The sequence below is a fragment of the Streptomyces sp. NPDC007856 genome (assembly GCF_042868225.1).
Classification (GTDB): domain Bacteria; phylum Actinomycetota; class Actinomycetes; order Streptomycetales; family Streptomycetaceae; genus Streptomyces.
The window spans coordinates 421,286-478,278 of record NZ_JBIAEC010000001.1; the positions used below are offsets into that span (position 1 = coordinate 421,286).

At 71.3% G+C, this 56,993-nt stretch carries 48 protein-coding genes and 1 pseudogene (1 of these 49 cut by a window edge); 24 read left to right on the top strand and 25 right to left on the bottom strand.

What is annotated here, in order from left to right; all coding sequences use genetic code 11:
- Window positions 1-225: 225 nt before the first annotated feature.
- Window positions 226-1,998: an acetyl/propionyl/methylcrotonyl-CoA carboxylase subunit alpha gene (locus ACFYOH_RS02065; protein WP_388620056.1), complete on the bottom strand. Its 1,773-nt coding sequence runs from the start codon at window positions 1,996-1,998 to the stop codon at window positions 226-228.
- A 365-nt stretch (window positions 1,999-2,363) separates the two neighbouring features.
- Between ACFYOH_RS02065 and ACFYOH_RS02070 the strand changes: the two are divergent.
- Window positions 2,364-2,855: pseudogene (locus ACFYOH_RS02070) on the top strand (hypothetical protein); the annotation flags it as partial.
- 64 nt (window positions 2,856-2,919) lie between these two features.
- Here the strand turns inward: ACFYOH_RS02070 and ACFYOH_RS02075 are convergent.
- The 4 genes from ACFYOH_RS02075 to ACFYOH_RS02090 form a co-directional block, all read right to left on the bottom strand.
- On the bottom strand, window positions 2,920-3,552 hold the full coding sequence (locus tag ACFYOH_RS02075) for a Maf family protein (RefSeq protein WP_388620059.1): 633 nt from the start codon (window positions 3,550-3,552) through the stop codon (window positions 2,920-2,922).
- Window positions 3,553-3,584: 32 nt separating this feature from the next.
- Window positions 3,585-3,713, bottom strand: a complete 129-nt coding sequence (mmpB, locus tag ACFYOH_RS02080; protein WP_388620061.1) for a morphogenic membrane protein MmpB — start codon at window positions 3,711-3,713, stop codon at window positions 3,585-3,587.
- A 134-nt stretch (window positions 3,714-3,847) separates the two neighbouring features.
- Entirely contained in the window at window positions 3,848-4,057 is a 210-nt protein-coding gene (locus ACFYOH_RS02085) for an acyl-CoA carboxylase epsilon subunit (RefSeq protein WP_388620064.1), read from the bottom strand.
- Between the two features lie 9 nt (window positions 4,058-4,066).
- Window positions 4,067-5,659 (bottom strand): acyl-CoA carboxylase subunit beta, encoded by a 1,593-nt coding sequence (locus ACFYOH_RS02090; RefSeq protein ID WP_388620067.1) that lies wholly within the window; start codon window positions 5,657-5,659, stop codon window positions 4,067-4,069.
- A gap of 112 nt (window positions 5,660-5,771) precedes the next feature.
- On the opposite strand from ACFYOH_RS02090, the gene ACFYOH_RS02095 reads away from it, so the two are divergent.
- Window positions 5,772-6,632, top strand: a complete 861-nt coding sequence (locus ACFYOH_RS02095) for a biotin--[acetyl-CoA-carboxylase] ligase (protein ID WP_388620069.1) — start codon at window positions 5,772-5,774, stop codon at window positions 6,630-6,632.
- Between the two features lie 549 nt (window positions 6,633-7,181).
- Window positions 7,182-8,288: an adenylate/guanylate cyclase domain-containing protein gene (locus tag ACFYOH_RS02100; protein WP_388620071.1), complete on the top strand. Its 1,107-nt coding sequence runs from the start codon at window positions 7,182-7,184 to the stop codon at window positions 8,286-8,288.
- Window positions 8,289-8,302: 14 nt separating this feature from the next.
- On the opposite strand, the gene ACFYOH_RS02105 is transcribed toward ACFYOH_RS02100, so the two are convergent.
- Entirely contained in the window at window positions 8,303-8,926 is a 624-nt protein-coding gene (locus ACFYOH_RS02105) for a hypothetical protein (protein ID WP_388620074.1), read from the bottom strand.
- Between the two features lie 208 nt (window positions 8,927-9,134).
- Here ACFYOH_RS02105 and ACFYOH_RS02110 point away from each other — a divergent pair, with 208 nt between their 5' ends.
- From ACFYOH_RS02110 to hutH, 3 genes are all read left to right on the top strand, one after another.
- Window positions 9,135-9,929: an enoyl-CoA hydratase/isomerase family protein gene (locus tag ACFYOH_RS02110; protein WP_388620077.1), complete on the top strand. Its 795-nt coding sequence runs from the start codon at window positions 9,135-9,137 to the stop codon at window positions 9,927-9,929.
- A gap of 75 nt (window positions 9,930-10,004) precedes the next feature.
- Window positions 10,005-11,150 (top strand): diguanylate cyclase domain-containing protein, encoded by a 1,146-nt coding sequence (locus tag ACFYOH_RS02115; protein ID WP_388620079.1) that lies wholly within the window; start codon window positions 10,005-10,007, stop codon window positions 11,148-11,150.
- Window positions 11,151-11,238: 88 nt separating this feature from the next.
- A complete protein-coding gene (gene hutH / locus ACFYOH_RS02120) occupies window positions 11,239-12,777 on the top strand; it encodes a histidine ammonia-lyase (protein WP_388621037.1) in 1,539 nt (512 codons plus the stop codon).
- Between the two features lie 52 nt (window positions 12,778-12,829).
- Here hutH and ACFYOH_RS02125 read toward each other — a convergent pair whose 3' ends face one another.
- Entirely contained in the window at window positions 12,830-13,606 is a 777-nt protein-coding gene (locus tag ACFYOH_RS02125; RefSeq protein ID WP_388620082.1) for a hypothetical protein, read from the bottom strand.
- 42 nt (window positions 13,607-13,648) lie between these two features.
- Entirely contained in the window at window positions 13,649-13,972 is a 324-nt protein-coding gene (locus ACFYOH_RS02130) for an LPXTG cell wall anchor domain-containing protein (protein ID WP_388620084.1), read from the bottom strand.
- Between the two features lie 109 nt (window positions 13,973-14,081).
- Between ACFYOH_RS02130 and ACFYOH_RS02135 the strand changes: the two genes are divergently transcribed.
- From ACFYOH_RS02135 to ACFYOH_RS02145, 3 genes are all read left to right on the top strand, one after another.
- On the top strand, window positions 14,082-14,423 hold the full coding sequence (locus tag ACFYOH_RS02135; RefSeq protein WP_388620086.1) for a hypothetical protein: 342 nt from the start codon (window positions 14,082-14,084) through the stop codon (window positions 14,421-14,423).
- Between the two features lie 223 nt (window positions 14,424-14,646).
- Window positions 14,647-15,894, top strand: coding sequence for an Ig-like domain-containing protein (locus ACFYOH_RS02140; protein ID WP_388620089.1), 1,248 nt, complete (start codon window positions 14,647-14,649; stop codon window positions 15,892-15,894).
- A gap of 427 nt (window positions 15,895-16,321) precedes the next feature.
- A complete protein-coding gene (locus ACFYOH_RS02145; protein WP_388620092.1) occupies window positions 16,322-19,627 on the top strand; it encodes a S8 family serine peptidase in 3,306 nt (1,101 codons plus the stop codon).
- Between the two features lie 86 nt (window positions 19,628-19,713).
- Here ACFYOH_RS02145 and ACFYOH_RS02150 read toward each other — a convergent pair whose 3' ends face one another.
- Window positions 19,714-20,625, bottom strand: a complete 912-nt coding sequence (locus tag ACFYOH_RS02150; protein WP_388620095.1) for a helix-turn-helix domain-containing protein — start codon at window positions 20,623-20,625, stop codon at window positions 19,714-19,716.
- A 170-nt stretch (window positions 20,626-20,795) separates the two neighbouring features.
- Between ACFYOH_RS02150 and ACFYOH_RS02155 the strand changes: the two genes are divergently transcribed.
- Window positions 20,796-21,836, top strand: a complete 1,041-nt coding sequence (locus ACFYOH_RS02155; protein WP_388620098.1) for an NAD(P)-dependent alcohol dehydrogenase — start codon at window positions 20,796-20,798, stop codon at window positions 21,834-21,836.
- A gap of 106 nt (window positions 21,837-21,942) precedes the next feature.
- Here the strand turns inward: ACFYOH_RS02155 and ACFYOH_RS02160 are convergent, their stop codons facing one another.
- From ACFYOH_RS02160 to ACFYOH_RS02180, 5 genes are all read right to left on the bottom strand, one after another.
- On the bottom strand, window positions 21,943-22,659 hold the full coding sequence (locus ACFYOH_RS02160) for a hypothetical protein (protein ID WP_388620101.1): 717 nt from the start codon (window positions 22,657-22,659) through the stop codon (window positions 21,943-21,945).
- Window positions 22,660-22,761: 102 nt separating this feature from the next.
- Complete coding sequence (locus ACFYOH_RS02165) at window positions 22,762-25,197, bottom strand: SpoIIE family protein phosphatase (protein ID WP_388620104.1); 2,436 nt, start codon at window positions 25,195-25,197, stop codon at window positions 22,762-22,764.
- Between the two features lie 98 nt (window positions 25,198-25,295).
- Window positions 25,296-26,126: a hypothetical protein gene (locus ACFYOH_RS02170; RefSeq protein WP_388620107.1), complete on the bottom strand. Its 831-nt coding sequence runs from the start codon at window positions 26,124-26,126 to the stop codon at window positions 25,296-25,298.
- Window positions 26,116-26,595, bottom strand: a complete 480-nt coding sequence (locus ACFYOH_RS02175) for a DUF6114 domain-containing protein (RefSeq protein ID WP_388620109.1) — start codon at window positions 26,593-26,595, stop codon at window positions 26,116-26,118. Before ACFYOH_RS02175 ends, ACFYOH_RS02170 begins: the two co-directional genes overlap by 11 nt.
- A gap of 87 nt (window positions 26,596-26,682) precedes the next feature.
- Window positions 26,683-27,306 carry a DUF6230 family protein gene (locus ACFYOH_RS02180; RefSeq protein WP_388620112.1) on the bottom strand — a complete coding sequence of 208 codons (624 nt, stop codon included), beginning with the start codon at window positions 27,304-27,306 and terminating at the stop codon, window positions 26,683-26,685.
- Between the two features lie 321 nt (window positions 27,307-27,627).
- Here ACFYOH_RS02180 and ACFYOH_RS02185 point away from each other — a divergent pair, with 321 nt between their 5' ends.
- The gene (locus ACFYOH_RS02185) at window positions 27,628-28,272 is read left to right on the top strand and encodes a CBS domain-containing protein (RefSeq protein ID WP_388620114.1); all 645 of its coding nucleotides are present in this window, start codon (window positions 27,628-27,630) and stop codon (window positions 28,270-28,272) included.
- A 177-nt stretch (window positions 28,273-28,449) separates the two neighbouring features.
- Here the strand turns inward: ACFYOH_RS02185 and ACFYOH_RS02190 are convergent, their stop codons facing one another.
- On the bottom strand, window positions 28,450-29,568 hold the full coding sequence (locus ACFYOH_RS02190) for a hypothetical protein (protein WP_388620117.1): 1,119 nt from the start codon (window positions 29,566-29,568) through the stop codon (window positions 28,450-28,452).
- Between the two features lie 193 nt (window positions 29,569-29,761).
- On the opposite strand from ACFYOH_RS02190, the gene ACFYOH_RS02195 reads away from it, so the two are divergent.
- Window positions 29,762-30,916, top strand: a complete 1,155-nt coding sequence (locus ACFYOH_RS02195) for a cystathionine gamma-synthase (RefSeq protein WP_388620119.1) — start codon at window positions 29,762-29,764, stop codon at window positions 30,914-30,916.
- Between the two features lie 100 nt (window positions 30,917-31,016).
- Here ACFYOH_RS02195 and ACFYOH_RS02200 read toward each other — a convergent pair whose 3' ends face one another.
- The 3 genes from ACFYOH_RS02200 to ACFYOH_RS02210 form a co-directional block, all read right to left on the bottom strand.
- Complete coding sequence (locus ACFYOH_RS02200; protein WP_388620122.1) at window positions 31,017-31,265, bottom strand: hypothetical protein; 249 nt, start codon at window positions 31,263-31,265, stop codon at window positions 31,017-31,019.
- A gap of 31 nt (window positions 31,266-31,296) precedes the next feature.
- Window positions 31,297-31,800 (bottom strand): sigma factor-like helix-turn-helix DNA-binding protein, encoded by a 504-nt coding sequence (locus ACFYOH_RS02205; RefSeq protein WP_388620125.1) that lies wholly within the window; start codon window positions 31,798-31,800, stop codon window positions 31,297-31,299.
- 151 nt (window positions 31,801-31,951) lie between these two features.
- On the bottom strand, window positions 31,952-32,449 hold the full coding sequence (locus ACFYOH_RS02210) for a MarR family winged helix-turn-helix transcriptional regulator (protein ID WP_388621038.1): 498 nt from the start codon (window positions 32,447-32,449) through the stop codon (window positions 31,952-31,954).
- Between the two features lie 161 nt (window positions 32,450-32,610).
- Between ACFYOH_RS02210 and ilvA the strand changes: the two genes are divergently transcribed.
- The 3 genes from ilvA to ACFYOH_RS02225 all read left to right on the top strand — a co-directional run bounded on the left by ilvA (window position 32,611) and on the right by ACFYOH_RS02225 (window position 35,778).
- Entirely contained in the window at window positions 32,611-33,840 is a 1,230-nt protein-coding gene (ilvA, locus tag ACFYOH_RS02215) for a threonine ammonia-lyase (RefSeq protein ID WP_388620128.1), read from the top strand.
- Window positions 33,841-33,988: 148 nt separating this feature from the next.
- Window positions 33,989-34,981 (top strand): ATP-binding cassette domain-containing protein, encoded by a 993-nt coding sequence (locus ACFYOH_RS02220; RefSeq protein WP_388620131.1) that lies wholly within the window; start codon window positions 33,989-33,991, stop codon window positions 34,979-34,981.
- Complete coding sequence (locus tag ACFYOH_RS02225; protein ID WP_388620134.1) at window positions 34,978-35,778, top strand: ABC transporter permease; 801 nt, start codon at window positions 34,978-34,980, stop codon at window positions 35,776-35,778. Before ACFYOH_RS02220 ends, ACFYOH_RS02225 begins: the two co-directional genes overlap by 4 nt.
- Window positions 35,779-35,874: 96 nt before the next feature.
- Here the strand turns inward: ACFYOH_RS02225 and ACFYOH_RS02230 are convergent, their stop codons facing one another.
- Window positions 35,875-37,278, bottom strand: a complete 1,404-nt coding sequence (locus ACFYOH_RS02230; protein ID WP_388620137.1) for a DUF2079 domain-containing protein — start codon at window positions 37,276-37,278, stop codon at window positions 35,875-35,877.
- A gap of 332 nt (window positions 37,279-37,610) precedes the next feature.
- Between ACFYOH_RS02230 and ACFYOH_RS02235 the strand changes: the two genes are divergently transcribed.
- Window positions 37,611-40,157 (top strand): amino acid permease, encoded by a 2,547-nt coding sequence (locus tag ACFYOH_RS02235; RefSeq protein ID WP_388620140.1) that lies wholly within the window; start codon window positions 37,611-37,613, stop codon window positions 40,155-40,157.
- A 77-nt stretch (window positions 40,158-40,234) separates the two neighbouring features.
- On the opposite strand, the gene greA is transcribed toward ACFYOH_RS02235, so the two are convergent.
- Both greA and ACFYOH_RS02245 read right to left on the bottom strand, forming a co-directional pair.
- On the bottom strand, window positions 40,235-40,735 hold the full coding sequence (gene greA, locus ACFYOH_RS02240; protein WP_388620143.1) for a transcription elongation factor GreA: 501 nt from the start codon (window positions 40,733-40,735) through the stop codon (window positions 40,235-40,237).
- A gap of 194 nt (window positions 40,736-40,929) precedes the next feature.
- Complete coding sequence (locus ACFYOH_RS02245) at window positions 40,930-41,328, bottom strand: DUF4307 domain-containing protein (RefSeq protein WP_388620146.1); 399 nt, start codon at window positions 41,326-41,328, stop codon at window positions 40,930-40,932.
- A gap of 101 nt (window positions 41,329-41,429) precedes the next feature.
- Here ACFYOH_RS02245 and mca point away from each other — a divergent pair, with 101 nt between their 5' ends.
- Window positions 41,430-42,311, top strand: a complete 882-nt coding sequence (gene mca, locus ACFYOH_RS02250; protein WP_388620149.1) for a mycothiol conjugate amidase Mca — start codon at window positions 41,430-41,432, stop codon at window positions 42,309-42,311.
- On the top strand, window positions 42,304-42,549 hold the full coding sequence (locus ACFYOH_RS02255; RefSeq protein WP_388620152.1) for a hypothetical protein: 246 nt from the start codon (window positions 42,304-42,306) through the stop codon (window positions 42,547-42,549). The genes mca and ACFYOH_RS02255 overlap by 8 nt, the downstream gene beginning before the upstream one ends.
- 9 nt (window positions 42,550-42,558) lie before the next feature.
- Here the strand turns inward: ACFYOH_RS02255 and ACFYOH_RS02260 are convergent, their stop codons facing one another.
- Both ACFYOH_RS02260 and ACFYOH_RS02265 read right to left on the bottom strand, forming a co-directional pair.
- Window positions 42,559-45,762 carry a tetratricopeptide repeat protein gene (locus ACFYOH_RS02260; protein WP_388620155.1) on the bottom strand — a complete coding sequence of 1,068 codons (3,204 nt, stop codon included), beginning with the start codon at window positions 45,760-45,762 and terminating at the stop codon, window positions 42,559-42,561.
- 206 nt (window positions 45,763-45,968) lie between these two features.
- Complete coding sequence (locus tag ACFYOH_RS02265; protein ID WP_388620158.1) at window positions 45,969-46,394, bottom strand: hypothetical protein; 426 nt, start codon at window positions 46,392-46,394, stop codon at window positions 45,969-45,971.
- 97 nt (window positions 46,395-46,491) lie between these two features.
- Here ACFYOH_RS02265 and ACFYOH_RS02270 point away from each other — a divergent pair, with 97 nt between their 5' ends.
- The 6 genes from ACFYOH_RS02270 (at window position 46,492) to ACFYOH_RS02295 (ending at window position 55,801) form a co-directional block, all read left to right on the top strand.
- Window positions 46,492-47,082, top strand: a complete 591-nt coding sequence (locus ACFYOH_RS02270) for an ArsR/SmtB family transcription factor (RefSeq protein ID WP_388620161.1) — start codon at window positions 46,492-46,494, stop codon at window positions 47,080-47,082.
- Complete coding sequence (locus tag ACFYOH_RS02275; protein WP_388620164.1) at window positions 47,063-49,102, top strand: thioredoxin domain-containing protein; 2,040 nt, start codon at window positions 47,063-47,065, stop codon at window positions 49,100-49,102. Before ACFYOH_RS02270 ends, ACFYOH_RS02275 begins: the two co-directional genes overlap by 20 nt.
- 216 nt (window positions 49,103-49,318) lie before the next feature.
- Window positions 49,319-50,587 carry a glycosyltransferase gene (locus ACFYOH_RS02280; RefSeq protein ID WP_388620167.1) on the top strand — a complete coding sequence of 423 codons (1,269 nt, stop codon included), beginning with the start codon at window positions 49,319-49,321 and terminating at the stop codon, window positions 50,585-50,587.
- Window positions 50,584-52,230, top strand: a complete 1,647-nt coding sequence (locus ACFYOH_RS02285; RefSeq protein ID WP_388620169.1) for an ArnT family glycosyltransferase — start codon at window positions 50,584-50,586, stop codon at window positions 52,228-52,230. Before ACFYOH_RS02280 ends, ACFYOH_RS02285 begins: the two co-directional genes overlap by 4 nt.
- On the top strand, window positions 52,227-53,396 hold the full coding sequence (locus tag ACFYOH_RS02290) for a glycosyltransferase (protein WP_388620172.1): 1,170 nt from the start codon (window positions 52,227-52,229) through the stop codon (window positions 53,394-53,396). The genes ACFYOH_RS02285 and ACFYOH_RS02290 overlap by 4 nt, the downstream gene beginning before the upstream one ends.
- Before the next feature lie 2 nt (window positions 53,397-53,398).
- A complete protein-coding gene (locus ACFYOH_RS02295; RefSeq protein ID WP_388621040.1) occupies window positions 53,399-55,801 on the top strand; it encodes a galactose oxidase-like domain-containing protein in 2,403 nt (800 codons plus the stop codon).
- A 5-nt stretch (window positions 55,802-55,806) separates the two neighbouring features.
- On the opposite strand, the gene ACFYOH_RS02300 is transcribed toward ACFYOH_RS02295, so the two are convergent.
- Both ACFYOH_RS02300 and ACFYOH_RS02305 read right to left on the bottom strand, forming a co-directional pair.
- Complete coding sequence (locus ACFYOH_RS02300) at window positions 55,807-56,529, bottom strand: Mut7-C RNAse domain-containing protein (RefSeq protein ID WP_388620175.1); 723 nt, start codon at window positions 56,527-56,529, stop codon at window positions 55,807-55,809.
- A 33-nt stretch (window positions 56,530-56,562) separates the two neighbouring features.
- Window positions 56,563-56,993 carry the 3' portion of a TetR/AcrR family transcriptional regulator gene (locus ACFYOH_RS02305; RefSeq protein WP_388620178.1) on the bottom strand. 214 nt of this gene lie beyond the right edge of the window, so 431 of the gene's 645 nt are visible here — the last part of the coding sequence; the start codon falls outside the window, past its right edge; the stop codon is at window positions 56,563-56,565.

Consider the following 56,993-nt stretch of genomic DNA (forward strand, 5'->3'; position numbering starts at 1 on the left):
TCGCAGCTCGCCCGCCTCGCTGAAAGGCGGAACGCCCGGCAGGCCGACCGAAGTCGGTCCACCGGGCGTTACTCGGACTGGTGCCGTCAGTCCTTCTCGGTGGGGGTCCGTGCCCGACACGGACCGCGCCCCCAGGGAGTCGCAGCTCGCCCGCCTCGCTGAAAGGCGGAACGCCCGGCAGGCCGACCGAAGTCGGTCCACCGGGCGTTACTCGGACTGGTGCCGTCAGTCCTTGATCTCGCAGATCGCCGCGCCGGACGTGACGGAGGCGCCGACCTCCGCGCTCAGGCCCTTGATGGTGCCCGCCTTGTGCGCGTTGAGGGGCTGCTCCATCTTCATGGCCTCCAGGACGACGACCAGGTCGCCCTCCTTGACCTCCTGGCCCTCCTCGACCGCGACCTTGACGATCGTGCCCTGCATCGGGGAGGCGAGCGTGTCGCCGGAGGCGACGGGGCCGGACTTCTTGGCCGCGCGGCGCTTCGGCTTGGCGCCGGCCGCGAGGCCGGTGCGGGCCAGGGACATGCCGAGGGAGGCCGGGAGGGAGACCTCCAGGCGCTTGCCGCCGACCTCGACGACGACCGTCTCGCGGCCCGCGTCCTCCTCGGCCTCGGCCTCGGCGGGGGCGGCGAACGGCTTGATCTCGTTCACGAACTCGGTCTCGATCCAGCGGGTGTGGACCGTGAACGGGTCGGTGGAACCGATCAGTTCGGGGGCGAACGCCGGGTCCACGACCACCGCGCGGTGGAAGGGGATCGCCGTGGCCATGCCCTCGACCTGGAACTCCTCCAGGGCGCGCGCGGCCCGCTCCAGGGCCTCCTTGCGGGTACGGCCCGTGACGATCAGCTTGGCCAGCAGGGAGTCCCACGCCGGGCCGATGACCGAGCCGGACTCCACGCCCGCGTCCAGGCGGACACCGGGGCCGGACGGGGCGTCGAACCGGGTGACCGTGCCGGGGGCGGGGAGGAAGTTGCGGCCCGGGTCCTCGCCGTTGATGCGGAACTCGAAGGAGTGGCCCCGCAGCGCCGGGTCGTCGTAGCCCAGCTCCTCGCCGTCGGCGATGCGGAACATCTCGCGCACCAGGTCGATGCCGGCGACCTCCTCGGTCACCGGGTGCTCGACCTGGAGGCGGGTGTTGACCTCCAGGAAGGAGATCGTGCCGTCCTGGCCGACCAGGAACTCGCAGGTCCCCGCGCCCTCGTAGCGGGCCTCCTTCAGGATGGCCTTGGAGGCGCGGTACAGCTCGGCGACCTGCTCGTCGCTCAGGAACGGGGCCGGGGCCTCCTCCACCAGCTTCTGGTGCCGGCGCTGCAGCGAGCAGTCACGCGTGGATACGACGACCACGTTGCCGTGCTTGTCGGCCAGGCACTGGGTCTCCACGTGCCGCGGACGGTCCAGGTAGCGCTCGACGAAGCACTCACCGCGGCCGAAGGCGGCGACCGCCTCGCGAACCGCCGAGTCGTACAGCTCGGGGACCTCTTCGAGGGTGCGGGCGACCTTCAGGCCGCGGCCGCCGCCACCGAAGGCGGCCTTGATCGCGATCGGCAGGCCGTGCTGCTCAGCGAAGGCCACGACCTCCTCGGCACCGCTCACCGGGTCCGGGGTGCCGGCCACCAGCGGGGCGCCGGCGCGCTGCGCGATGTGGCGGGCGGCGACCTTGTCACCCAGGTCGCGGATGGCCTGCGGCGGCGGGCCGATCCAGATCAGGCCGGCGTCCAGCACCGCCTGGGCGAAGTCGGCGTTCTCCGACAGGAAGCCGTAGCCCGGGTGGATGGCGTCCGCGCCGGACTCGCGCGCCGCGATCAGCACCTTCTCGATGTCCAGATAGCTGGTGGCCGGTGTGTCACCGCCCAGGGCGAACGCCTCATCCGCGACGCGGACATGCAGAGCGTCCCGGTCCGGGTCGGCGTAGACGGCCACGCTCGCGATCCCGGCGTCCCGACAGGCTCGGGCCACGCGGACAGCGATTTCGCCACGGTTGGCGATGAGCACCTTGCGCACGATTGAGGCTCCCTCCTTGAAACAAGCCGAGTTTAGGGACTGCCGACACGGCACTTCGACCCGTCCCCAGTGGTGAGCTTGCCCACACGGAGCGTGATTCGAGGCTCGCTCGACCGGCGAAAAGCCTTGTCGCACCCCGGTACGCAGGACTCCTCCGGGAAACCCTAGCCCGGCCATGTGGTCAAGGTCTCTGTGAGGGCGTGCTGCGGCCCACTCTGTTTCTTTGTCGAGTCCCTACGAATGGCCCAATGATTCTTTGCTGCCGCGCGAACCCTTGTCCCGGGGTTTACCCGTTAGTAGCGTGCGCGATGGCTCGAACGTACCTGTGGTAACAGTCAGCGCGGCTTGAGAGTGGGTGGGGACCGGTGGTGCGCAGACCGGTGGCGTGGGTCGTGGCGGTCGTCCTCCTGGCGGAGGCGGTCTTCGTCGCGGCGCTGAACTGGTTCCTCGGCGTGGTCGTCGACCGGCAGAAGATGTCCCTGGCCGGCCTCGATCCGCACATGATGTCGGTGTCCTCGAAGATCGGCGGGCTGGTCTTCGGCCTCTACTTCGCGCTGTGCGCCCTGGTGGCCCTCCTGGTCGCGATACGCGACCGCGCCCCGGCGGGCTTGGGTCGCGTCCTGCTGATCAGCGTGGCGGTCGTGCACGGCCTGCTGGGCGCCTTCACCTGGGGCCTGGTCGGCTGGACGGCGTTCCTGTTCATGGTGGCGGTGCTCGGCCTCGTCGTCCTGCTTCTGATGACGTACGACCGTGACGGCGGCCCGGAGCCGGCCGCGGCCGAGGGCGGTGCGGACGCGGGCGGCGACCCGAAGGCCGAGGCCGAACCGGTCACGGCTCCGGGCGCGGCCGGCTCGCCGGCCCCGCCTGCGGAGGAGCCGCAGGACGGGGACGACGAGCCCCAGGACTCCGTGCCCGCCCGGATCACTCGTCCGGTGACCACAACTCCGTGATACCGACGCCCAGTTCGGCCAGCAGCTTGCGCACCAGGGGCAGGCTGATGCCGATCACATTGCCGTGGTCGCCCTCGATGCCCTCGATGAACGGCGCCGAACGGCCGTCCAGGGTGAAGGCCCCGGCGACGTAGAGGGGTTCCCCGGAGGCCACGTACGCCGCGATCTCCTCGTCGCTGGGCTCACCGAAGAAGACCACGGTGGAGGCGGTGCCGGACACGTACCGCTTGGCCTCCGTGTCCCAGATGCAGTGCCCCGTCTGGAGGGTCCCGGCGCGCCCGCGCATCGCCTTCCAGCGGGCGGTCGCCTCCTCGGCGTCGGCGGGCTTGCCGAGGGCCTGCCCGTCCAGCTCCAGCACCGAGTCGCAGCCGATCACCAGGGCGCCCTGCACCTCCGGCTTCGCCGCCACGACCGAGGCCTTCGCCTCGGCCAGGGCGAGCGCCAGCTCCGCGGGGGTGGGGGCGGTGAGGGCGTCCTCGTCGACGCCGCTGACGATCACCTCGGGGTCGAGGCCGGCCTGACGGAGGAGGCCCAGACGGGCGGGGGACTTCGAGGCGAGCACGAGTCGCCTGCGGCGCGTAGACCTGCGGTGCGTAGCAGTCATGCGGTCAGGTTAGTCGCGGGGTGCCGTTCGGCTCACCTCAGGCCGATGGCCAGCATCGCCAGGATCATGGCGACGGCCATGAGAAAGCCGAGCCGCCGGAGCATGTCATGCGCTTCGCGCATGTCCTTCGGCGGCTCGTCTTCGGGGTCTGACCACAGCACTCGTCCAGCGTGCGGGCCGGTGGGGGAGGGCGCCTGAGTATGAGTACTCAATTGGCGCCCTGAGCTGTACCACTGTGCGCCCACGCGGCGGAGCCGCACATCGAGACAGCCCCGCGCCCCTGAGTTGACACCCCTCAGCTCGGCCAGTAGGTGCGAGTCCATGACGCCGGCCCCGGCTTGGGCAGGTGGGCGGCGGCGATTCTGCCCGGGTCGGACCACGCGTCCCTCGGGCCCTTCGCGCCGGGCGGTGCCGCTGCTGCCGCCGCGGCGCGGGCGCGGACCACCGCCAGGGCGGCGGCCAGCTCCTCCGGGGTCGGGTTGCCCCGTACGACTCTGATCGTCACAGCGGCTCCTTACAGGGGGATGTTGCCGTGCTTCTTCGGAGGCAGGGATTCCCGCTTCGTGCGCAGCTGACGCAGGCCGCGGACGATGTGGGCACGGGTGTCGGACGGCATGATCACCGCGTCGATGTAGCCGCGCTCGGCCGCGATGTAGGGGTTGAGGAGGGTGTCCTCGTACTCCTGGATCAGCCGGGCCCGGGTGGCCTCGCCGTCTCCGGCGGACTCCGCCTCGGCGATGGTGCGGCGGTGCAGGATGTTGACCGCGCCCTGGGCGCCCATGACGGCGATCTGGGCGGTGGGCCAGGCCAGGTTGAGGTCGGCACCCAGATGCTTGGAGCCCATGACGTCGTAGGCGCCGCCGAAGGCCTTGCGGGTGATGACCGTGATGAGCGGGACGGTGGCCTCGGCGTAGGCGTAGATCAGCTTGGCGCCGCGCCGGATGATGCCGGTGTGCTCCTGGTCGACACCGGGGAGGAACCCGGGTACGTCGACGAAGGTGAGCACGGGGATGTTGAAGGCGTCGCACGTGCGCACGAACCGGGAGGCCTTCTCGGACGCGTCGATGTCCAGGCAGCCGGCGAACTGCATCGGCTGGTTGGCGACCACGCCCACCGGGTGACCCTCGACCCGGCCGAAGCCGGTGAGGATGTTCGGCGCGAACAGCGACTGCGTCTCGAAGAACTCGCCGTCGTCCAGGACGTGTTCGATCACCGTGTGCATGTCGTACGGCTGGTTCGCGCTGTCCGGGACGACGGTGTCCAGCTCGCGGTCCTCGTCGTTGACCGCGAGGTCCGCCTCCTCCGGGAAGACCGGGGCCTCGGAGAGGTTGTTGGACGGCAGGTACGACAGCAGCTGCTTGACGTACTCGATGGCGTCCTTCTCGTCGCCGGCCATGTGGTGGGCCACGCCGGAGGCGGTGTTGTGGGTGCGGGCGCCGCCCAGCTCCTCGAAACCGACGTCCTCGCCCGTGACGGTCTTGATGACGTCCGGGCCGGTGATGAACATGTGGGAGGTCTGGTCGACCATGACCGTGAAGTCGGTGATCGCCGGGGAGTAGACCGCGCCGCCCGCGCAGGGGCCGACGACCAGGCTGATCTGCGGGATCACACCGGAGGCGTGGGTGTTGCGGCGGAAGATCTCGCCGTAGGCGCCGAGGGAGGCCACGCCTTCCTGGATGCGGGCGCCGCCGGAGTCGTTGATGCCGACGACCGGGCAGCCGGTCTTCAGCGCGAAGTCCATCACCTTGACGATCTTCTGGCCGTAGACCTCGCCGAGGGCGCCGCCGAAGACCGTGAAGTCCTGGGAGAACACGGCGACGGGGCGGCCGTCGACGGTGCCGTACCCGGTGACGACACCGTCCCCGTACGGCCGGTTCTTCTCCAGACCGAAGTTCGTGGACCGGTGCCGGGCGAACTCGTCGAGCTCGACGAAGGAGCCCTCGTCGAGCAGCAGCTCGATCCGCTCACGGGCCGTCAGCTTGCCCTTCGCGTGCTGCTTTTCGACGGCGCGCTCCGAGCCGGCGTGCGTCGCCTCGTGGATGCGGCGCTGCAGATCCGCGAGCTTGCCCGCGGTCGTGTGGATATCGATCTCTTCCGGCTCGGACATCGGGATCGCGGCTCCCTGCCTGCTCAAAAGGGGGGGACGGTTACTCATCCGTAGAGTAGTGCTGGGCCTGTGGGTCGGCAGTGCGGCGTTTCCCACACCTAGGGTGACTTGCATGACGCCGCACAATGCATCAGACGACAGCCGCTGGTCCGACCTGGACCGTCCGCCCCTGAACGCCGCGGCACTGCGGCGCGCGCTGGTCCGGGAGGGGAGCCTGTACAGCGCGGTGGACGTGGTGCAGCGCACCGGCTCCACCAACGCCGACCTGGTCGCCCGGGCCGCCGCCGGGAAGGCCGAGGAGGGGGCGGTGCTGGTGGCGGAGGAGCAGACGGCCGGCAAGGGGCGCCTGGACCGCCGGTGGACGGCGCCGGCGCGCTCGGGCCTGTTCTTCTCCGTGTTCCTGCGGCCCGCCGAGGTGCCCGTGGCCCGGTGGGGCTGGCTGCCGCTGCTCACCGGTGTCGCCGTGGCGACCGGGCTGTCCCGGGCGGCGGGCGTGGACACGGCCCTGAAGTGGCCGAACGACCTGCTGGTGACCGTGGCGGGCGAGGAGCGCAAGGCGGGGGGCATCCTCGCCGAGCGGGCCGGTACGGACGGTGTGGTCATCGGCGTCGGCATCAACGTCACCCTGCGGGCGGAGGAGCTGCCGGTGCCGCAGGCGGGGTCGCTGGCGCTGGCCGGGGCGGTCTCGACGGACCGGGATCCGCTGCTGCGGGCGGCGCTGCGGGCGCTGGAGGACTGGTACGGGCGGTGGCGGGGCGCGGGGGGTGACCCCGCGGTGAGCGGTCTTCAGGAGACGTACGCGGCGGGGTGCGCCACGCTGGGGCGTGCCGTGCGGGCCGAGTTGCCGGGGGAGCGGTCGATCGTGGGCGAGGCGGTGGCGGTCGACGGGGACGGCCGTCTCGTCATCGCCACGGAGGCGGGGGTGCAGGAGCCTGTGGGTGCGGGGGACATCGTGCATCTGCGGCCTGCGTGAGCGGGTGCCTGCGGCGCGGGTGCCTGCGGCGCCTCTGCGGCTGGGTGGGGTGTGCGCGGGTGCCTGCGGCGCCTCTGCGGCTGGATGGGGGCGCGCGTAGCGCCGAGTGCCGTTTTTGGGTCGGGGCGCGCCGGGGGGTTTCCGTCCTCGGAACGGCGCGGAATCGGTCGGCCGGTCAGGTCCCGGTGTCGACGCGCCAACCGCTGCGGGCGGACACCCCCGGCACGTCCCCTTTCCGCCGTGGGCGGCTGCGGTGCCGCCGGGGCCAGGAAGCCGACGGCACGGGCAGCGCCCCAAAGGGGCGCGGGGAACTGCGCGAGCAGCCACGGTGGACCGGTGCTGGGCGACGGCGGGGGTCGCCCCGGACCTGCCCCGATGCGGGGTCCGGGGGCGCAGCCCCCCGGGGGTGGCCGGCGCCAACGTCGGGGAGCACATCCGGTACCGGGAAGTGAACCGTCGGCCAAACCCAACGGAGTGAGCTGGCGCACACCTGCCGTAGAGTTGAGGCCGGTCGATACCTGACCGCGACAGATCGGAAGGGCAGCAGGCGTGACCGTCGACGACACGGGCTCCGGTGCGGGCGCGGACGCCGCCGACCCCGGCGAGGACCCGCTGGCCCTGCGCCTCGAACAGCTCATCCTGGGCGCCGAGCGCCGCTACACGCCGTTCCAGGCGGCCCGCAGCGCCGGTGTCTCCATGGAGCTGGCGTCCCGGTTCTGGCGGGCGATGGGGTTCGCGGACATCGGGCAGGCCAAGGCGTTGACGGAGGCCGACGTGCTCGCTCTGCGCCGGCTCGCCGGTCTCGTCGAGGCGGGGCTGCTCAGCGAGGCCATGGCGGTGCAGGTGGCCCGGTCCACCGGGCAGACCACCGCCCGGTTGGCCGAGTGGCAGATGGATTCCTTCCTGGAGGGCCTGACCGAGCCGCCCGAGCCCGGGATGACCCGCACCGAGGTGACGTACCCGATCGTCGAGCTGCTCCTGCCCGAGCTGGAGGAGTTCCTGGTCTATGTGTGGCGGCGGCAGCTCGCCGCCTCGGCCGGGCGTGTTGTGCAGTCGGCCGACGACGAGGAGATGGTCGACCGGCGGCTCGCCGTCGGCTTCGCCGACCTGGTGGGGTTCACCCGGCTGACCCGGCGGATGGAGGAGGAGGAGCTCGGCGAGCTGGTCGAGGCCTTCGAGACCACCGCCGCCGACCTGGTGGCCGCGCGCGGCGGCCGGCTCATCAAGACCCTCGGCGACGAGGTGCTGTACGCGGCGGACGACTCCGGTACGGCCGCGGACATCGCGCTGCGCCTGGTCGAGACGCTGGCGAACGACGAGACCATGCCCGAGCTGCGGGTCGGCATGGCGTTCGGCACGGTCACCACTCGTATGGGTGATGTGTTCGGTACGACGGTCAACCTGGCTTCCCGGCTGACGTCCATAGCGCCCCGGGACGCCGTGCTGGTGGACAGCGCCTTGGCCGAGGAGCTGATCCGCACGGGCGAGGCTCCCGCCTCCGAGGCCGAGGCGGCCGAGGCCGCTGCCGCCGCCGAGAAGGAGGGCGAGGAGCCGCCGAAGTACCGCTTCGCGCTCCAGCCGATGTGGCAGCGCCCGGTGCGTGGCCTCGGTGTGGTGGAGCCCTGGCTGCTCACCCGCCGCGACGGCCAGTCGTAGGCGCTGCGACCTGCTCAGCGGACGTCCACGCACAGGCCGAGCACCGGTACGCACAGCCCGCCCGGGCCTGGCGCGGGGGCGCTGTGGCCGGGCGCCGGGGTGGTCGGCGCGGGTGCGGCGGTCGTGGGGGCCGGGCGCGGCGCGGATGTCGTCGCCGAGGGCCCCGGTGTGGCGCCGGTGGTGGAGCCCGGAGCGGTCGGCAGGGCGGTCGCGGTCGGTGCGGTGGTGCGTCCCGTCGGTGCGCTCGGCGCCGCCGGACCGGTGGCCGTGGCCGTGTCGGCCGGCGCGAGGCTTCTGCCGCCCATGACGGAGGTCGCCGAGGGCAGTGCGGTGGGGCCGGCGGCCGTCGTCGCGGCGGTGTTCGCCGCGTGGTCCGTGGCGCCGCCGCCGGCGCCGGCGCGGGGCTCGGCCTCCGCCGTGCCCGGGGCGCCGACGCCCGACTCCGGCGAGACCCGGACCAGGCTGAGCACGCCCGCCGCCAGGGCGAGACCGCCGGCCGCCAGCAGCACCTTGCGGGGGCGCGGTTTGCGGTGCCGACCGCGCCGTACGCCGGACGCACCGGCCGGCTCGCCGCGCTCTTCCGAGTCCCGGCCCTCTTCTTCCGTCTCCGCCGCACGTGCACGTATCGGTGCCGCCATGGTTCCCCTCCCCGGTTCCCCTCCCGGCCGCGCCCCGGGCGTGCCGTGGCGGACGCACGCTATGCGGTCCTGTGGGTGATGTGGGGTGAGAAGGCCGGGATGTCACTCGAACGGGCGTAGCCCCCTGGACTTTCCCGGGGTCGGCTGCGGCTGCGATGATCGGGCCGACAATGCGTTAACCGTGGTTAACAGTGAGCCGGAGGGTGCCATGAGCGAGGAGCGGTTCGGGGAGTTCGTGCTGGTACGGCGGCACGGGCGGGTCGCGGAGCTGGTCATGGACCGGCCCAAGGCCATGAACGCCGTCTCGACGGAGATGGCCCGCTCCCTCACCGCCGCGTGCACGGCGCTGGCCGGCGACCGGGACGCGCGCGTGGTGGTCCTGACCTCCAGCCATGAGCGGGCGTTCTGCGTCGGCGCGGACCTGAAGGAGCGGAACTCCTTCAGCGACGCCGATCTGCTGCGGCAGCGGCCGCTGACGCGCGGCGCGTACACCGGGGTGCTGGAGCTGCCGATGCCGACCATCGCGGCGGTGCACGGGTTCGCGCTGGGCGGGGGCTTCGAACTGGCCCTGTCCTGCGACCTGATCGTGGCCGACCGTACGGCGGTGGTGGGGCTGCCGGAGGTGTCCGTGGGCGTGATTCCCGGCGGCGGCGGTACGCAGCTGCTGCCGCGGCGGGTCGGGGCGGCTCGGGCGGCCGAGCTGATCTTCTCGGCCCGGCGGGTGGAGGCGGCCGAGGCGGCCGAGCTGGGGCTGGTCGACCGGCTCGTGGACGAGGGCCGCGACCGCGAGGAGGCGCTGGCGCTGGCCGCCGGCATCGCCGGCAACTCACCGGTCGGCCTGCGGGCCGCCAAGCGCGCCCTGCGGCTGGGGCACGGTCTCGACCTCCGGGCGGGCCTGGAGGTCGAGGACGCCGCGTGGCGTGCGGTGGCGTTCTCCGGGGACCGGGCGGAAGGCGTGGCGGCCTTCAACGAGAAGCGCAAGCCGGAGTGGCCCGGCGAGTGAGCGGCCTGTGACTCCACCCCGCCTGTTCGCCCCGCCAATGTCCCGATTGCCGCAAATCATCCCTAACCTGGAGTAATGGGCGAGGATAGGCGGCTAGCCGCAGTCGTGGCGCTGGCGCAGGGCATGGCGGCGGCGCACACTCCGCGGGACTCGTGGCAGGCCGCCGCGCTCGGCGCCTGCCGGGCGCTGGACGGCAGCTTCGCCGCGCTGTCGGTGTGGGAGCGCGAGCTGGGCCGGCTGCGGGTCCTCGTGAACGTGGGGGACCGGCGCCCGGACGAGGAGGAGTTCCCCGAGTCCGAGGCCTATCCCGTGCACCAGTTCCCGGAGATCACCGAGTTCCTGCACGAGCGCTGGGCCGGCGGGGGCGGACCGAACGCATGGGTGGAGACGGCCGAGGGGACCGCCGCCGGCACCCCCGGGTACTTCCATCGGCGTGTCGCCGCCCTGCGGCGACGCGGACGCGGATGCTGTGTCGTCGCCCCCGTCCTGCTGCACGGCAGGGCCTGGGGCGAGTTGTACGTCGCCCGGCCCGTCGAGGCGCCCGTGTTCGACCGGGCCGACTCCGACTTCGCGACCGTGCTGGCTGCCGTCGTCGCGGCCGGGCTCGCGCAGACCGAGCGGCTGGAGGAGGCCCGCCGGCTCGCGTACACCGACGCCCTCACCGGACTCGCCAACCGCCGGGCCGTGGACGTGCGCCTGGAGGAGGCGGTCGAGCGGCATCGCACGGAGGGCGTGGTCGTCAGCCTCGTCGTCTGCGATCTCAACGGGCTGAAACGGGTCAACGACACCCTCGGGCACGCCGTCGGCGACCGGCTGCTGGAACGCTTCGGCTCGGTGCTGTCGCTGTGTGGCGCCATGGTGCCGGGCGCGCTGGTCGCGCGGCTCGGCGGGGACGAGTTCTGTCTGCTGGCCGTCGGGCCGCCCGCCGACGACGTGGTCAAGGCCGCCGACGAACTGTGCCGCCGGGCCGGGGAGTTGGAGCTGGGGGAAGGCGTGGCGTGCGGGGTCGCCTCGACCGAGGACCCGATCGGGGAGGTGCAGGACGCGCGGCGGCTGTTCCGGCTCGCCGACGCCGCCCAGTACCGGGCCAAGGCCCTGCGCGGCGACCGGCCGGTGGTGGCGGGCCGGGACGGGCCGCAGGACCCGGTCGTACGGCTGGCCGACGAGCCGCCGCACGTGTCGCCCGCCGAACGGCGCCGCTTCCGCGGGCGCCGGCCGTGAGGCGAAGCCCACACGGATCGGTAAGGGTCGCTCCCGTACTCCACTAGTGACATCTCCGCATTCAATGCGTACGCTCCTGAATATGGATATGCACACTGTGGTGGTGGGGACGTCGGGTGTCACGGCGTCCGACGTGCTCGCCGTGGCGCGCGGCGGGGCCCGTGTCGAACTGTCGGCCGAGGCGGTGGCGGCCCTGGCGGCGGCCCGCGAGATCGTGGACGCGCTGGCGGCCAAGCCGGACCCGGTCTACGGCGTCTCCACCGGCTTCGGCGCCCTGGCGACCCGGCACATCAGCCAGGAACTGCGCGCGCAGCTGCAGCGCAACATCGTCCGCTCGCACGCCGCCGGCATGGGGCCGCGGGTCGAGCGCGAGGTCGTACGTGCCCTGATGTTCCTGCGGCTGAAGACCGTCTGCTCCGGGCACACCGGCGTCCGGCCCGAGGTCGCGCAGACCATGGCGGACGTGCTCAACGCCGGGATCACCCCGGTCGTGCACGAGTACGGCTCCCTCGGCTGCTCCGGCGACCTGGCCCCGCTGTCCCACTGCGCCCTGGCCCTCATGGGCGAGGGAGACGCGGAGGGGCCCGACGGGGTCGTACGGCCCGCCGGCGAGCTGCTCGCCGAACACGGGATCAAGCCGGTCGAGCTGCGCGAGAAGGAGGGACTGGCCCTTCTCAACGGCACCGACGGCATGCTCGGCATGCTGATCATGGCCCTCGCCGACCTCGACACCCTCTACAAGTCCGCCGACGTCACCGCCGCCCTCAGCCTGGAGGCACTGCTCGGGACGGACAAGGTGCTCGCGCCGGAGCTGCACGCCATCCGCCCGCACCCGGGCCAGGGCGCCTCCGCCGCCAACATGCTGGCGGTGCTGAAGGGTTCGCAGCTCACCGGGCACCACCAGGACGACGCCCCCCGCGTCCAGGACGCCTACTCCGTGCGCTGTGCCCCGCAGGTCGCCGGTGCCGGGCGCGACACCATGGCGCACGCCCGGCTGGTCGCCGAGCGGGAGCTGGCCTCCGCCGTGGACAACCCGGTCGTGCTGCCCGACGGCCGCGTGGAGTCCAACGGCAACTTCCACGGCGCGCCCGTGGCCTACGTCCTGGACTTCCTCGCCGTCGCCGCCGCCGACCTCGGCTCCATCGCCGAGCGCCGCACCGACCGGCTGCTCGACAAGAACCGCAGCCACGGTCTGCCGCCGTTCCTCGCCGACGACGCGGGTGTGGACTCCGGCCTGATGATCGCCCAGTACACGCAGGCCGCCCTGGTCAGCGAGATGAAGCGGCTCGCCGTACCGGCCTCCGCGGACTCCATCCCGTCCTCCGCCATGCAGGAGGACCACGTGTCCATGGGCTGGTCGGCCGCGCGCAAGCTGCGCACCGCCGTGGACAACCTGACCCGGATCATCGCCATCGAGCTGTACGCGGCCACCCGCGCCATCGAGCTGCGCGAGGGCCTCACCCCGGCGCCCGCCTCCCAGGCCGTGATCGAGGCCGTGCGCGCCGCCGGTGTGCAGGGGCCGGGCCCGGACCGGTTCCTGGCGCCCGACCTGGCCGCCGCCGACGCGTTCGTGCGTGAGGGTCACCTCGTCACCGCGGTGGAGTCGGTCACCGGCCCGCTGCAGTAACGTCTCCGCGCGAGAACAGGGGCCCTGCCGGTGCGGGGCCCCTGTTGTCGTGTCACTTCAGCTTGGCCTGCTGGGCTTTGACGACCTCCGGCGACACCGTGTACGCCTTCTTGGCCATGATCGCGCCCAGGTTCGTCGTGAAATAGACCGACAGGGTGTTTCCGAGCCGGACGACCTCGGCACGGGCGGGCGCCGGGTCCCCGTCGCCCGAGTTCATGGTCGCGGTGAACGCCACCGAACCGTCCCCGGTGCCCGTCGCCTTCTCCTCGGCGACCTTGGTGAACCGCAGCTTGGTACCGGCCTGCTGGGCGGGGAAGCCGCTCGCGCAGTCCTTCACCGCGGTGGAGACCGACGCGAGGGGCTTCTCGGCGCCGTCCCCGTCGTACGACGCCAGGGTGACCGTGGTGATGTCGCGGTCCAGGGACTTGTGCATCGTCTCCTCGAACGTCCCCTCGTCGACGTCGTCCAGGGAGGTCGGCTTGGCCGTGGGGGTCTTCTTCTGGTTCTCCGTCGCCATACGGTCGGTCCTGGCCGCCGCGTCGGCCGGCGGGAGCCCGCTCATCACACGGGCCAGCGGCCGACAGGACGCGCTGTCGCTGGTGATGGCCCTGGACCGGGTGGCCGGCACCGCCCCCACCTTGAAGCCGGGCACCTCGCCCCCGGCGATGATCAGCTTCTTCAACTCCGCGGCGCCCAGCGCCTTCGCGGTCGTACCGGAGCCCTTCGCATCCCCGCCGGAATCCCCGCCGGAACAGCCCGTGACAAGGACGAACGACAGTGCACCCACAGCTGCCGTGGCGCACAGCCGTACGCCCGATGATCTCTTCATGGCCGAACTGTGTGCGGCCCATCAAAGATTCGGCAAGGGAATTCAAAAGCCCAGGCGTTCGCGGCGCACCGAGTACACCACGAAGCCCGCTCCCACACCGAGGAAGAGGGTGCCGCCGACGACGTACGGTGTGGTGTCGATGCTTCCGGTGTCGGCGAGTTGGGTGTCGTCCGCCGCCTCCCGAGCGGTCTCGGCGGTCGCCTGCGACACCGCCCTGGCCTGCTGGGTCAGCTGTGTGGTGGAGGTTTCCGCGCTCGCTCTGCCCGAGGAGTCCTGCGACGCGTTCGCGGACGGGACGAACCACAGCGCGCACAACAGGGTGCCCGCGGCGGTGGCGGTCAGCAGCGGACGGCGAGCGGATGACACGGAATATCGATCCCCTTGTGACGCTGGCGAATTGGCCGTGGGGAGCGATGTTAGTGAAAGTCGCGGGTCACAGGAAAGTCACGGGAGGTTTCAGTCGTACGCTCGCGCCATGAACGCTGAAGAGACATCACGTTTTGTACGGCTTCGAGTGGAGCTGGTCCTCGAAGTGCAGGACGAGGACGCGGTCACCAAGGCCGCGCTGCGCCGGCTCGCCGCCGATCCGGAGCTGCCCGCGGCGGAGCGGAGCCAGGCCGAGGCCGCTGTGACGGAAGACACCGCGGAGGCCCTGGCATATCTCGTGGACCCGTTCGATCTGGTCAGCGAGGTGCCCGGGGTGGAGCTCCAGCAGGCGTCCTGGTCGAGTGAGCGGATCGACTACGACCCGGACTCGCCCGACTGGGAGCTGGATGAGGACGATGAGGAGGACGAGGAAGAGGGCGGCATCGGCTGAGCGTTCCGGGACAGCGCTGACCCCGGACGGCAACCGCCGTCCGGGGTTTCGTCTTCTCGGGGGCGCAGGGACTCCCGTGCCACCGGCGCCCCCGCGCATCGCGGACGTGGTGTGCCCCACAGATCCCACGTGTGTGGAACGGGGCGGCGTGGCCGTAGCGTTGAAGGTTCTTGCGGGGGCACTCGGGGTTTTCGGCGAATCGGCGACGATGGAGAAGCGTGTGATGACGGACAGTAAGCGGCGCAAGGGTCTGATGGCCGCGTCCGCACTGCTCGGTGGTGTCCTGGCCCTCACGGGCTGTTCCGGCGGCGGCAACTCCAAGTCGTCCGACAAGGGTGAATCCTCGCAGGCCCAGGCCGACGCGGCGGCCGCGAAGAAGTCTTCCGAGGCCCAGATCACGATCACGCCGAAGGACGGCTCCGACAACGCGTCGATCAACAACTCCGCCGCCGTGACGGTCAGCAAGGGCACGCTCACCGGCGTCACCATGACCACCCAGGACGGCAAGGCCGTCGCCGGTCAGCTCTCCGCCGACAAGACGAGCTGGAAGCCCACCGTCCAGCTGCAGCGCTCGACCACCTACAAGGTCGCCGCGGCGGCCAAGGACGCTCAGGGCCGCATAGCCAACGAGAACGCCTCCTTCACCACCGTCTCCCCGGCCAACAGCTTCATCGGCACCTTCACCCCGGAGGACGGCTCCACGGTCGGTGTCGGCATGCCGGTCTCGATCGACTTCGACAAGGCGATCACCAACAAGGCGGCCGTGCAGAAGGGCGTCACGGTCACCTCCAGCAGCGGCCAGGAGGTCGCCTGCCACTGGTTCAACGCCAACCGCATGGACTGCCGTCCGGAGCAGTACTGGAAGGAAGGCGCCACCGTCACCCTGAAGCTCGCCCTCGACGGCGTCCAGGGCGCGCCCGGCGTCACCGGCATCCAGCAGAAGACGGTCACCTTCCACATCGGCCGCAACCAGGTCTCCTACGTCGACGCGAAGACCAAGCAGATGAAGGTCACGCAGGACGGCAAGGTCGTCAAGACCATCCCGATCTCCGCCGGCGCCCCCGAGCACACCACCTACGAGGGCCAGATGGTGATCTCGGAGAAGTTCAAGCAGACCCGTATGAACGGCGCCACCGTCGGCTTCAAGGACTCCGACGGCAAGGGCGAGTACGACATCAAGGACGTGCCGCACGCCATGCGCCTGACCAACTCCGGCACCTTCATCCACGGCAACTACTGGGGCGCGCCGTCCGTGTTCGGCAACGTCAACACCAGCCACGGCTGTGTCGGCCTGCAGGACGTCAAGGGCGCCGGCGACGCGAGCACCCCGGCCGCCTGGTTCTACAGCAACTCCCTGATCGGTGACGTGGTCGTCGTCCAGAACACCGGCGACAAGACCGTCGCCCCGGACAACGGCCTCAACGGCTGGAACATGGACTGGGCCCAGTGGAAGGCCGGTTCGGCCGTCTGACGGTTCACGGTCCGACGACCCGTCCCACAGCTTCCCGGTGCCGCCCTTCGAGGGCGGCACCGCACCACTTCTGTTGACGTCGGTGTGGGCTCGCTGGGTCGGCCGATGTCGTCGCCGGGTTCAAGTGCGGGACCGTGCCTATGGAAGGAGCACGGGTTGACCTTCATCAGAACGCGGGCGCCTGACGGCCCGTAACGTCGCTCGCCGACAGTGCACTTCGCGGTTGTGTAACGGTGTCCCGGCCACGGCGTAACAGTTTCCCGTCGCTCTTTCTTACCGTCCTCTCATCCATTGAGCCGACTGATCACCCCCCGGCATACTGCGTGATCCGGGGGGTTGACGCTCCTGCGTACGAGACCACCCCCGGTCGGGTGAACGGGGAATTCGCCCGCTACTCCATCTCCAGGGGGAGAACTTGCGCAGACAAGTGAAAAGAGCTGCTGCGGCCAGCGTGGCCACGGCCGCAGCCGTCGCCCTCGCAGCGGGTATGACCAGCCCGGCGGCGGCGAGGCCCGCCGAGCGCACCCCGGCCGCCGCCTCCGCGCTCGCGGCGAGGGCGAAGACCCATGTCACGCTCATCACCGGTGACCGTGTCGTCCTCGACGCCAAGGGCCGGATCGTCGGCCTCCAGCGGGCCAAGGGCCGCGAGCACATACCCTTCCAGGTCCGCAGGACCGATGGCCACACGCTGGTCATCCCGGTCGACGCGGCCCACCTGGTCGCCTCCGGCAAGCTGGACCAGCGCCTGTTCGACGTCACCGAGTTGAACAAGGCCGCCACCCGCCGGGCCCAGAGGAACGGCCTCAAGGTCATCGTCGGCTACACCGGATCCGCCGCGGCCGCCAAGGCGGACGTCCGTGGCGCGGGCAAGCTGCGCCGGAGCCTGAGCGCCCTCAACGCCGACGCCGTGCAGACGCCGGTCAAGGACACCGCCGCGCTGTGGCACGCCGTCACCCGCGGGGACACCACCGCCTCCGGCATCGCACACGTCTGGCTCGACGGCGTCCGCAAGGCCTCCCTCGACAAGTCCGTGCCGCAGATCGGCGCACCGGTCGCCTGGAAGGCCGGCTACACCGGCAAGGGCGTGAAGGTCGCCGTCCTGGACACCGGCGTGGACACCAGCCACCCGGACCTCAAGGACCAGGTGATCGCGTCCAGGAACTTCTCCGGCGCCGCCGACGCCACCGACCACTTCGGGCACGGCACCCACGTCGCCTCCATCGTGGCGGGCACCGGCGCCAAGTCGGGCGGCAAGTACAAGGGAGTCGCCCCGGACGCCGAGATCCTCAACGGCAAGGTCCTGGACGACACCGGCTCCGGTGACGACTCCGGCATCCTGGCCGGCATGGAGTGGGCGGCCCAGCAGGGCGCCTCCGTCGTCAACCTCAGCCTCGGCGGCTACGACAGCCCCGGCATCGACCCGCTCGAGGCCGAGGTCGACAAGCTGTCCGCCACCAAGGGCATCCTGTTCGCCATCGCCGCGGGCAACGACGGGCCCGACTCGATCAGTTCGCCGGGCAGCGCCGACGCCGCGCTCACCGTCGGCGCCGTCGACAAGAAGGACAAGCTCGCCGACTTCTCCTCCACCGGCCCGCGCCTCGGCGACTACGCCATCAAGCCCGACGTCACCGCGCCCGGCGTGGACATCACCGCCGCCGCTGCCAAGGGCAGCGTCATCGACCAGGAGGTCGGCGAGAAGCCCGAGGGCTACCTGACCATCTCCGGCACCTCGATGGCCACCCCGCACGTCGCGGGCGCCGCCGCGATCCTGAAGCAGGAGCACCCCGACTGGGGCTACGCCGAGCTGAAGGGCGCGCTGACCGGCTCCGCCAAGGGCGGCAACTACACGCCGTACCAGCAGGGTTCGGGCCGAATCGCGGTGGACAAGGCCATCGGGCAGTCCGTGATCGCCGACCCGGTGTCGGTGAGCTTCGGGATGCAGCAGTGGCCGCACACCGACGACAAGCCGGTCACCAAGAAGGTGACGTACCGCAACCTCGGCGACAAGGACGTCACGCTCAGCCTGAGCAGCACCGCCCTCGACCCCAAGGGCCATGCCGCCCCGTCCGGCTTCTTCAGGCTCGCCGCGACGAAGCTGACGGTCCCCGCGCACGGCAAGGCCTCCGTCGGCCTCACCGTCGACACCAGGCTCGGCGGCACCCTCGACGGCGCCTACTCCGCGTACGTGACCGCGACCGGCGCCGGCCAGACGGTCCGCACGGCCGCCGCGGTGGAGCGCGAGGTGGAGTCGTACGACATCACGCTCAAGGTCATCGGCCGTGACGGCAAGCCGGGCCAGTTCTACAACGCCACCCTCAGCGGTGTGGCCGGTCTGGCGAGCGGCACGGAGCTAAGCCCGTACGACAAGTCCGGCACGGTGAAGGTGCGCGCGCCCAAGGGCACGTACATCCTGAACTCCGCCGTCTTCGTGGACAAGAACGGCACCAAGGGCACCGACTGGATCGCCGAGCCGAAGCTGACCGTCTCCAAGAAGCAGACCGTCACCATCGACGCGCGCAAGGCCAGGCCGGTGGACATCACCGTCCCGGCCGCGGGCGCCAAGCCTGAGTTCGCCGCACCGGGGTACTCCCTGACGCTCGGCGACGGCGAGTACAGCTACAGCTGGTTCCTGGACTCGTACAGGAACTTCCGCACCGCCCACCTGGGCCCGAAGCTGCCCGCCGGCCAGCTGTTCCAGCAGTGGGACGGCCACTGGAGCAAGGGCACGAGCGAGGAGTACGACGTCACCTCCGGCGGCCCGGTCAGACAGCTCGCCACCGGCTACACCAAGCACTGGAAGACGGGTGAGCTGGCCACCGTCAAGGCCCGGCTCGGTGCCGCGGCGAGCGGCAAGACCGGCTCGATCAGCGCCATCGGCTGGCTGCCCGGCAGCTCCAGCGCCTCCTCCGTGGGCATCCCGCAGAAGCTGCCCGGCACCCGCACCCTGCACGTGTCCGCGGGCGGCGGGGTCCTGTGGGACCTGGACTTCAGCCAGTACGGCGGGCGCGACCAGGACGGCTTCCCGGTCCAGGACGCGGGCTACACGCTCGGCCAGTCCTCCTTCAAGGCCGGCCACAGCTACACCCGGACGGTCAACACCGCCGTCTTCGGCCCGCACGTCGACAAGGACCTCGGCCTGTTCCGCAACGGCGACGAGATCTACGGTTCGCTGCCGCTGTTCGCCGACTCCGGCAGCCACGCCGGGTACTCGGAGTTCACCTCGGTGAACACGACCCTGTACCGCGACGGCACCAAGGTCGGCTCCAACGAGGACCCGCTGTTCGGCGACACGACCTTCAAGGTCCCGGCCGGTGACGCCGCGTACCGGCTGACCACCTCGGTCGAGCGCTCGGCGAAGGTCGCCCAGGCCTCCTCGCGGATCGACGCGACCTGGACCTTCCGCTCCAAGAAGGTGTCCGGCGCCGCCGTCCAGCTCCCGGCCTCCGTGCTGCACTACGGCGCCACGACCGGCCTGGACAGCCGGGTCGCCGCCGGCAGGACCGTCACCTTCCCGGTCACCGTCGAGGGCTCGGCCGCGGGCCGCAACCTCAAGTCCCTCGCGGTGTACGTCTCCTACGACGGCAAGACCTTCACGAAGGTCGACGTCCGCGGCGGCAGGATCACCGTGAAGAACCCGGCGAAGGGCAAGTCCGTCTCCTTCCGCGCCGAGATCACCGACAGGCAGGGCAACACGTCGGAGATCACGATCTACGACGCGTACTTCGGCAAGTAGAGCCGTAGCGCCCGCTGAACGAGCGAGGGGCACCCGGAGCGAGGCTCCGGGTGCCCCTTCGTCGTACGAACGCGCCGTACGAAGGTCTACGCCGACGGCACCGCGCGCGTCGCGTCCGTGCCCCAGCTGGCCAGGAGGCGCAGGGAGTCGGCGGACGGGGAGCCCGGCTCGGCGTGATAGGTGATCAGCGACTGCTCGGAGTCGTCCGCCAGGCGGAAGCCCTCGAAGTTCAAGGAGAGATCGCCGACCAGCGGGTGGTGCAGACGCTTGACGCCGTGGCTCTTCTCCTTGACGTCGTGCGTCGCCCACAGCCGGCGGAACTCCTCGCTCTTGACGGAGAGTTCGCCGACGAGCGCCGACAGCTTCGGGTCGTCCGGGTGGCAGCCCGCGTCCATGCGCAGGGCGCAGACGATGTCGATCGCCTTCTGCTCCCAGTCGATGAACAGCTCGCGGTAGTCCGGGTGCAGGAACACCAGACGCGCCCAGTTGCGCTCGCCCGCCGGCAGCTCCGCCCAGTCGCCGAAGACCGCCGCCGCCATCCGGTTCCAGGCGAGGATCTCCGAGCGGCGCCCCACGACGTACGCCGGTACGCCGTCCATCGTGTCCAGCAGCTGCCGCAGCGCGACCCGGACCTGCTGCTGCCGTGCCGCCGGCTTCTTCTTGTGCGACTTCGGCTTGGCCAGGTGGGTCAGATGCGCGTGCTCGGCGTCCGTCAGCCTGAGCGCCCGGGCGATCGAGTCCAGGATCTCCGCCGAGACGTTCCGGCCGTTGCCCTGTTCCAGCCGGGTGTAGTACGCCACCGACACCCCGGCCAGCTGCGCCAGCTCCTCGCGGCGCAGCCCCGGCACCCGCCGGTGCCGTCCGAAGTCCGGCAGCCCCACGTCCTCCGGTTTCAGCCGGGCCCGCCGGCTGCGCAGGAACTCGCTCAGCTCGGCCCGCCGGTCCAGCGGCCGCCCGGCGGCCGCTGCGGCCTGCGGTGCTGAGTCCCTGTGTGCCATGCGTCCAGTATTCCTGGTCGTACGCGCACCAGCCTGACCCCGCCAGTGGTAGGCACAGCGGTCGTACGCAAAGGCGTGGTCTGGGTGGCCGGCCGGGACCGCGGCAGGCTGGGGGCCGTACCCGGTCGGAAGGCGGCCGGGCACGGAACACCTGCTAGGAGAACCCCGGCATGACCACTGTTGCTGCGTACGCCGCCCCCGCCGCGAAGGCTCCGCTGGAGCGGACCACCATCGAACGGCGGGCGGTCGGCGAGTTCGACGTCCTGATCGACATCAAGTTCGCCGGAATCTGCCACTCCGACATCCACCAGGCCCGCGAGGGCTGGGGCGAGGCCATCTTCCCGATGGTGCCCGGCCACGAGATCGCCGGCGTGGTCTCCGAGGTCGGCCCCGGTGTGACGAAGTTCGCCGTCGGGGACCGGGTGGGCGTCGGCTGCATGGTCGACTCCTGCCGTGAGTGCGAGAACTGTCTGGGGGGTCTGGAGCAGTTCTGCCTCAAGGGCATGGTCGGCACGTACAACGCCGTCGGCAGGGACGGTGAGCCCACCTACGGCGGCTACTCCGAGAAGATCGTCGTCGACGAGAACTACGTCGTGCGCATCCCCGACGGCCTGTCGCTGGACGTGGCGGCCCCGCTGCTCTGCGCCGGCATCACCACCTACTCGCCGCTCCGGCACTGGAACGCGGGACCCGGCAAGAAGGTCGCCGTGGTCGGACTGGGCGGCCTGGGCCACATGGCCGTCAAGATCGCGCACGCGATGGGCGCCGAGGTGACCGTCCTGTCGCAGTCCCTGCGCAAGAAGGACGACGGCCTGAAGCTGGGCGCCGACCACTACTACGCCACCAGCGACCCGAAGACCTTCGGCGAGCTGGCCGGCACCTTCGACCTGATCGTCTCCACGGTCTCGGCGCCGATGGACTTCGGCGCGCTGCTGTCGCTGCTGAAGGTGGACGGCGCGCTGGTCAACGTGGGCGCGCCCGAGGAGCCCATCGCCCTGAACCTGTTCTCGGTGATCGGCGGCCGCAAGACCCTCGCGGGTTCGATGATCGGCGGCATCGCCGAGACCCAGGAGATGCTGGACTTCTGCGCGGAGCACAGCATCGGCGCCGAGATCGAGCTGATCAGCGCGGAGCAGGTCAACGAGGCGTACGAGCGGGTGCTGTCGAGCGACGTCCGCTACCGCTTCGTGATCGACACGGCGACCATCTGACGGGCGGCCGGCTCCGGGTACCCCTGGCGCCGGGTGCGGGGACGCCGTGGTCGCTCGTGCGGTTCCCGCGCCCGCCCCTTCGGGGGCGGGCGCGTGCGGCTCGGGCCTAGGCGATCGAGAACGCTTCCCCCGCGCGGCAGGCCCGCACGAGCACCCCGCCGTCCCCGTCCGGCCGCACGACATGGGCGTGCCCCAGCCCCGCCACCCGGACCTCGCCGTCCACCACGTGGAGCAGGGTGCTCTCGTCCACGGCGACCCCGTACGGCGCCGCACCCCGCCCGACCGCCGCGACCAGCCGTGCGAGCGTCCCCCACTGGGCGGCGTGGACGTCCACCGCGAACGGCACCAGCCCGAGGCCCGCCCGCACCTCGATCTCCGCCAGGTCCTCCCCGGTCTCCTCCGGGCACACCGGCACCCCGTCCACCAGCCACCCGCCGACCACGACCCGCCGGGCGGCGACCGCGGCACCGGCGGAGAACCCGGCGTACGGCATCCCGCGCCCGGCGAGCAGCGCCGGCAGCCGCTCCAGGCAGTCCGCGAGCGCCTCCTGGTACGCGGGCGTCAGCCCACCGCACACCAGCAGCCCGTCGACCCCGTCCAGCGCCGACTCCGGCTCGAACCGGCCGCCGAGCGGCACGAGCAACGGCACGGGAGTGCCCGCTCCCGCCTTGCCCAGCACCTCGGCATACCGCTCGAACTGCGCCGCCCCGTCCCCCTCGTCGACGATCAGGCACCCGATGCGCCGGCCTGCGCCGACCGCCCCGACGAACGGCTCGTACACCTCGGCGGTGTCCCACCCGCCACCGATCAGAAACGTGCTCACCGGTTTCCTCCCCGTCGCCGCGCACCTTGCGCGGCCTCCCTGACCTGGCCAACGGGGAATCTACGGGGGAGGGCCCGCCTGCGTCGCCGGAATTACGGGGCCTCATGCGGGCGGCAAAGGCTGCTCCGTCCAGACGGTCTTGCCGTCGTGGCTGTAGCGGGTGCCCCACCGCTCGGTGAGCTGCGCGACCAGGAAGAGCCCGCGTCCGCCCTCGTCCGTGCTGAGGGCCCGTCGCAGGTGGGGGGACGTGTGGCTGGTGTCGGACACCTCGCAGATCAGAGAGTGCGTACGGATGAGGCGCAGGGTGACGGGGCCGGCCGCGTACCGGTAGGTGTTGGTGACGAGTTCGCTGGCGACCAGCTCGGTGGTGAAGGCCAGTTCGGTCAGTCCCCACTCGGTCAGTTTCGCCGTGACCAACTCCCTGGCACGGGCGGCGGCGGTCGCTTCCAGGGGCAGCTGCCACGAGGCGACGTTCTGTGGCCGTAGCGCCCGGGTACGAGCGATGAGCAGCGCGATGTCGTCGGTGGGGAGGTGGCCCTTGGGCAGCAGCGCTTCGACCGTGGCGTTGCAGGTCTGGTCCAGAGGTTCGGTGGGGTCGGTGAGACATGCGCGCAGGTTCTCCAGCGCGGCGTCTATGTTGCCGTTGCGTGCCTCCAGGAGGCCGTTGGTGTAGAGCGTGAGCAGGCTGCCCTCCGGGAGGTCCAGGTCGTACGTTTCGAACGGCAGTCCGCCCAGGCCCAGCGGTGGACCCGCGGGCAGATCCAGCACGGTCACCTCGCCGTCGGGGGTGGACGCCATCGGAGCCGGGTGGCCGGCGCGTGCGAGGGAGCAGCGCTGGGAGACCGGATCGTAGACGGCGTAGAGGCAGGTGGCCCCGAGCACCTGCTCGATGGCCGACCGGTTGCCGTCATCGTTCGCCTCCTGTTCGGCGGCCAGCAGACTGACCAGATCGTCGAGGCGCGCCACCACCTCGTCCGGTTCCAGGTCGAGGCTGGCCAGGGTGCGCGCGGCGGCACGCAGACGGCCCATCGAGGCCGCGGCGTGGATTCCGTGGCCGACCACGTCCCCCACCACGAGGGCGACCCGGGCCCCTGACAACGGGATCACGTCGAACCAGTCACCGCCGATGCCCGGTTCACCGCTGGCTGGGAGGTACCGGCAGGCCACCTCCACGGCCGGCAGGTCGGTCGCCGCGCTCGGCAGCAGACTGCGCTGAAGAGTCAGCGCGGCTCTCTGCTGCTGGGTGAAGCGGCGCGCGTTGTCGATGCACACGGCCGCGCGCGAGGAGAACTCCTGGGCCACCGCGGCATCGTCGTCCTCAAAAGGCTCCGAATTGCGCGACCGCCACAGGCTCACCACGCCCAGTACCAGGCCGCGCGCGACCAGGGGGACCGCGATCAGCGAATGAACGCCGAGGCCCAGGGCGATCTCGGTCCGCCGCCGGTCCATGTCGTACCACTCGGGGCGCAGGGACAGCAGCCCTTCGAGAATCGGGCGACGCTCGGCCAGGCACCGCGCCTGTGGGGATTCCGGAAGCAGCGGGACCACCTCGCCCTCCTGGAACGGGACGCGGCGTTCCGGTGGTGCGAGCGCGGTCCGGAGCAGCGGGCCTGCCGTACCGGGAACTGGTTCGTCACCCAGCGCCACGGGTTTGAGGAGGTCGACCGAGCAGTGGTCGGCCAGGCCGTGGACGGCCACCTCGGCCAGTTCCCGAGCCGTCTGTGCCACGTCCAGAGAGGTTCCGATGCGGGCGCTCGCCTCGTTCAGCAGGGCGAGTCTGCGTTGCGCCCGGTGGCGGTCGGTCACGTCCTCGATCGTCTCGGCCACGCCGAGAACCCGGCCCGAGGGGTCTTCCATCCGGAATGCCGAGACGGACACGATCCGTTCCCGGCCCGGATCGTGGCGTGCCCGGGCGGACTGTTCCGTGAAGATCAACGGCTCGCCGGTCTCCAAGACGTGCCGTACCCGTTCCTCTGCCGGACCTGCGTCCTCGTCGACCATGAACTCGCGGGGTCGACGGCCTATCGGCGCCGAGGCCGGGACGCCGCTCGCCTTTTCGACCGCGCGGTTGACCCGGATCACCCTCCTGTCCGGGCCGTGGACGACCAGGCCGATCGGGGACCGGTGGTACAGCCCGTCCAGCAGCGCACGGTCCCGCTGCCAGGCGATCACCTCCGGAGCAGGAGCGCCGACCAGGAGCCATTCCTGACCGCCGCCCTCCCGGGTGACCGCACGCGCCCGGAAACCCATCTCCACACGGCGTCCGTCGCGGTGCCGGACGGTCAGGACACCGAACCATCCCCCCGCCTTCATGGCGTCCGCGACGACGGACCGCGCGATGGGCAGGTCACGGGCGTCGATCAGGAAGTCCTGCCAGGCGCGTCCGATCACTTCCTTGGCCGGATAGCCGAGCAACTCCTGCGCCCGTGCGCTCCAGCCGACCACGGTGCCTTGATCGTCGAGCACGGCCGAGGCGCCACGCCCCAGGGCGAACGGATCCTCCGGACTCTCGCTGAAATGAATCGACGGCGTCCCCATAGCCACCACCTTGCCTCCGTGACTTCGATGTTCCTCCCTGTGTTCTCCGTCCGCGACTCTCCGGTTCCTCTCGGCCCAGGCCCGCTCGGGACCGTGGGTCACCCGGCCGGGGCGTGGAGCAGCGGTTCCGTGATGGACAGGTTGCCGCCGAATTGGGCGACTGGTGAGACGGTCGCGTCGACGCAGGTGATCGTGCGTGTACGGGTGACCAGGCGCGCCAGCCAGGGTGGTACGGCGTCGGGGGTGATGGCGACGGTGCGGTTCACCGGGAGAGAGGCGCCGCCGAGGGAGGCGACCGTGCCGGACAGACTGCGGATGTAGAGGGTCACCACGCCGTTGCCGCCTTGGCCTGTGAGCGTGGTCTTGGACCTGGCCTGAAGTCGCACCGCCGCGCGGCCTCGGCCCGCGGTGACGTCGAGGTTGACGGCCGCCACGGACCGGGCGACGAACTTCAGTGCCCGAATGGGCCCGGCTGCGGTGCGCACGGTGACCACACCGCGGAAACCGACGGCCCGGAGTACGAGTCGGTCGGCGCGCAGTACCCAGGAGATGGTCGTGGGGCGGGCCGGCGTCGGGTCGAGTGGTGCGTCGGAGAAGGACCAGGAGGCCCCCGTGGCTGCTCGTGCGGTACTCGCGGACGGCCGCGCGGCGTGCGCGGGTGCCGCCCCGACGCCGGGGAGCGTCCGCGCCGGACCGGCCGGTTGCGGGGTGGCGCCTGTGGGGACGCCGGTGTCGACGCGGGTGAGGAGCGGGTTCGTCGACCAGGGCGTGGGGAGGCGCAGGACCAGGGGCACGGCGGCCGCGGCCAGTGCGCAGGCGACGGGCCGTGGTACTCGTCCGAGCATGCGGCGGGGCGGTGGAGTACGGCCCGGGCGGCGGGGCTCGGGGGCGGAGGAGTCCGTGGTCCGATGGGCGCGGTCAGTTGCCACGTCGGCCTTCTCCTGCCGGAACGGCCGTGGACCCACAGTCCGCCGGCGCCGTCGGCGGTTCGGTGGCGACGGGAGTCCAGGAGCAGGCCAGGGAGCCGCCGATCAGACCGCTGATCAGACCGAGGAAGAGCCCGCCGAGGTTCGCGACGGGGAAGGAGACGAGGGCGAGCAGGAGAGTGGCGATCCCGGCGAACAGGCGGAGGTGCGGCTGGTACCAGAGGGTGAGCCCCAGGGCGATGAGCAGAACTCCGATGATCAGGGCTCCGGCACCGGACGTGGTCGACATGGCCAGCGGAATTCCGGCCAGGTCCAGATTCGCGTACGGCCAGTACAGGATGGGCAATCCCGCCGTCGAGGTGAAAAGCCCCGCCCAGAAGGGGCGTTCGCCACGCCAGGTGCCGAACCTGTGCCGGGCGCGCGCCGCGGTGACGCGCAATCGGGATCCTCTGCCGAGGAGATTGGTGCTCACGTGTCTTTTCCTGATCAGCGGTGCGGCGTACGCAGGGCCGTGTGGCGCGGATGCGGGGGCGTTCGGCGGGTTCGGCCCGCCCAGGGCTCAGGAGCATTCGTGGCGGCCGTGCTCGATCTGCACGCGCAGGCCGGGAATGCTGAACGTACCGGCAGAGAGCGCGACCGCGGTCACGTGCACGTCGGTCAGGGTGACCGACGTGGCCTGCTGTCCGAAGCCGTTGGGGTCGAAGAAGGGCGAGTTCCTGTCGCCCGGATTGATCGGGCCCTTGGTGATCTCCCCCTGTGCGATGCCCTGGTCGAGTCCACGGAATTCCGCCTGCCCGGCCGACTGGAACGCCGTGTCGAGGAACAGGTTCGATGCCTCGACCGGTCGTTCGTCTCCGCCGGTGAGCTTCAGCGTCTGGGGGCCCAGCACCGGCACCTCGATCACCACGGACTCGCACAGCCCGCTGATCGTCGAGTGCCGGGATCCGGTGACCTGGACCGGCACACGCTCGCCCTGCCTGGTCACGTCCACCATGCCGTAGATGCTGAGGCCGCGAGCGGTCAGCGTGTCAGCGGTGACCTGGAATCTCTGGCCGGAGATGAGGAACGACGCGGCCAGTGCCCCCTGCCCCATGGCGATGCCGAGGGCTGCGCAGGCTGCGATGCTCGGTACCAGGACTGCCGCGAAGCGCCGCCAACGGGTTCTGCCAGCGCGGTGCGACATCCCGTCTCCTTCGATCACGGTGCGAGTCCGGTCACATCTTGACGAAGTGGATATTTTCTCGTTGTCCAGTGACGGATCCTAGGCTTCCGGTTGCGGCAACCGGCTGCACGCCAGGGCCGCCGTACGGGTGACGCACACGGTGCTCGGCCTTTCGGGCGACAGACGGTGCACACGCACTGTGGGACAGCCGGCCCCTCCGTCAGGCCGAACGTCACTGGTCGCCGGGGCGGCGCGGTGTTGTCATGGGTAGGGAGACGGGGGTGGACGAGCGGCCCGGGGGCCGGGGCTCCGCCCCGCCGCGAAGTGGAGGAGGCCGATGCCATGCTGCACCGCCGCACGGTCAGTGACGTGATGACCGAGGAGGTCATCACCCTCCGCCCCGACACACCGTTCCACGAGATCGCCGCCTTGCTGGACGCCAACGACATTGCCGCGGCCCCGGTCGTCGACGACGAGGGCGCTCCCATCGGCGTCGTGTCCGCGTCCGACGTGCTGCGGCACGAGACCGGCATGCCCGACCCGCAGGGGCGGGACGGGAATGACGAGCACGCATGGGGCAAGGCTCGGGCCCGGACCGCGGGCGCTCTCATGAGCAGCCCCGTCTTCACGGCCCGTGCCGACTGGACGATCCCCCGGGCCGCGCGGGAACTCCGCAGGCGGCACGTCAAGCAGTTGCCGGTGGTCGGCGACCACGGGCTCCTGACCGGCATCGTCAGCCGCAGCGATCTGCTGGACGTCTTCATCCGCTCCGACGTCGAGATCCGCGGCGAGGTCGAGCGGGACGTCCTGGGGCGCATCCTCGGTCTGGAGAAGGGCACCGTCGCGGTCGAGGTCCGGGACGGCGCCGTTACGCTGCGGGGGCACGTCCCGGAACCGCGTCTCGTCCCGGTGGCCGTGGGCCTGTGCCAGGGCGTCGACGGTGTCGTTGCCGTGGACGCCCAGCTTGCGGCCGTCCGGGCGGACTGATCATGGTCCGCCGGCAGGTGGTACTGGATTTCTGTGGTGATCCGGCCGTGGCCAAAGGCGGTCAGGACCTTCCGGTACGCGGTCCGGGAGGCCTCGGCGGTGGTGGCTGGGCCGGGGTGTGAGTGTGGATCGCCGAGTGGTACTGCGTGCCCACCTCGTTGCCCCTGGGCCGGCGGTTCAGCCGGGCAGGGTGGCCGGGCTGCCGCCGTTGGCCTCGTATCCGGCCACCGCCAGGGCGCGGTAGAGGGCGAACTCGGCGGCCGGGTCGGCGGACAGCGTCCAGGGCAGGGCGCCGATGTGCCCGTCCACGTGTATCAGCTGGTGCATGGCCTCCTGCCAGCGCTCGGCGCGCACCAGGAAGAAGACCAGCAGATGGCGGACGTGCGCGAGCATCGGGTCGTCGGGGCGGGCCGAGTGCACCGCGTGCAGGGCGCCGTGCATCGCCTTGGTGACGACCTCGCTCTGGTAGAAGCCCGCCACCAGGTTCACCTCGGGGAGGTGCTCGAAGACCGCGAACAGGGGCAGCGCGGCGAGCAGCGAGCCCTGCGGCGCGCGGGCCGCTGCGGCCTCGGCGAAGGAGTACGCCTGCTCGCGCGAGCCGTGCCACTTCTCGCACCAGTGGTGCAGCGCGGCCAGATGCGCGCCCATGTGCTGCGGGGCGCGGTCGAGGATCTTCAGCCACAGCTGGTCGAACTCGGCCTGGGAATAGGCGAGTCCGCGGGCGATGGACAGCTCGACGATGTACGGCACCGGGTCGCCGGGGGCCAGCAGGGCCGCCTGGGCGCACGCGTCCCGGGCCTCCTCCATGATGATCCGGAAGTCGTCCGTGCCCGGCGTCGAGGTCCGCCAGGCCTGCTGCACCAGGAACTCCGCGTAGACGGCGGCGCAGCCCGCGTCCTTGGGCTGCTCGGCCCGCCACACCCGCAGCCACTGGCCGCCCGGCGTCTCGTGCACCCCGCCGGGCCGCTGCTGCAGCTCCAGCGCGGCCGCGCCCGCGAAGGCCTGGACGCGCTGCCAGCGCAGCTCACCGTCGGTCTCGGTGCCGGCCAGCAGCTGGGAGGCCGCGCGATAGTCCTGCGTGCGCTGCACCAACTCCAGGACGTCCAGCAGGTCCTGGTCCGGGCCGGGCATGCGCAGGTCCAGCTCCTCCTGGCGCACGAAGCCATAGGCCGCCGGGTCGGCGGCGTCCGGGTGTCCCGGGGGGACCTGCTCGATCACGCCGCGCCTGCGCCGCATGACCGACAGCAGCACGAAGCTCAGCATGAGCAGCGCCATGAGCAGCCAGAGAATCGACATGCCCCAAGCGAACCAGACGCCGCCGACAATTGGCCAACCCCGCCGCCAGGCTGTGGAAAACTCCGGTCCCGTTCATGACAGGACACTCCGGGGCGGTGTCCGTACGGGGTCCACGCAGGGAAGACCCTTCGTCCGGTGCCGCCTGTGCCGGGCGGGCGTCAGCATCCGGCCGGGCGCACTACGCTCGGTGCACATGAGCGACAGGCACATCAGTCAGCACTTCGAGACCCTCGCGATCCACGCGGGCAACACCGCGGATCCCCTCACCGGCGCGGTCGTCCCGCCGATCTACCAGGTCTCGACCTACAAGCAGGACGGCGTCGGCGGGCTGCGCGGCGGCTACGAGTACAGCCGCAGCGCCAACCCCACCCGCACCGCCCTCGAGGAGAACCTCGCCGCGCTGGAGGGCGGCCGTCGCGGTCTCGCCTTCGCGTCCGGCCTGGCGGCCGAGGACACCCTGCTGCGCACGCTGCTCAGCCCCGGTGACCACGTGGTGATCCCGAACGACGCCTACGGCGGCACCTTCCGCCTCTTCGCCAAGGTCGTCACCCGCTGGGGCGTGGAGTGGTCCGTCGCCGACACCAGCGACCCGGCCGCCGTACGGGCCGCGATCACCCCGAGGACCAAGGCCGTCTGGGTGGAGACCCCCTCCAACCCGCTGCTCGGCATCACCGACATCGCCGCCGTCGCCGCCGTCGCGCACGACGCGGGCGCGAAGCTCGTCGTCGACAACACCTTCGCCACGCCCTACCTCCAGCAGCCGCTGTCGCTGGGCGCGGACGTCGTCGTCCACTCCCTGACCAAGTACATGGGCGGCCACTCGGACGTGGTCGGCGGCGCGCTGATCGTCTCCGACCAGGGCCTCGGCGAGGAGCTCGCCTACCACCAGAACGCGATGGGCGCCGTCGCCGGCCCCTTCGACTCCTGGCTGGTGCTGCGCGGCACCAAGACCCTCGCGGTGCGGATGGACCGGCACAGCGAGAACGCCGCGAAGATCGCCGACATGCTGACCCGGCACCCGCGCGTGACCAGCGTGCTCTACCCGGGCCTGCCCGAGCACCCCGGTCACGAGGTCGCCGCGAAGCAGATGAAGACGTTCGGCGGCATGGTGTCCTTCCGCGTCGACGGCGGCGAGGAGGCTGCGGTCGAGGTGTGCAACCGGGCCAAGGTGTTCACGCTCGGCGAGTCGCTCGGCGGCGTCGAGTCCCTGATCGAGCACCCCGGCCGGATGACGCACGCCTCCGTGGTCGGCTCCGCGCTGGAGGTCCCCGGCGACCTGGTACGCCTGTCCGTGGGCATCGAGAACGCCGACGACCTGCTGGCCGACCTCCAGCAGGCGCTGGGCTGACGCCGCACGCCCTGAGGCGGGGCCGGGTCACGCAGGCCTGCGGGGGCCTTTGGTGGGTGGCCGTGGCTCCGCCGCGGGGCGCGAACTTACGCCCCCCGGCTCACCAGCCGGTGATCGGCGGAGTCGTCTGGGAGGGCGGTTCCGTCCACGGGTGCACTCGGGCCGCCCACACGCTGAACGCGACGGCTGCGGCGCAGGCCAGCAGCCACAGCACCCGGCGGACGAGCTGCCTGTGCCGCAGCAGGCGCTCGCCGCGGCGCACCGCCTCCCCGCACAGGTCCGGCGGCACCGGCGCCGGGGCCTGTTCCATGATCTGCCGCGCGGCGGCCTCCCGCTGGGACCGGTTCACGCCGCCCTCCCGTTACGCCGGGGTCTCGCTGTCATGACGGCGCCACCTCCCTGCCCGCCGTCCGTGGTGCGGGACGGCTCGGGGGGTGCAGCAGCGTGGCCGTGGCGCGGTCGCAGATGGTGTGGACGCGTTCCCGGGGGAGTCCGAGGAGGGCCGCTGCCTGTTCCTCGGCGACGCCTTCGTAGAGGCGCAGCACCAGGATCAGCCGCTCCTGCGGGGTGAGCGCGGCGAGCGGGCTGCGCGGATCCGGGCGGGTGCGGCCGAACGCGCCGTACTGGTGCCATGTCGCGCGTGCGAAGCGGGTGGCGAGGTACTGGCGGGCGCAGTCGTACGGGTCCTCGCCGTGCAGCCGGTCCCAGCGCGCGTAGGTGTGGGCGAGGGCGAGCGTCAGCAGGCGCCGCGCGCGCGGGTTGGCATCCGGTGCCTCCGCCGTCAGCAGCGTGGCGGCATGCAGCAGACGTCCGGCCGCACCCGCGACGAACGCCTCGAACTCCCGGGCCCGGCGGGCACCCCGGGACGCCTGCCGATCACGCACCGCGCCTCCCCCTGGAGGGGCCCTGTCCGGTACGGGACAGGTGAACCGCGTACGAACGACACAGGGCCCGGTGGTCTCATATGAGGCCAGCGGGGGCCCGGGGTCAAGACTTCGGCACGGACCGGTGCGTGTCCGCGGTGGGAGCCCGTCCTCAGGACGCCGGCGGCTGCTCCGCCGGCGCGGGCCCCTGCACCGTCATCCGTGCGGACAGCGCGCGGTTGAACCGGGTCAGGAGCGTGCAGAACTGCTCGCGCTCCTCCGGTGCCCAGTCCTGCGTCAGCTCGGCCATCAGCTGGCGCCGGGAGGAGCGCACCTCCTCCAGCCGGGAGGCCCCGCGCGGGGACAGCTGAAGGACCACCGCACGCCCGTCCTCGGGGTGCGAGGTGCGCTTGACGAGCCCGGTGTCGACCAGCGGAGCCACCTGCCGGGTGACCGTGGAGGAGTCGATGCCCATGCTCGCGGCGAGCGCCTTGACGCCCATCGGGCCTTCCTTGTCGAGGCGGTTGAGCAGGAGATACGCCGCGCGGTCCATGGAGTTGCGCACCTGCCCGACCCCGCCGAGCCGCGTCTGTTCGGCACGCCGGGCGAACACCGCCACCTCGTGCTGGAGGGTGTCGAGAAGACCGGTGGTCGTCATGTCCATCGACATTTCAGGTGTTGTGGGCATGGCCGGAGGCTCGCTTCATGAAGGGCTGCTGGTTGGGGGACAGGGTACGCGGCCCGGCGGCGGGCCGTACCGGCGCTGCGCAAACCGGTCTCGGAGCTTGGTCACACCCGTCGTGTACGACCGTGAACTGCGATGCTGGAGTCATGAGCTACGGCACGGCTGACTCCTTGCGTTCCGTCACCCTGGACGATGTGCGCGGAGCGCAGAAGATGCTCTCGGGTGTGGCGCGGGTGACCGCGATGGAGGGCAGCCGGCACCTGACCCAACTCGTCGGCGCACCGGTGCATCTGAAGTGCGAGAACCTGCAGCGCACCGGTTCGTTCAAGCTGCGCGGCGCCTATGTGCGGATCGCCGGGCTGCTGCCGGAGGAGCGGGCGGCCGGGGTGGTGGCCGCGAGCGCCGGGAACCACGCGCAGGGCGTGGCGCTGGCGTCCTCGCTGCTCGGGGTGCACTCCACGGTGTTCATGCCGAAGGGCGCCCCGCTGCCCAAGATCAGCGCGACCGGCGACTACGGCGCCGAGGTGCGCCTGCACGGCCAGGTGGTCGACGAGACGCTGGCCGCCGCCGAGGAGTACGCGGCCGAGACGGGGGCGGTGTTCATCCACCCCTTCGACCACCCCGACGTCATCGCCGGTCAGGGCACGGTCGGCCTGGAGATCCTGGAGCAGTGCCCGGAGGTGCGCACGATCGTCGTCGGAATCGGCGGTGGCGGGCTCGCGGCCGGCATCGCGGTGGCGGTGAAGGCGATCCGGCCGGACGTCAGGATCGTGGGCGTACAGGCGGAGGGCGCGGCGGCCTACCCGCCCTCGCTGGCCGCCGGGCATCCGGTGTCGGTGGAGAGCCCGGCGACGATGGCCGACGGCATCAAGGTGGGGCGGCCCGGCCTGGTGCCGTTCGGGATCGTCAGGGACCTGGTCGACGAGGTGCGCACGGTCAGCGAAGACCAGCTGTCGGCCGCGCTGCTGCTGTGCCTGGAGCGGGCCAAGCTGGTCGTGGAGCCGGCCGGGGCGAGTCCGGTCGCGGCGCTGCTGGCCGCGCCGGGCACCTTCGAGGGGCCGGTCGTCGCGGTGCTCTCCGGCGGGAACGTGGACCCGGTGCTGATGCAGCGCGTGCTGCGGCACGGCATGGCCGCGCAGGGCCGCTACCTGGCCGTTCGGCTTCGGCTGACGGACCGCCCGGGCGCCCTCGCCACGCTCCTCGGGGTGTTGTCAGTGGTCGACGCTAATGTCCTCGACGTGAGCCACGTACGAACCGACCCCCGGCTCGGGCTCACGGAGGCGGAGGTGGAGCTGCACCTCGAGACGAAGGGCCCGGCGCACTGCGCCGAGGTCGGCCACGCCCTGCACGACGCGGGTTACACCGTCATCGGCTGAGAGCCCGACGGCGGGCCTGGTACTGATCGGTCACTCGTTCGAGTCAATCCCCGGTCCACCCCATTGAGGAACGCGATACATCGCGTTATGGTGTGGACAGCCTTCCGAAGCATCCCGGACGACGACCCCCGATGACGTGGAGACAGACATGCCAGGCGCCATCCATGCCGAAGGCCTGGTGAAGACCTTCGGCGACGTAAGGGCTCTCGACGGCGTAGACCTGGACGTGCCCGAGGGCACGGTCCTCGGCCTTCTCGGGCCGAACGGCGCCGGTAAGACGACGACCGTCCGCTGCCTGACCACCCTCCTGCGCCCCGACAGCGGCAGGGCGGTCGTCGCGGGCGTGGACGTACTGAAGGACCCCGACGCCGTACGCCGCTCCATCGGCCTGTCCGGCCAGTTCGCGGCGGTGGACGAGTATCTGACCGGCCGGGAGAACCTGGTGATGGTCGGGCAGCTGTACCAGATGAAGGGCAAGGCGGCGAAGGCGCGCGCGGAGGAGCTGCTGGAGCAGTTCAACCTCGCGGAGGCCGCCGACCGCCCCACCAAGACCTACTCCGGAGGCATGCGCCGCCGGCTCGACCTCGCCGCGGCCCTCGTGGTCTCACCGCCGGTGATGTTCATGGACGAGCCGACGACCGGCCTGGACCCGCGCAACCGCCAGCAGCTGTGGGAGGTCATCAAACAGCTCGTCTCCAGCGGTACGACACTGCTGCTCACCACGCAGTACCTGGAGGAGGCCGACCACCTCGCGCACGACATCGCGGTGGTCGACCACGGCCGGGTCATCGCCCAGGGCACCTCCGACCAGCTCAAGGCCCGCACCGGCGGCGAGCGCGTCGAGGTCGTCGTGCACGAGCGCGAGCACATCGCGACCGCCACCGAGGTGCTGCGCGGCTTCGGCAAGGGCGAGGTCACGGTCGAGGAGCACACCCGAAAGCTCACGGTCCCGGTGACCGGCGGCGCCAAGCTGCTCGCCGAGATCATCCGTGAGCTGGACACCCGCGGGATCGAGATCGACGACATCGGGCTGCGCCGCCCGACCCTCGACGACGTCTTCCTGTCGCTGACGGGACACGTGGCCGAGGCAGCCGACCAGGCCGACCAGGCCGAGGCGAAGGACAAGGAGACCGTGAAGTGAGCGCCGTGAGCGATTCCCTGGTCATCGCCCGCCGGAACCTGATCCGCATGGGCCGGATTCCCGAGATGCTCGTCTTCGGGCTGATCCAGCCGATCATGTTCGTGGTGCTGTTCACCTATGTGTTCGGCGGCTCGATCCAGGTCGGGTCGTCCAACTCCACCCAGGCCTACCGTCAGTTCCTGATGGCCGGCATCTTCGCCCAGACGGTCACGTTCGCCACGGCCGGCGCCGGTGCCGGCATCGCCGACGACATGCACAAGGGCCTCATCGACCGGTTCCGCTCGCTGCCGATGGCACGCGGCGCGGTGCTGACCGGGCGCACCCTCGCCGACCTGGTACAGACGGCACTGACCCTGCTCGTCCTCGCGGTCGTCGCCCTCCTGGTCGGCTGGCGCACCCACGAGAACGTCGGCAAGGTGCTCGCCGGATTCGGCCTGCTCCTGCTGCTCGGGTACGCGTTCTCCTGGATCGGCGCGCTCATCGGCCTGTCCGTGCGCACTCCCGAGGCGGCCACCTCGGGAGGTCTGATCTGGCTGTTCCCGCTGACGTTCATCTCGAACGCGTTCGTGGACGCGAACCAGATGCCGGCCTTCCTGCGGCACATCGCGGAGTGGAACCCGTTCAGCGCCACCGTGCAGGCGAGTCGCGAGCTGTTCGGCAACCTTCCCCCGGGCTTCCAGGCGTCCGGCGCCTGGCCCATGCAGCACCCCGTGTGGGCCTCACTGATCTGGTCGGTCGTGATCATCCTCGTCTTCCGTACGCTGGCGGTCCGCAAGTACCGCCGGGCGCACGGTTGATGGCTCGGCCGTCCCGCATCGGCCCCCCTCCGGGCGGAGGGGGGCTTCCACGACCCGCGCCGCCGTCGGCCATCGGGATCCCCGAGGCGCTTCGGGCTACGTTCGGGTGAGTACCGCGTACTGCTGGTCGTTGAACACCAGCCGGTACCGGGTGCCCGGGTGCAGCCCGTTCGCGTAACCCGTGACGTCCTTGATCGGGGACGACCAGCCCGATGCCAGATCCAGGGCGATGTACTGCGGCACCACTCGCCCGGTGTTGCCGACCCAGTACACCTGGGTGCGGCCCGCGAGATGCGCCATGAGTCCGGTGTTCGCCTCCACGCTCACCCCGGACGGTATGAGCCGTACGGCTTGCGCGCCGGCCTCGGCCCGTGGGCCGCCGTCGAAGGTGCCGGAGTCCAGCAGCCCGCGTACCGGCAGTTGCAGGCACAGCGTGCCGGCGACCGCCGTCGCGGCGGCCACCCCGCCACGCGCGTACCCGCGCACCCAGTCCCGCGGCGAGGCCTCGGCGCGGCGGATGCCGTCGATCAGCGCGACGAACACGATCGGCATGAGCACCGCGCTGTAATGCCAGTCCCGCCCCCAGTAGTTCGGATCGTCGGCCAGGAAACGCCACCCCAGGGTCGGCAGGGCGATCAGCACGAGCCGGGACCGCAGCACGAGGAAGGCGGTCACCCCGAGCACCCACAGCAAGGTCTCGGTCTTCGTCCCGATGCCGTCGGTGAGACCGCCCGCCCCGGAACCGTGGCTGACCTTCCCCCAGTAGTCGTAGTCCCCGTTCGTGTTGAACCACGGAATGATCACCGTCATCACCACCGCGGTCGCGGCCGCCCCGAACGCCCCCAGCGCGGCCCCGAGACGCCGTTGACCTGCCAGGAACAGGCACAGACCGATCGCGGCGACGGTCAGCCCCAGGTCCTCCTTCACCAGCACCAGGGGTGCGCTCCACCAGGCCGCGCGGCGCCACCGGCCGAGTGCGAGCGACCGCAGAGCCAGGGCGAGCAGCGGCATGGCCAGGGATATCTCGTGGAAGTCGAAATCGACCGCCTTCTGCACACCCCACGACAGGCCGTACGCGGCCCCCAGCAGAATCCCCTTGGCGCGGCCGAGGACCTCCTCCGCGGTCGCCGAGACCACCGCGGCCGAGCAGGCGAACAGCGCGGCCTGTACGACCAGCAGCGTCACCGGTGTCGGAAAGAGCCGGTAGGCGGGCGCGAGGACCACCAGGGCGGGGCTGAAGTGGTCACCGAGGATATTGAAACCCGGCCCCTTGATCGTGGCTATCGGTGCCCGGAGATGCGCGTAGGAGGACACGACCTGCTCGAAGATCGACAGGTCCCAGGAACTGGTGGCGAACCGCTCGAACCTGGCGACCGACAGCACCGTGTAGATCACGAACAGCGCGGCGCCGAGCCACAGGTGCGGGCATCGGAGCACCCCGGCGACCGAGGCGAGCCGGATCCTCGCCACTTTGGCCTGTTCGGCGGCGGCAGCGTTCACGAGCCCGCCGCCGTCTTCTCAGCCGTGTTCAACTGATCCCTCTTCGAGACGGCGACGTCTTCGAGAGCCTTGTGAGGGACACGACCGCCTGTTCACCCTTGCCGGGGCGCCCCGCCCCGCCGAGATCACCCATGATCTTCACTGACTGTACATGGGCATGATCAGTTAGTCGAGCGTTCGACTGCCCCGTCGGGCTGCCTCGTGCTGTTGCGGAGGAAAGGGACCCGGCGGTGCAATCAAGTGTGAGGCACTTTGGCGGCACCGTGTCCCCGGGCCTCCCCGCTCCCGGGACGGGGGCCCGTCGGAAGGGGCTCAAGACCGACGCCCTGGGCATGTTCTCCTCGGTGACCATGGGCCTTGCCTCCGCCGGCCCGGCGTACAGCCTGGCCGCCACGCTGGGCATCATCGTGGCCGGGGTCGGACTGCAGGCCCCGATCGTCACCATGCTGGCGTTCGTCCCGATGCTGCTGGTCGCCTATGCCTTCCGGGAGCTCAACGCGGGCAACGCGGACTGCGGGACCACCTTCACCTGGGCCACGCGCACCTTCGGACCGCGCGTCGGCTGGATGGGCGGCTGGGGCCTCATCGTCGCCAACATCATCGTCATGGCGAACCTCGCCGACATCTCCGCCGCCTACGGCTTCCGGCTGGCGGGCCTGAACGAACTGGCGGAGAACCGGCTGTGGACCACCGTGGCGGGCATGGTCTGGATCGCCGTGCTCACCGTGATCTGCTACGTCGGCATCGAGTTCTCGGCGGCTGTACAGCGCTGCCTGCTGTGCCTGGAAGTGGCGATGCTGATCGCTTTCGCCGTCGCGGCGCTGGTGAGGGTCTACACCGACCCGCCCCCGACGGCGATCCATGTGTCCGCCTCCTGGTTCAACCCGTTCGAGGTGCCCTCGGCCAGGGCCATGACCTCCGGCATCCTCGCGGGGGTCTTCATCTACTGGGGCTGGGACACCACGTTCACGGTCAATGAGGAAACCGTCGACAGCACGCGCATCCCCGGGCGCGCCGCGGTGCTGTCCACCGTGCTGCTCCTGATCATGTACGGCCTGGTGTCCACCTCCACGCAGGCGTTCGCGGGAGTCGGCACGTCGGGCATCGGGCTCGGCAACACGCGTGACTCGGACGATGTGCTCTCCGGACTGGGCGAGGCCGTGTTCGGGGGAAGCGACACCGGGCTGATCCTGTCGAGACTGCTGATCCTGATGGTGCTGACCTCGGCGCTGGCCTCCGCCGAGACCACCATCCTGCCCCTGTCCAGGACCGTCTTCTCCATGGCGGTCCACAAGGCGATCCCCTCCCGGTTGGCCCGGATCCACCGCAGGTTCCTCACCCCGACCTGGGGCACGGTCGGCATAGGAGCGGCCTCGATCGCCCTGTTCGCCCTGCTGGCGTCGTGCAGCCAGAACATCCTGGCCGACTCGATCGACTCGGTCGGTCTCGCGATCGCGTTCCAGTACTCGGTGACCGGCTTCGCCTGCGTCTGGTACTACCGCAAGATCCTCACCCGCAGCACCCGGGACCTGGTCTTCAAGGGCATACTGCCGGCGCTGGGCGGGCTGACGATGATCTCGCTGTTCCTCTACGCCGCCTTCGTCGTCTACGCGAAACCCGGGTACGGCACGACCGCCGTCGACCTGCCGCTGATCGGCCGGACGGGCGGGGTCACCGTACTGGGCCTGGGCGCCCTGCTGATCGGTCTCCTGCTGATGCCGGTGGTCACCCATGGCCATACCGTGGCCCTCAAACTCCAGCGCAGTCTGCTTCCGCGCCACCTGCCGGCACACACCGCCGTCGACTCGGCGAGCCGCTACCAGCCCGCCGACAGCGGGTCCGGGGTGGGCGGCGACTGGTACGACGTCATTCCCCTGTCGGGGAAGCGGGTCGGCCTGGTCGTCGGAGACGTGCTCGGTCACGGCATGCGTGCCGCGGCCACCATGGGACGCCTGCGTACCGGTGTGCGCGTGCTGGCCCGGCTGGACCTGAGCCCGGACGAGGTGCTGTCCCGGATGGCCGACCTGGTCGAGCAGACCACGCACGAGGGCGGGCCCGACCGAGGCCCGGGCCACCGCGGGCCGCACGCCGACGAGGCCCTCGGCGTGAGCTGCCTGTACGCCGTGTACGACCCGTTCTCGGGGAAGTGCGCTCTCGCGCGGGCCGGGGAGCCGGTGCTGGCGGTCGTCGACCCGCACACGGGCGCCGTCGGCTATCCGGAGCTGCCGAGCGGGCCGCCGCTGGGAATCGGTGGCCCGCCCTACCAGAGCGCGGAACTGGATCTCGCGCCGGGCAGTCTCGTCGCCCTCGGCACGGACGGCCTCCTCCAGGCGGCCGACGACCGCGCCGCCGGGCTCGCGCAGCTGTCCCGCGTCCTGGCCGACGGCCGGGCGTCCCTGGCGGCGCTGTGCGACAGGGCGGTGGCCGCGATGCTGCCCGGGCCGGTGGACGTGGACGCGACGCTGCTCGTGGTCAGAACCCGCCTGCTCGACCGGAACCAGTTCGCCGAGTGGCCGGTAAACCCGGACCCGGCGGCGGTGGCCACCATCCGCACCGCCGTCACCAAGCAGCTCGGCGACTGGGAGCTGGACGACCTGGCCTTCACCACCGAGCTCGTCGTCAGTGAACTGGTCACCAACGCCATCCGCTACGTCGGCGGGCCGATCCGCGTACGCCTGATCCGCGACCGGACCCTGATCTGCGAGGTCTCCGACACCGGCCACACCGCGCCCAATCTCCGGCACGCCGCGAGCGACGAGGAGGGAGGACGGGGGCTGTTCATCATCGCCCAGATGACCCACCAGTGGGGCACGCGCTACACGCGCGCCGGCAAGACCATCTGGACCGAGCAGGACATGCCGCCACCGGCCGGCCGGTAGCGGCACGGCAAAGCCCCCGGGGTCCGGCGGAATCCGGCGGACGCCCGGGGGCCCGAGGTCATGTCGGGTGGGGTGGATCAGCCCGAGTACGGCTCGGCCTTCAGGATCGTCACCGAGGCCTTCTTGCCGTTCGGCAGTTCGTACTCCGCGTCCTCGCCGACCTTGTGGCCGATGACTCCGGCGCCGAGCGGGGACTGCGGCGAGTACGTCTCGATGTCGGCGCTCGCGTACTCGCGGGAGGCGAGCAGGAACGTCATCGTGTCGTCCTCGTCACCGTCGAAGGCGATCGTGACGACCATGCCCGGCGCGACGGCACCGTCGGCGGAGGCCGGGGCCTCGCCCACCTTGGCGTTCTCGAGAAGCTGGGTCAGCTGCCGCACGCGCAGCTCCTGCTTGCCCTGCTCCTCCTTGGCCGCGTGGTACCCGCCGTTCTCACGCAGGTCGCCCTCCTCGCGCGCGGCCGCGATCTTGGCGGCGATCTCCGTGCGCGCAGGACCAGTAAGGTACTCAAGCTCGTCCTTGAGCTTGTTGTACGCCTCCTGGGTCAGCCAGGTGACGTTCTCGCTGGTCTGGGTCACAGGGTGCTCCTCGTCGGTACTGGGAATACAAAGCATCGCCCTACCCAGAAGAATGTTCCCTCATGGATGGGCGAAACCACGAGCCTAACAATTCAAGGCCGGAAGGGGGAGGACATAAGCCATCAGAATCACATCAACGCAGGTCAGCGTGTACGTATTCCGGGTGAAGCCGGTGAGTGTCCGGCCGGCCCCGGTCAGCCGGTATGGCAGCCGAGCAGCTCGGCCGTGGTGCCCTTCGCCGTCGTACGCAGCGTGACGACCTTGTCGATGCGCGTGGCCGACCCGGTGAAGCGGAAGTCGGCCCGGCCCACCTCGGAGCCGTCCGCCGCCTGGGAGCGCAGGGTGCAGTAGCCCGAGGTGCCGGAGTCCTTGTGGACCTCCAGATGCACCTTGACCGCGCTGTCCGTGGTGTCGAAGGCGATCACCTGGGCGCTGATCCTGCTCTCCACGACATAGTGGTACGCGAAGTATCCGACCAGTGCGAGCAGGGCCGCGCCGAGCACCGCACCGGCGACCTTGAGCTTGCGGTCCGCACGCTCGTCCGAGGAACGGCCGTAGCGGCCCTCGGGCAGCCGCGCGCTCGCCGTACTCATGATCGTCCTCTCCGCGGAATTATTCGCCCCCCGATTCCGTCACTATAGAAGCCGCCGATCGCGCCGGGACCACGGGGCGCCGACTTACCGAGGATTGAGTCTTGACTGACCAGTTGCGACTGATGGCCGTTCACGCGCACCCCGACGACGAGTCGAGCAAGGGCGCGGCCACCATGGCGAAGTACGTGTCCGAGGGGGTGGACGTGCTGGTGGTGACGTGCACCGGCGGAGAGCGCGGATCCATCCTCAACCCGAAGCTGCAGGGCGACACGTACATCGAGGAGCACATCCACGAGGTACGCAAGAAGGAGATGGACGAGGCCCGCGAGATTCTCGGGGTCAGGCAGGAGTGGCTCGGCTTCGTCGACTCCGGCCTGCCCGAGGGCGACCCGCTGCCGCCGCTGCCCGAGGGCTGCTTCGCCCTGGAGGACGTCGACAAGGCGGCCGGCGAGCTGGTCCGCAGGATCCGCGCCTTCCGCCCGCAGGTGATCACCACCTACGACGAGAACGGCGGCTACCCGCACCCCGACCACATCATGACCCACAAGATCTCCATGGTGGCGTTCGAGGGCGCGGCGGACACCGAGAAGTACCCGGAGGCCGAGTACGGCCCCGCCTACCAGCCGCAGAAGCTGTACTACAACCAGGGCTTCAACCGCCCCCGCACCGAGGCGCTGCACCAGGCGATGCTCGACCGGGGCCTGGAGTCGCCGTACGGGGAGTGGCTCAAGCGCTGGAAGGAGTTCGAGCGCGCCGAGCGCACGCTGACCACGCACATTCCGTGCGCGGACTTCTTCGAGATCCGCGACAAGGCGCTGATCGCGCACGCCACGCAGATCGACCCCGACGGAGGCTGGTTCAAGGTGCCGATGGAACTGCAGAAGGAGGTCTGGCCGACGGAGGAGTACGAGCTGGCGAAGTCCCTCGTGGACACCTCCCTCCCCGAGGACGACCTCTTCGCGGGCATCCGCGACAATGCCTGACATGAGCGCAAGCGTGAGCCTGGCAGTGACGCACCTCGTCCCCCTCGCCAAGGAGGTCGACGAGAACAAGGTCACCCCCGGTGTCCTCGGCTTCATCGTCTTCGCGGTGATGGCCCTGGCGGTGTGGGGACTGATGAAGTCGATGAGCAAGCACATGAACAAGGTCGACTTCAAGGAGTCCCCGGACCGCGAGGCCGAGCGCACCGAGAAGGCCGACTCCGCAGCCGATCGGGGCTGACCCCGGGCATCAGCGCGCCGCCGCTACCGCCACCCCCATCACCTCCCGGGCGTGGCGGTCCGGCGTCATGCGCAGCCGCCAGGCCTGCCAGCCGTCCTCCAGGCTGACCCCGCGCTCCAGCAGCAGGGCGTACGCCGGGACGGAGTCGGCCAGCTTCTCGTCCCGCAGGGGATGGCCGGCGCGGGCCAGCCGGGCCAGCTCCTCCTGGGCGACCGCCGTGCCCACCTCCACCCCGCCGGGTGCCGCGTAGGGCAACAGGGTGCAGCGCAGAAAGCGGGCCCAGTCCTCGCCGCGCCGGTCGCCGTAGGAGACGAACAGGTCCAGCGCCTCGTCGGCGAGGGCCAGCGCGGCCTGGGTACGGGCGTTGCCCGCGTCGACCACCGCCAGCTCCAGGCACGTCCACGCCTCCCCGTGCGCGACGCCGATCCGCTGGAAGTCGGCGCGGGCGTCCACCAGGAGCTGCCGGGCGAAGCCGGAGTTGCGCAGCGAGCCGGTCTGCGCGGCCCGCTGGTCGCGGGTGACCCGGGCCGAGTGGTGCCGGGCGCAGGCCAGGCCGTAGACGTCCCGCATCCGGGAGAACATCGTGCGGGACCGCTCCAGGTCGCGCACCGCCGCATCCAGGTCGCCGGCCTCCTCCAGCGCCTGGCCCAGGTAGTACAGCGTCCACGCTTCGCCGCGCGCGTCCTCGTTGTCCCGGTGCCGGGCGGCGGCCCGCCGCAGGCCCTCGACGGCCGGTGCGGGGTCGCCGGCCACCAGACGGGCCCGGGCCAGCTGGGTCAGCGCCCAGGCCTCGCCGCGCGCGTCCTGCGTCCGGCCGCAGCGCTCCAGGGCCGACCGCAGCTCTGACTCCGCGCGCGGTACGTCCCCCATGCGCAGCGCCAGCTGGCCGAGCTGGAAGTGCGCCCAGGCCTCGCCGTGCACCGAGCCGCCCTCGCGGTGCAGGACCAGGGAGCGGGTGAGCAGCTCCAGCGCCTCCGCGAGCCGGCCCCGGTCCCGCTGGACGGCGGCCAGGGCGTGCATCGTCCAGGCCCGGTCCGTGGCCAGCTCCGGCGCCGCCTGCAGATCCAGCGCCTCCCGCAGCTTGGCGGCGGCCTCGGTGAGCTGGCCCTGGTGGTGCAGGGTGATCCCGAGCGAGCCCAGCGCGCGGGCCGCACCCGCGTCATGGTGCGCCTCCCGGTACAGGTCCACCACCGAGGCCAGCGTGGCGCGCGCCTTGTCCAGCTCGCCCAGCTGCCGGGCCGCGATCCCGGTGCGCCACTGCACCGAGCGCACCAGCAGCCCCTGGTCCACGGCCTGCGCCAGCTCGCTGATCTCCCCGAGCCGGTACAGGTCGCCACGCAGCAGGCAGTAGTCGCACAGCGCGCCCAGCAGGTTCTGCACCGCCCTCTGGTCCACGCCCTCCGCGTGCCGCAGGGCCGCGGTGATGAAGCTGGACTCGTCGTCCAGCCAGCGCAGCGCCTCGTCCAGCGAGGTGAAGCCGTGCGGGCCGAACTGCTGCGAACGCGTCGACATGTTCCCGTCGACCAGGCGCAGCACCGAGTCGGCCAGGTCCGCGTAGTTCACGATCAGCCGTTCCTGCGCCGCCGCGCGCTCGGCCGGGTCCTCCTCGTCCAGCAGCCGGGCCTGGGCGAAGGCGCGCACCAGGTCGTGCAGCCGGTAGCGGCTGCCGCGCACATGGTCGAGGAGTCCGGCCCGGGCGAGGTCGGCGAGCTGCCGCGTGGCCTCGGCCTCGTCCGTGCCGAGCAGCGCGGCGGCCGCCGCGGCGCCCAGCGAGGCCCGGCCCGCGAGCGCGAGCCTTCTCAGCAGCCGACGCGCGGGCTCCGGCTGGTCGGTGTAGCGCAGCCACAGGGCACGCTCCACCGGCTCCACCGGGCCGTACGCGCCCAGGTCCGTGGCCAGCTGCCGGGGCGAGCGCGGGCCGAGCGCGGAGCCCGCGATCCTGAGCGCCAGCGGCAGCCCGCCGGTGAGGTCCCGGATCCGGTCGGCGGACTCGGCGTCGTACGGCCCCGACGCGTCCTCGGCGACGGCCCCGAGCAGTTCCTCGGCACCCGCCGCGTCCAGCGCCTCGACCGGCAGATCGTGCACCCAGGCCGGCAGATCCGCCGGCAGGTCCAGGGCCGTACGGGCGGTGACCAGGACCAGACTGTCGGAGCGCTCGGGGACCAGCGCCCGCACCTGCTCCGGGTCCGAGGCGTCGTCCAGCACGATCGTCACCGGCAGGCCGGACAACTGCTGGTGGTACAGCTCGCCGAGCCGCTTGACCTGCTGGTCGGGGGAGGACCGCTCCCGGAACAGCAACTGTTCACGGGGCGCCCCGAGCCGGTTGAGCAGATGCAGCAGGGCGTCCCGGGTCGACAGGGGCGGCTCCTCCCGCCGGCCGCCGCGCAGATCCACGACCACCGCGCCGCGGAAGTGGTCCCGCAGCTCGTGCGCCGCGCGCACCGCGAGCGTGGTCCGGCCGGAGCCGGGCTCGCCGTGCAGCACGACCACCGTGGGCCGGGTCTCCGTGGCCGCCCGGGCGGCCTGCGCCCACTGCCGGATACGTGCCAGCTCCGCCCGGCGTCCCGCGAACGGACCGTCCCTGTCCGGGAGTTGCCCGAACGACTGCTCCAGCACCGAACGCCGGCGGGCCGCCGCGCTCTTGTCCGCGCCGCGCAGTGCCGGGCCGCCCTTCTTCTTCCGGACCGTGGCGGCGGTCAGCACCCGCTGCTGGTCGAGGAACGGGCGGATGCCGCGCACCTCCAGCGCGGTCAGCCACTGCAGCCGCAGCTGCTCCGGCCCGCCGGGCTGGCCGGCCGCGCCCGCGCGGTGATGCGCGGCGGGCAGATGGGCACCGGCCGCCTTCACCACGGAGGCGGCGGCACCGACCACGCCCGCGGCGGCACCCGCGCCGACGGCCGTACCGCTGCCGGTGCCGAGCAGGAGGTCGGCGCCGGCAGCGGCCACCGCGGCGACCACCGCCACCAGCAGGGCGGTTCCGGCGCCCTCGTGGGCGTAGCGCTGCCCGAAGGTCAGCCGGCCCGCCTCGGTCTCGTCCAGCGCACGGACGTAGGCCTCGTACTCCTCGCCGGCCGCCTCCGCCATCGCGCCCAGCGCGCCGCGCGCCCGCGACAGCAGCAGCTGCCCGTCGATCCGCCCGCCCGAGCGCCGTACCTCCTCCTCGACGGCCCGCACCAGTAGCCGCTCGGCCTCCGCCCGATGGCCGTCCCGCATGTCCCGTCCCCCTCCGGCGTCAACTCCCTTGTCCACGAGTGTCCTTCGTGGGACGCGGAAGCGGGAGGGGTGGTGTCCGGTGGGGAGTTGGGGAGGTGCGGCAACGTCCTTGTGAGCGTGTTCCGTGCGGTGCGAGGGAGCGGCGGCCTGTCCGAGGGAACGCGGACGCCAGTCCGCAGACCTCGCTCCGAGGGCGGGCCGGCCGCTCAGCGCCGGGCGGTCCGCCGCCCCTTGCCCACGGCCAGACGCACGCATGCCCCCGCCAGCGCCCCCTCCGCCACCGCGCACAGCAGCGCCTCGGCCAGCGGGGCGCCCGTGCCCGCGGTGGTTATGTCGAACCAGGCGTCCAGCACCGCCACCGATGCCGTCGCCGAAGCCGTCAGGCGGGATCTCGGGTCGCCCCGCAGGCCGAGCAGGGCCGTCGCCGCGCAGCCCGTCGCCATGAGGACGTCGAGGCCGATCCAGGCCAAGGGCCAGTTGTCCACCTCGGTGCTGCCCGGCAGGGTCAGGGCCAGCACCACCGTCCACGGCACCAGCAGGACCGCCGCCGCCCCCAGCAGGACCAAGGGCCACCTCTTTCGTCCAGTCGCCGTCATGGTCATGGTCGCGCTCACACCCTCCCCGTCCGTCATCTCGGCTGCCTCCACCGTAGATCCCAGAGAAAGTTCTGCAAAGAAAGCTCGGCAGACATCGGGGACTTCTCGGGGTTCTCGGGGTTACCGTGACCGCATGACCGACGGCCTGCCCGAGATGACCAGCCTGGAGCGCACCGCCCTCTACAAATCCCTCGGCAACCCGCTGCGCCGCCGGATCCTCGAATACCTCGGCCGGCACGGCGAGGCGAACTCCACCGTCCTCGCCCGCGAACTCGGCGAGAGCTCCGGCACCACCAGCTACCACCTGCGAAAACTCGCCGAGCAGCGGCTCATCGAGGAGATCCCGGAGAAGTCCGGCGGGCGGGAGCGGTGGTGGCGCTCGCTGCCGTTCGGCCACACCACACCCGACCCTGCCGCGATGACCCCGGAGGAGTACGAGGCCGCCGCCCGGCTCGCCCATCTGAAGATCGAGTTCGACACCGCCCTGTACCGCCGCGCCCACCAGGAGTACCGCGGCCCCGAGGGCTGGGCCCAGGTCCAGCGCCACGGCACCTGGCTGACCAGGGAGGAACTGCTCGCCTTCATGCGGGAGTACCACGCCCTGCTCGACCGCTACGGCCACCTCCGCGAGGACGCCCCCGAAGGCGCGCGCCCCATGAACCTGCGCTTCTACGCCGTCCCCGAGCCCGTGGGAGAGTGGAACGGTGAACCGACTGGCCCATGAGACGTCCCCGTATCTGCTCCAGCACGCCGACAACCCCGTCGACTGGTGGCCCTGGTCGGCCGAGGCCTTCGACGAGGCCCGCAAGACGAACAGACCCGTCCTGCTGAGCGTCGGGTATTCCAGCTGTCACTGGTGTCATGTCATGGCCCACGAATCCTTCGAGGACCAGGCCACCGCCGACTACCTCAACGAGCACTTCGTCACGATCAAGGTCGACCGCGAGGAACGCCCCGACGTCGACGCCGTCTACATGGAGGCCGTGCAGGCCGCCACCGGGCAGGGCGGCTGGCCCATGACCGTCTTCCTCACCCCGGACGCCGAGCCCTTCTACTTCGGGACCTACTTCCCGCCCGCGCCCCGGCACGGCATGCCCTCCTTCCGGCAGGTGCTGGAAGGGGTGCAGCAGGCCTGGAGCACCCGCCGTGACGAGGTCGCGGAGGTCGCCGGGAAGATCGTGCGCGACCTCGCCCAGCGGGAGATCGTCCGGCAGGGCGACCGCGCGCCCGACGAGCAGGAGCTCGCCCAGGCCCTCCTCGGCCTCACCCGCGAGTACGACCCGCAGCGCGGCGGGTTCGGCGGGGCGCCCAAGTTCCCGCCGTCCATGGTGCTGGAGTTCCTGCTGCGGCATCACGCCCGGACGGGCGCCGAGGGCGCGCTGCAGATGGCGCAGGACACGTGTGAGCGGATGGCCCGCGGGGGCATCTACGACCAGCTCGGCGGCGGGTTCGCCCGGTACTCCGTCGACCGTGACTGGATCGTGCCGCACTTCGAGAAGATGCTGTACGACAACGCGCTGCTCTGCCGCGTGTACGCCCATCTGTGGCGGGCCACCGGATCGGACCTCGCCCGGCGCGTAGCCCTGGAGACCGCAGACTTCCTCGTCCGCGAACTGCGCACCGACGAGGGCGGGTTCGCCTCCGCGCTCGACGCCGACAGCGACGACGGCACGGGCCGGCACATCGAGGGCGCGTACTACGTGTGGACGCCCGAGCGGCTGCGCGCCGTCCTCGGGGACGCGGACGGCGACCTCGCCGCCCGGTACTTCGGCGTGACCGACGAGGGCACCTTCGAGCACGGGCAGTCCGTCCTGCAACTTCCGCAGAGCAGCACCGTCTTCGACGCCGAGAAGATCACCTCCATCAGGGCACGGCTCCTCGCCGAGCGCGCCGGGCGCCCCGCCCCCGGCCGGGACGACAAGGTCGTCGCCGCCTGGAACGGCCTCGCCGTCGCCGCCCTCGCCGAGACCGGTGCCTACTTCGACCGGCCCGACCTGGTCGAGGCCGCCCTCGGCGCCGCCGACCTGCTCGTCCGGGTGCATTTCGACGAGCACGCCCGGCTCGCCCGCACCAGCAAGGACGGCCGCGTCGGCCCCAACGCCGGCGTGCTGGAGGACTACGCCGACGTCGCCGAGGGCTTCCTCGCGCTCGCGTCCGTGACGGGCGAGGGCGTCTGGCTGGATTTCGCCGGACTGCTCCTCGACCATGTGCTCGCCCGCTTCGCCGACCCCGGCACCGGCGCGCTCTTCGACACCGCGTCGGACGCCGAGCGGCTCATCCGCCGGCCGCAGGACCCCACCGACAACGCCACCCCGTCGGGCTGGACCGCGGCGGCCGGTGCCCTGCTGGGCTATGCCGCGCACACCGGTTCCGAGCCGCACCGGACCGCCGCCGAGCGCGCGTTGGGGGTCGTGAAGACCCTGGGTCCGCGCGTGCCCCGGTTCATCGGCTGGGGGCTCGCCGTCGCCGAGGCCCTCCTCGACGGGCCCAAGGAGATCGCCGTCGTCGGACCAGGGCCCGACTTCGCGGACGAGCGGACAACGGCCCTGCACCGTACGGCACTTCTGGGCACCGCCCCGGGCGCCGTCGTGGCCGTCGGCACAGCGGACAGTGACGAGTTCCCGCTCCTCGCCGACCGGCCCCTGCACCAAGGTGAACCGACCGCGTACGTCTGCCGTAACTTCACCTGTGACGCGCCGACGACCGATCCGGAACGGCTCCGCGCGTCCCTGAACAGGAGCTGAGCATCCGGAACCCCGGCTACCGGAAGGTGTGAACTGTCCGAAAGAGAGCAGGTGTTCGGATAGATCCCACTACTGATACCCCCGTTCCGAAACAAGCTATTTATCGGAAGAGCTCCCGCACTTCACAGATCCCCCCTACTGTCTCCACAGCGGGTCGACGGGCGGTCACTCACCGTCGCCCACACAGGGGGAATTCAGGGATCTGGGGGGATCTTTTTGCTCACGTCTGTCTTCATCGCCGCCGTCTCACTGGCCCTGTTCTGGATGGCGGCCTTCACCCTGTGGTGGCAGATGCACGCGTGGCGCACGCCCGAGGTGCTGGCCTCCACCCGGTTCGGCAGACCGGACGGCGACGAACACCTGTCGTTCTCACTGCTGCTGCCCGCCCGGCACGAACAGGCGGTGCTGGACCACACCATCCAGCGGCTGCTGGAATCCACGCACACCGACTTCGAGATCATCGTGATCGTCGGGCACGACGACCCGGAGACCACCGAGGTGGCCGAGAAGGCCGCCGCACGGGACGCGCGCGTCCGCGTCGTCGTCGACACCCACGAGAAGAAGAACAAGCCGAAGGCCATGAACACGGCGCTGCCGCACTGCCGCGGTGACGTCGTCGGGGTCTTCGACGCCGAGGACCAGGTCCACCCGGAGCTGCTCGCCCACGTCGACCACGCCTTCCGGACGACCGGGGCGGACGTCGTCCAGGGCGGCGTACAGCTCATCAACTTCCACTCCAGCTGGTACAGCCTGCGCAACTGCCTGGAGTACTTCTTCTGGTTCCGCTCCCGGCTGCACCTGCACGCGCAGAAGGGGTTCATCCCGCTCGGCGGGAACACCGTCTTCGTACGGACCGGCGTCCTCAGGGAAGCGGACGGCTGGGACCCCAACTGCCTCGCCGAGGACTGCGACCTGGGCGTACGCCTCTCCAGCGTCGGCAAGAAGGTCGTCGTCGCCTACGACTCCGACATGGTGACCAGGGAGGAGACCCCGGGTTCCCTGATGTCGCTGCTCAAGCAGCGCACCCGCTGGAACCAGGGCTTCCTGCAGGTGTACCGCAAGAAGGACTGGCGGCAACTGCCCGGACTCGGACAGCGGCTGCTCGCCCGGTACACCCTGATGACCCCGTTCATGCAGGCCTTCTCCGGCGTGATCATCCCGCTCAACGCGGCTGTCGCGCTCCTCCTCGACGTGCCCGTCGGCGTCGCCTTCCTCACCTTCCTGCCGCTGGTCACCGCCGCCGTCACCTTCGTCTTCGAGGTGGTCGGGCTGCACGACTTCGGCAAGCAGTACGGCCTGAGGGTCCGCCTCGTCCACTACGTGAAGCTCGTCGTCGGCGGCCCCTTCTACCAGGTCCTCCTCGCCGGAGCCGCGATCCGTGCCGTCTGGCGCGAGCAACGCGGCCGCAACGACTGGGAGTTGACCACGCACGTCGGCGCACACCTCACCGCGGCCGAGCCCATCCGAGAGGACGTTCCTGCGTGACCTCCACACTTCCCGCGGTGACCGCAGCGAAGGTCCCCGCGCAGCGCCCACCTGTGCCGGAAGGCCGTACGGCCGCCCGGACAAGCCCGCCGCCACGGCTCCGCTCCTCCCGCCCCGACCTGCTGCTGTGCGGGGTCCTGCTCGCGGTGATCGTCCTCGTCCAGGGCTGGAACATCGCCGCCTACCCGACGCTCAGCGACGACGAGGGCACCTACCTCGCCCAGGCCTGGGCCGTCCAGCAGGGCCGGGGCCTCGCCCACTACACCTACTGGTACGACCACCCGCCGCTCGGCTGGATCCAGATAGCCCTGCTCAGCTGGCTCCCCTCGGCGATCAGCCCCGGCTCGATGACCGTCGGCACCATGCGGCTGACCATGCTGCTGGTCAGCGGCGTCAGCGCGGTCCTCGTCTACGTCCTCGGCCGCCGGCTCTCCCTGCCCCGCTGGGCCGCCGGACTCGGCATGGCCCTGTTCGGGCTCTCCCCGCTCGCGGTCGTGCTCAGCCGGGAGATCTTCCTCGACAACATCGCCGTGATGTGGCTGCTGCTGGCGTTCTGCCTCGCCGCCTCGCCCAGCCGCCACCTCTGGCACCACTTCGGCGCGGGCCTCGCCGCCGCCGCGGGCGTGCTCACCAAGGAGACGATGCTCGTCGTCCTGCCCGCCCTGTTCGTCACCATGTGGCGGCACAGCCACCGCGACACCCGCAAGTTCGCCTTCACCGGAGCCGTCACCGGCTGCGCCCTGATCGGCTTCTCCTATCCGCTGTTCGCCCTGCTCAAGGGCGAGCTGTTCCCGGGCGCCGGACACGTCTCGCTGTGGGACGGCATCACCTACCAGATGTCGAGGCCCGGTTCCGGATTCATCCTGGACCGCTCCTCCGGCTCCTACGGAGTCCTGCACTCCTGGCTGTACTACGACCGCGTGCTGCCCCTCGGCGGCCTCGCCGGAGCCCTGCTCCTGCTGCTCACCTGGCGCTGGTCGGTCACCGCCCGCTCCCTCGCCGGACCGGCGCTCACGGTCGCCGTCCTCGCCGTGGTGGCCCTGCGCCCGAACGGCTATCTGCCCGCGATGTACATCATCGGCGCGCTGCCCTTCCTCGCCCTGGTCCTCGCCGGCGGCGCCGCCTCCGTCGCCCACGCGGTCCTCAGCAGGTGGCGCTCGGAGGGCGAGAAGCGCCACCTCACCGGCGGCCGGTACGCGCTCGCCGCCGTCCTGGCCCTCGCCGCCGGCGCCTATGTCGTACCGCACTGGTACGACGGCGACCGCACCGCCGTCACCGCCGACGCCAACAAGCCCTACCGGCAGGCCTCCCACTGGCTCGGCACCCAGGTGGCGGACCCGAAGGACACCCGCGTGCTCGTCGACGACGCCCTCTGGCTCGACCTCGTGCACGCCGGATACCGGCCGGGGCTCGGCGCCATCTGGTTCTACAAGGCCGACCTCGACCCGGCCGTCGGCAAGACCATGCCGCACGGCTGGCGGGACATCGACTACGTCGTCGCCTCGCCGACCGTCCGCCGCGACGCCAAGGACCTGCCCGATGTGCGGGCCGCGATCCGGCACTCCACGCCGGTCGCCACCTTCGGCACCGGACCCGACCGCATCGAGATCCGGCGGATCCAGGTTGGGGGAGGCGCGCGATGAGCGAGTACACCGCCCCGGCACAGGGTCTCGACGCCGTGGAGGTCCCCGAGCCCGGCGCCGTCACCATCGTCGTACCGACGTTCAACGAGTCCGCGAACATCCGGCAGTTGCTGCACCGGATCACCGAGTCGGTGCCGGCGCGGCTGCCCTGCGAGGTGCTCTTCGTGGACGACTCCACCGACGACACCCCCGAGGTGATCCGCGAGGCCGCCCAGGACTGCCCGTTCCCGGTGGCCGTACTGCACCGGGAGGAACCCCTCGGCGGGCTCGGCGGGGCGGTCGTCGAGGGGCTGAAGGCGGCGGCCTCGGAGTGGATCGTCGTCATGGACGGCGACTGCCAGCATCCGCCGTCCCTGGTACCGGATCTGGTGGCCACCGGCGAGCGGGCGAACGCCGGGCTCGTCGTCGCCTCCCGGTACATCGAGGGCGGCAGCCGGGCCGGGCTCGCCGGCGGCTACCGGGTGGCCGTCTCGCGCGGTGCGACCTGGCTCGCCAAGGCCCTCTTCCCCTGTCGGCTGCGCGGCATCAGCGACCCGATGAGCGGTTTCTTCGCCATCCGGCGCAGCGCGGTCACGGCGGACGTGCTCCAACCGCTCGGCTACAAGATCCTCCTCGAGCTGGCCGTCCGCAGCCGCCCCCGGCAGGTCGCCGAGGTGCCGTTCGTCTTCCAGGACCGGTTCGCAGGCGAGTCCAAGTCCACCGCCCAGGAGGGCTTTCGCTTCCTGCGCCACCTGGCGGGCCTGCGCACCGCGTCCCCGGCCGCCCGCATGGTCGGCTTCGGACTGATCGGCGCGAGCGGGTTCGTGCCGAACCTCGTCGGGCTGTGGGCACTGACCGCGCTCGGGATGCACTACCTGCCCGCCGAGATTCTCGCCAACCAGCTCGGGGTCGCCTGGAACTTCCTGCTCATCGAACACCTGCTGTTCCGCGACCGGCGTGCGCACCGCCGCTGGTGGGCCCGGCTCGGCCGGTTCGCGCTGCTCGCCAACGCCGACCTGGTGCTGCGCATCCCGCTGATCGCCCTGCTCGTCGGCCGGTTGGGCATCGGCGTCCTGCCCGCCACCGCGCTCGCGCTGGTCATGACGTTCGTCCTGCGCTTCGTGGGCACCGAGGCGCTGGTCTACCTCCCCCGTCGGCGGGGGAGCCGAGCAAGGAGAGCCGTGTGAGTATGACGTACCGCAGACGCCGCAGACGGACCGCGCTGGCCGGGGTGGGCGCCCTGACCGCCGGTCTGCTTCTGACCGCGCCCCAGCCGGCGGAGGCCGCCAACCTGATCAAGAACCCCGGCTTCGAGACCGCCGGCAGCGACGACATGCCGTACTGCTGGGAGAAGTCGGGCTGGGGCGACAACGACTTCAGCTTCGAGACGACCTCGGACGCGCACTCCGGGACCAAGGCCATGAAGGTCACGGTGACCCGCCGGGTCTCCGGCGACCGCAAGGCGATGATCACCGAGTCGACGGACTGCGCGCCGGGGGTGAGCGCCGGCAAGCAGTACGACCTGGGACTCTGGTACAAGACCACCACCCCGGACGCCAACATCACCCTCTTCCGGCACGACACCACCGCCGGCTGGCAGTACTGGACCGACCTCAAGACCCTCGACATGGCCTCCACCTGGACCCAGGCCACGGTCCGCACCCCCGAGGTCCCGGCCGGCACCGACCGCATCACCTGGGGCGTCTCCGTCTACGGCACCGGCTCGGCGACCACCGACGACTACACCATGGAACAGGTGCCGGACCCGCTCCCGCCTGCCCGGTGCACCGGCACCACCGACCAGTGCGCCAACGGCAGTTGGTCGGTGCTGCCGACGCAGAACCCGGTCCGCTCCATGCACTCCGTCGTGCTCGACAACGGCAAGGTGCTGCTGATCGCCGGTTCCGGCAACAGCGAGGAGAACTTCAACGCGGGCACCTTCACCTCGGCGGTGTACGACCCGGCGAACGGCACGTACAAGGTCATCCCGACGCCGAAGGACATGTTCTGCGCGGGGCACGTCCAGCTGCAGGACGGCCGGGTGCTGGTGCTGAGCGGCAACAAGGCGTACCCGGTGGTGGGCGGGCACGGCTACGAGGGGTTCAAGGACTCGTACATCTTCGACCCGACGACCGAGACCTACACCAGGACCAATGACCTCAACGACGGCCACTGGTACCCGTCGGCGACCGAGCTGGGCAACGGTGACGTCATCTCCTTCGGCGGGCTGCGCGAGGACTCCACCGGCTCGGTGACCGCCGAGAAGTTCAGTTACGCGCAGAACCAGTGGCTGCCGCTGTCGCAGGTCAACCAGACCTGGTCGTACTGGGGCCTGTACCCGGCGATGATCCTCATGCAGGACGGCCGCCTCTTCTACACGGGCAGCCATGTCTTCGGCAACAACATCCCCGGCACGGGTTCGGCGATCTACGACTACGGCGCCAACACGATCACCCAGATCCCGGGCCTGCAGAACAAGGACGAGCGGGACCAGTCGGCGAGCGTGCTGCTGCCGCCCGCGCAGGACCAGCGGGTGCTGACGATCGGCGGCGGCAACATCGACTCCAATCCGGACGCGAACCGCCTCACCGACCTGATCGACCTCAAGCAGGCCAACCCGGCCTACGTCGCCGGGCCGCCGATCCCGCAGGGCACGGTCGACCTGGGCAACGGGCCCCAGCCGGAGACCGGCAACCAGGGCAAGATGTACGTCTCCGCGGTGCTGCTGCCCGACGGCAAGGTGCTGGAGACCGGCGGCGCCCTGCACAACCGGGCCAACCCGGTGTACGAGTCCTCGATCTACGACCCCGGCACCAGCACCTTCGCCCCCGTGGCCGCCGACCCCGAGTCCCGCGGCTACCACTCCTCGGCGTTCCTGCTCCCCGACGGCCGTGTGATGGCGACGGGCGACAACCCGGGCAACGGCACCTGGAACCACAACGTGTCGATCTACACCCCGCCGTATCTCTACAAGGGCACGCGCCCGACGATCACCTCGGTGATCAACCAGGAGTGGAAGTACGGCGACACCCAGCGGATCACGGTCGACCGGCCCATCGCCAAGGCGGAGTTGATCCGCCCGGCGGCGGTCACGCACTCCTCCGACCCGAACCAGCGCTTCGTGGACCTCCCCCTGTCGGTGGACGGCAACAACGTGGACCTGAACGTCACGAACAACCCGAACATCGCCCCGCCCGGCTGGTACATGCTCTTCGCCGTCGACGCCAACGGGGTGCCGTCGGTGGCCCGGTGGGTCCATCTGACGGGCCCGGCGGCCCTCAGCGCCGCCTCCCCGCACATCCACGCCTTCGCCGACTCCCTCACCGGCAAGGTGTCGGGCCCCGGCAAGAGGAAGGCCGCACAGCAGGTCAGCCCGACCATCTCCGGCTGCGACCGGCACTACGGCTCGGCCAACGTGTGCGTGCCGACGGTGTTCCCGCCCGAGGTGAAGAAGACGGCGGCGGCTCGATGCGCCTGGCTCAAGGAGAACAACTACGGCCGGCTGAAGGTCAACGGCACCGACGACCCCCTGGGGTTGGACCGGAACCGGAACGGGACCGCCTGTGACAAGGGGGATGTGACCAGGCGCTGACCGCGCTAACCGTGCTCCGCCAGGGCGCGCTCCACGATGGCCTCCAGCTGTTCGTGGTGGGCGCCCTTCCAGTACGCGCGGCCGCACTCGGTGCACTGGGCGAAGACGTCGTACGAGCGCTGGGTGCCGTGTTCGAGCTGGTCGACGACCTCGGCCTTCGTGGCCTGTTTCAGAAGGCCGTTGCAGGCGGTGCAGCGGGTCCAGGGGTGCAGGTCGGGGTGGAAGCGGTCCAGGACGTCGTGGAGCTGGTCGTCGGGGCGGTGGCTGTAGACGAAGGCGCCGGCCCACAGCTCGCGGCGGCGCAGCAGGCCCCGGTCGCGGCTGAGCATGACCCGCTTCTCGGCGGCCGAGCGGGCGGCGAGGGCCGCGTCGCCGATGTCCGTCGACTCGTACGCGGCGTCCACGCCGAGCAGGCGCAGGCGGCGGGCGAGCGTGCCGAGGTGGACGTCCAGGAGGAAGCGGAGCGGGGCGCCGGGGACCTGCTGGGGGCGGTCGACGGGCCGTACCTTCACCGTCTCGCCGTCCTTCGGGATGTGCGACGCCGGCACCTCGCTGCCGTCCACGACCAGTGCGCCGACCTCGGTCAGCGGGACGCCGAGGGACTCGATGACATGGCCGAGCGTCGAGACCCCGTCCGTGGCCAGGGGCGCGGCACCGGCCCGCCGGGCGTGCGGCACGAACAGGTGCAGTGCGGGGGCCACTTCGACGTGGATCTCGGGTCGGTTCACCTCGTCAGCATCGCATGCCGGACCGCCGTGACCTCAGTGGTTTTCCCTGGGCAGGCCGCGCTCCAGGACGTCGAGGGCACGCTTCATCAGCTCACGGAGGTCGCCCTGCTGGTCGTTCTCGCCCCAGTACCGGTTGACCTCCATGAGCCCGCCGATGAGCGACATGGCGTAGACCCGCACCTCGAGACTCTCCGGATCGAGGCCGGTGCGGTCCGCGATGACCTGGCGGAGCAGAAGGCTGGTGCTCGCCATGCTCTCGAACATCCGGCTGCGGATGGCCGGGACCTCGACCCCGAGCCGCACGCGCAACCGGGTCACCTCGGGGTCCTCGGACAGCGCCAGGTCGAGCGCCCGGTGCATGACGTACCGCAGGGACTGGATCAGCGGTTCGTCGGCCGGGCGGGCCCGCAGCTCCTCGGCCATCATCAGGTCGTACTCGTCCGTGAGGACGATGTCCTCCTTGG

Excerpts from the sequence above, each read along its gene's own strand:
- ACFYOH_RS02105 (WP_388620074.1), bottom strand. The coding sequence starts at position 8,926 with ATGGCGGCACCGATACGTGCACGTGCGGCGGAGACGGAAGAAGAGGGC.
- ACFYOH_RS02270 (WP_388620161.1), top strand. The coding sequence starts at position 46,492 with ATGACCGACGGCCTGCCCGAGATGACCAGCCTGGAGCGCACCGCCCTC.
- ACFYOH_RS02075 (WP_388620059.1), bottom strand. The coding sequence starts at position 3,552 with ATGACTGCTACGCACCGCAGGTCTACGCGCCGCAGGCGACTCGTGCTC.
- ACFYOH_RS02110 (WP_388620077.1), top strand. The coding sequence starts at position 9,135 with ATGAGCGAGGAGCGGTTCGGGGAGTTCGTGCTGGTACGGCGGCACGGG.
- ACFYOH_RS02140 (WP_388620089.1), top strand. The coding sequence starts at position 14,647 with ATGACGGACAGTAAGCGGCGCAAGGGTCTGATGGCCGCGTCCGCACTG.
- ACFYOH_RS02155 (WP_388620098.1), top strand. The coding sequence starts at position 20,796 with ATGACCACTGTTGCTGCGTACGCCGCCCCCGCCGCGAAGGCTCCGCTG.
- ACFYOH_RS02180 (WP_388620112.1), bottom strand. The coding sequence starts at position 27,306 with ATGTCGCACCGCGCTGGCAGAACCCGTTGGCGGCGCTTCGCGGCAGTC.
- ACFYOH_RS02260 (WP_388620155.1), bottom strand. The coding sequence starts at position 45,762 with ATGCGGGACGGCCATCGGGCGGAGGCCGAGCGGCTACTGGTGCGGGCC.
- ACFYOH_RS02135 (WP_388620086.1), top strand. The coding sequence starts at position 14,082 with ATGAACGCTGAAGAGACATCACGTTTTGTACGGCTTCGAGTGGAGCTG.
- ACFYOH_RS02195 (WP_388620119.1), top strand. The coding sequence starts at position 29,762 with ATGAGCGACAGGCACATCAGTCAGCACTTCGAGACCCTCGCGATCCAC.
- ACFYOH_RS02090 (WP_388620067.1), bottom strand. The coding sequence starts at position 5,659 with ATGTCCGAGCCGGAAGAGATCGATATCCACACGACCGCGGGCAAGCTC.
- ACFYOH_RS02245 (WP_388620146.1), bottom strand. The coding sequence starts at position 41,328 with ATGAGTACGGCGAGCGCGCGGCTGCCCGAGGGCCGCTACGGCCGTTCC.
- ilvA (WP_388620128.1), top strand. The coding sequence starts at position 32,611 with ATGAGCTACGGCACGGCTGACTCCTTGCGTTCCGTCACCCTGGACGAT.
- ACFYOH_RS02115 (WP_388620079.1), top strand. The coding sequence starts at position 10,005 with ATGGGCGAGGATAGGCGGCTAGCCGCAGTCGTGGCGCTGGCGCAGGGC.
- ACFYOH_RS02095 (WP_388620069.1), top strand. The coding sequence starts at position 5,772 with ATGACGCCGCACAATGCATCAGACGACAGCCGCTGGTCCGACCTGGAC.
- ACFYOH_RS02150 (WP_388620095.1), bottom strand. The coding sequence starts at position 20,625 with ATGGCACACAGGGACTCAGCACCGCAGGCCGCAGCGGCCGCCGGGCGG.
- ACFYOH_RS02190 (WP_388620117.1), bottom strand. The coding sequence starts at position 29,568 with ATGTCGATTCTCTGGCTGCTCATGGCGCTGCTCATGCTGAGCTTCGTG.
- hutH (WP_388621037.1), top strand. The coding sequence starts at position 11,239 with ATGCACACTGTGGTGGTGGGGACGTCGGGTGTCACGGCGTCCGACGTG.
- ACFYOH_RS02265 (WP_388620158.1), bottom strand. The coding sequence starts at position 46,394 with ATGACGGACGGGGAGGGTGTGAGCGCGACCATGACCATGACGGCGACT.
- ACFYOH_RS02165 (WP_388620104.1), bottom strand. The coding sequence starts at position 25,197 with ATGGGGACGCCGTCGATTCATTTCAGCGAGAGTCCGGAGGATCCGTTC.
- ACFYOH_RS02290 (WP_388620172.1), top strand. The coding sequence starts at position 52,227 with ATGAGCGAGTACACCGCCCCGGCACAGGGTCTCGACGCCGTGGAGGTC.
- ACFYOH_RS02295 (WP_388621040.1), top strand. The coding sequence starts at position 53,399 with ATGACGTACCGCAGACGCCGCAGACGGACCGCGCTGGCCGGGGTGGGC.
- ACFYOH_RS02235 (WP_388620140.1), top strand. The coding sequence starts at position 37,611 with ATGTTCTCCTCGGTGACCATGGGCCTTGCCTCCGCCGGCCCGGCGTAC.
- ACFYOH_RS02125 (WP_388620082.1), bottom strand. The coding sequence starts at position 13,606 with ATGAAGAGATCATCGGGCGTACGGCTGTGCGCCACGGCAGCTGTGGGT.
- ACFYOH_RS02210 (WP_388621038.1), bottom strand. The coding sequence starts at position 32,449 with ATGTCGATGGACATGACGACCACCGGTCTTCTCGACACCCTCCAGCAC.
- ACFYOH_RS02255 (WP_388620152.1), top strand. The coding sequence starts at position 42,304 with ATGCCTGACATGAGCGCAAGCGTGAGCCTGGCAGTGACGCACCTCGTC.
- ACFYOH_RS02220 (WP_388620131.1), top strand. The coding sequence starts at position 33,989 with ATGCCAGGCGCCATCCATGCCGAAGGCCTGGTGAAGACCTTCGGCGAC.
- ACFYOH_RS02185 (WP_388620114.1), top strand. The coding sequence starts at position 27,628 with ATGCTGCACCGCCGCACGGTCAGTGACGTGATGACCGAGGAGGTCATC.